Origin of the sequence: Lysobacter sp. M15, assembly GCF_022662515.1 — a bacterium.
Taxonomy (GTDB): Bacteria; Pseudomonadota; Gammaproteobacteria; order Xanthomonadales; family Xanthomonadaceae; genus JAKPBU01.
Window position 1 is genome coordinate 112,070 of sequence record NZ_JAKPBV010000003.1, and the last position, 57,671, is coordinate 169,740.

At 67.1% G+C, this 57,671-nt stretch carries 46 protein-coding genes (2 of these 46 running past the window's edge); 24 read left to right on the forward strand and 22 right to left on the reverse strand.

The annotated features are described in order from the left end of the window. Window positions 1-155 carry the beginning of a hypothetical protein gene (locus MC380_RS02975; protein ID WP_242104132.1) on the reverse strand. Its footprint begins 619 nt before the window's first position, so the window shows 155 of its 774 coding nt (coding positions 1-155); its start codon is at window positions 153-155; its stop codon lies beyond the left edge, outside the window. A 188-nt stretch (window positions 156-343) separates the two neighbouring features. Here MC380_RS02975 and MC380_RS02980 point away from each other — a divergent pair, with 188 nt between their 5' ends. Together MC380_RS02980 and MC380_RS02985 are read left to right on the forward strand one after the other, a co-directional pair. Beyond that, window positions 344-1,750 carry a nodulation protein NfeD gene (locus tag MC380_RS02980; protein ID WP_242162962.1) on the forward strand — a complete coding sequence of 469 codons (1,407 nt, stop codon included), beginning with the start codon at window positions 344-346 and terminating at the stop codon, window positions 1,748-1,750. A gap of 83 nt (window positions 1,751-1,833) precedes the next feature. Then, window positions 1,834-2,616 (forward strand): slipin family protein, encoded by a 783-nt coding sequence (locus tag MC380_RS02985; RefSeq protein WP_242104130.1) that lies wholly within the window; start codon window positions 1,834-1,836, stop codon window positions 2,614-2,616. A gap of 182 nt (window positions 2,617-2,798) precedes the next feature. Here MC380_RS02985 and MC380_RS02990 read toward each other — a convergent pair whose 3' ends face one another. From MC380_RS02990 to MC380_RS03005, 4 genes are all read right to left on the reverse strand, one after another. Beyond that, a complete protein-coding gene (locus MC380_RS02990; protein WP_242162964.1) occupies window positions 2,799-4,400 on the reverse strand; it encodes a pseudouridine synthase in 1,602 nt (533 codons plus the stop codon). Then, complete coding sequence (gene scpB / locus MC380_RS17990) at window positions 4,393-5,262, reverse strand: SMC-Scp complex subunit ScpB (protein WP_343223519.1); 870 nt, start codon at window positions 5,260-5,262, stop codon at window positions 4,393-4,395. The genes MC380_RS02990 and scpB overlap by 8 nt, the downstream gene beginning before the upstream one ends. A 156-nt stretch (window positions 5,263-5,418) precedes the next feature. Then, on the reverse strand, window positions 5,419-6,378 hold the full coding sequence (locus MC380_RS03000) for a segregation/condensation protein A (RefSeq protein ID WP_242104200.1): 960 nt from the start codon (window positions 6,376-6,378) through the stop codon (window positions 5,419-5,421). Window positions 6,379-6,743: 365 nt separating this feature from the next. Continuing rightward, window positions 6,744-7,970, reverse strand: coding sequence for a M12 family metallo-peptidase (locus tag MC380_RS03005; protein ID WP_343223524.1), 1,227 nt, complete (start codon window positions 7,968-7,970; stop codon window positions 6,744-6,746). A 195-nt stretch (window positions 7,971-8,165) separates the two neighbouring features. Between MC380_RS03005 and MC380_RS03010 the strand changes: the two genes are divergently transcribed. The 10 genes from MC380_RS03010 to MC380_RS03055 all read left to right on the forward strand — a co-directional run bounded on the left by MC380_RS03010 (window position 8,166) and on the right by MC380_RS03055 (window position 20,234). After that, on the forward strand, window positions 8,166-8,465 hold the full coding sequence (locus tag MC380_RS03010; RefSeq protein WP_242104127.1) for a YciI family protein: 300 nt from the start codon (window positions 8,166-8,168) through the stop codon (window positions 8,463-8,465). Then, the gene (locus tag MC380_RS03015) at window positions 8,462-8,743 is read left to right on the forward strand and encodes a BolA family protein (protein WP_242162966.1); all 282 of its coding nucleotides are present in this window, start codon (window positions 8,462-8,464) and stop codon (window positions 8,741-8,743) included. The genes MC380_RS03010 and MC380_RS03015 overlap by 4 nt, the downstream gene beginning before the upstream one ends. Before the next feature lie 175 nt (window positions 8,744-8,918). Then, complete coding sequence (locus tag MC380_RS03020; RefSeq protein ID WP_242162968.1) at window positions 8,919-9,947, forward strand: LacI family DNA-binding transcriptional regulator; 1,029 nt, start codon at window positions 8,919-8,921, stop codon at window positions 9,945-9,947. An 87-nt stretch (window positions 9,948-10,034) separates the two neighbouring features. Then, window positions 10,035-13,085, forward strand: coding sequence for a TonB-dependent receptor (locus MC380_RS03025; RefSeq protein WP_242104124.1), 3,051 nt, complete (start codon window positions 10,035-10,037; stop codon window positions 13,083-13,085). Between the two features lie 124 nt (window positions 13,086-13,209). Next, window positions 13,210-14,739, forward strand: coding sequence for a tryptophan halogenase family protein (locus MC380_RS03030; protein WP_242104123.1), 1,530 nt, complete (start codon window positions 13,210-13,212; stop codon window positions 14,737-14,739). Between the two features lie 190 nt (window positions 14,740-14,929). Next, window positions 14,930-16,582 carry a glucoamylase family protein gene (locus MC380_RS03035; RefSeq protein WP_242162970.1) on the forward strand — a complete coding sequence of 551 codons (1,653 nt, stop codon included), beginning with the start codon at window positions 14,930-14,932 and terminating at the stop codon, window positions 16,580-16,582. 10 nt (window positions 16,583-16,592) lie between these two features. Next, window positions 16,593-17,879: a sugar ABC transporter substrate-binding protein gene (locus MC380_RS03040; RefSeq protein ID WP_242162972.1), complete on the forward strand. Its 1,287-nt coding sequence runs from the start codon at window positions 16,593-16,595 to the stop codon at window positions 17,877-17,879. Continuing rightward, a complete protein-coding gene (locus MC380_RS03045; RefSeq protein ID WP_242162975.1) occupies window positions 17,876-18,757 on the forward strand; it encodes a sugar ABC transporter permease in 882 nt (293 codons plus the stop codon). The genes MC380_RS03040 and MC380_RS03045 overlap by 4 nt, the downstream gene beginning before the upstream one ends. A gap of 34 nt (window positions 18,758-18,791) precedes the next feature. Beyond that, the gene (locus MC380_RS03050) at window positions 18,792-19,634 is read left to right on the forward strand and encodes a carbohydrate ABC transporter permease (protein WP_242104119.1); all 843 of its coding nucleotides are present in this window, start codon (window positions 18,792-18,794) and stop codon (window positions 19,632-19,634) included. Window positions 19,635-19,778: 144 nt separating this feature from the next. Beyond that, window positions 19,779-20,234 (forward strand): PepSY domain-containing protein, encoded by a 456-nt coding sequence (locus MC380_RS03055; protein ID WP_242162977.1) that lies wholly within the window; start codon window positions 19,779-19,781, stop codon window positions 20,232-20,234. 129 nt (window positions 20,235-20,363) lie between these two features. On the opposite strand, the gene eda is transcribed toward MC380_RS03055, so the two are convergent. The 6 genes from eda to MC380_RS03085 form a co-directional block, all read right to left on the reverse strand. Further along, entirely contained in the window at window positions 20,364-21,038 is a 675-nt protein-coding gene (eda, locus tag MC380_RS03060) for a bifunctional 4-hydroxy-2-oxoglutarate aldolase/2-dehydro-3-deoxy-phosphogluconate aldolase (protein ID WP_242104117.1), read from the reverse strand. A 2-nt stretch (window positions 21,039-21,040) separates the two neighbouring features. Beyond that, the gene (gene edd, locus MC380_RS03065; protein ID WP_242162979.1) at window positions 21,041-22,969 is read right to left on the reverse strand and encodes a phosphogluconate dehydratase; all 1,929 of its coding nucleotides are present in this window, start codon (window positions 22,967-22,969) and stop codon (window positions 21,041-21,043) included. Window positions 22,970-23,090: 121 nt separating this feature from the next. Continuing rightward, on the reverse strand, window positions 23,091-23,816 hold the full coding sequence (gene pgl / locus MC380_RS03070; RefSeq protein WP_242104115.1) for a 6-phosphogluconolactonase: 726 nt from the start codon (window positions 23,814-23,816) through the stop codon (window positions 23,091-23,093). Continuing rightward, on the reverse strand, window positions 23,813-24,829 hold the full coding sequence (glk, locus tag MC380_RS03075) for a glucokinase (protein ID WP_242104114.1): 1,017 nt from the start codon (window positions 24,827-24,829) through the stop codon (window positions 23,813-23,815). Before glk ends, pgl begins: the two co-directional genes overlap by 4 nt. 3 nt (window positions 24,830-24,832) lie before the next feature. Further along, window positions 24,833-26,236 (reverse strand): glucose-6-phosphate dehydrogenase, encoded by a 1,404-nt coding sequence (gene zwf / locus MC380_RS03080; RefSeq protein ID WP_242104113.1) that lies wholly within the window; start codon window positions 26,234-26,236, stop codon window positions 24,833-24,835. Between the two features lie 67 nt (window positions 26,237-26,303). Continuing rightward, window positions 26,304-27,707, reverse strand: coding sequence for a GH1 family beta-glucosidase (locus MC380_RS03085; protein WP_242162980.1), 1,404 nt, complete (start codon window positions 27,705-27,707; stop codon window positions 26,304-26,306). A gap of 103 nt (window positions 27,708-27,810) precedes the next feature. Between MC380_RS03085 and ugpC the strand changes: the two genes are divergently transcribed. Then, the gene (gene ugpC / locus MC380_RS03090) at window positions 27,811-28,887 is read left to right on the forward strand and encodes a sn-glycerol-3-phosphate ABC transporter ATP-binding protein UgpC (RefSeq protein ID WP_242162982.1); all 1,077 of its coding nucleotides are present in this window, start codon (window positions 27,811-27,813) and stop codon (window positions 28,885-28,887) included. A 66-nt stretch (window positions 28,888-28,953) separates the two neighbouring features. Here ugpC and MC380_RS03095 read toward each other — a convergent pair whose 3' ends face one another. Continuing rightward, entirely contained in the window at window positions 28,954-31,044 is a 2,091-nt protein-coding gene (locus tag MC380_RS03095) for a hypothetical protein (RefSeq protein WP_242162985.1), read from the reverse strand. Window positions 31,045-31,078: 34 nt separating this feature from the next. Beyond that, window positions 31,079-33,604: a TonB-dependent receptor gene (locus tag MC380_RS03100; protein ID WP_242162987.1), complete on the reverse strand. Its 2,526-nt coding sequence runs from the start codon at window positions 33,602-33,604 to the stop codon at window positions 31,079-31,081. Between the two features lie 222 nt (window positions 33,605-33,826). Here MC380_RS03100 and treF point away from each other — a divergent pair, with 222 nt between their 5' ends. Beyond that, the gene (treF, locus tag MC380_RS03105; protein WP_242162989.1) at window positions 33,827-35,398 is read left to right on the forward strand and encodes an alpha,alpha-trehalase TreF; all 1,572 of its coding nucleotides are present in this window, start codon (window positions 33,827-33,829) and stop codon (window positions 35,396-35,398) included. Between the two features lie 24 nt (window positions 35,399-35,422). Here treF and MC380_RS03110 read toward each other — a convergent pair whose 3' ends face one another. Both MC380_RS03110 and MC380_RS03115 read right to left on the reverse strand, forming a co-directional pair. After that, window positions 35,423-35,869, reverse strand: a complete 447-nt coding sequence (locus MC380_RS03110) for a hypothetical protein (RefSeq protein ID WP_242104107.1) — start codon at window positions 35,867-35,869, stop codon at window positions 35,423-35,425. Further along, a complete protein-coding gene (locus tag MC380_RS03115) occupies window positions 35,793-36,818 on the reverse strand; it encodes a peptidoglycan recognition family protein (protein ID WP_242162991.1) in 1,026 nt (341 codons plus the stop codon). Before MC380_RS03115 ends, MC380_RS03110 begins: the two co-directional genes overlap by 77 nt. Before the next feature lie 242 nt (window positions 36,819-37,060). Between MC380_RS03115 and smc the strand changes: the two genes are divergently transcribed. The 7 genes from smc to gyrA all read left to right on the forward strand — a co-directional run bounded on the left by smc (window position 37,061) and on the right by gyrA (window position 50,095). Beyond that, entirely contained in the window at window positions 37,061-40,576 is a 3,516-nt protein-coding gene (smc, locus tag MC380_RS03120) for a chromosome segregation protein SMC (RefSeq protein ID WP_242104105.1), read from the forward strand. A 108-nt stretch (window positions 40,577-40,684) separates the two neighbouring features. Beyond that, window positions 40,685-41,425 carry a cell division protein ZipA gene (gene zipA, locus MC380_RS03125; protein ID WP_242104104.1) on the forward strand — a complete coding sequence of 247 codons (741 nt, stop codon included), beginning with the start codon at window positions 40,685-40,687 and terminating at the stop codon, window positions 41,423-41,425. Window positions 41,426-41,567: 142 nt separating this feature from the next. Further along, window positions 41,568-43,667: an NAD-dependent DNA ligase LigA gene (gene ligA, locus MC380_RS03130; protein ID WP_242162993.1), complete on the forward strand. Its 2,100-nt coding sequence runs from the start codon at window positions 41,568-41,570 to the stop codon at window positions 43,665-43,667. Between the two features lie 190 nt (window positions 43,668-43,857). Next, on the forward strand, window positions 43,858-44,841 hold the full coding sequence (gene epmA / locus MC380_RS03135) for an EF-P lysine aminoacylase EpmA (protein WP_242162996.1): 984 nt from the start codon (window positions 43,858-43,860) through the stop codon (window positions 44,839-44,841). Between the two features lie 405 nt (window positions 44,842-45,246). Next, the gene (locus MC380_RS03140) at window positions 45,247-46,023 is read left to right on the forward strand and encodes a DUF3011 domain-containing protein (protein ID WP_242104101.1); all 777 of its coding nucleotides are present in this window, start codon (window positions 45,247-45,249) and stop codon (window positions 46,021-46,023) included. Window positions 46,024-46,105: 82 nt separating this feature from the next. Beyond that, window positions 46,106-47,158: an S-methyl-5-thioribose-1-phosphate isomerase gene (mtnA, locus tag MC380_RS03145; RefSeq protein WP_242162998.1), complete on the forward strand. Its 1,053-nt coding sequence runs from the start codon at window positions 46,106-46,108 to the stop codon at window positions 47,156-47,158. 348 nt (window positions 47,159-47,506) lie between these two features. Continuing rightward, the gene (gene gyrA / locus MC380_RS03150) at window positions 47,507-50,095 is read left to right on the forward strand and encodes a DNA gyrase subunit A (RefSeq protein ID WP_242104099.1); all 2,589 of its coding nucleotides are present in this window, start codon (window positions 47,507-47,509) and stop codon (window positions 50,093-50,095) included. Window positions 50,096-50,221: 126 nt separating this feature from the next. On the opposite strand, the gene MC380_RS03155 is transcribed toward gyrA, so the two are convergent. Together MC380_RS03155 and MC380_RS03160 are read right to left on the reverse strand one after the other, a co-directional pair. Then, window positions 50,222-50,773 (reverse strand): ferritin-like domain-containing protein, encoded by a 552-nt coding sequence (locus tag MC380_RS03155; RefSeq protein ID WP_242163040.1) that lies wholly within the window; start codon window positions 50,771-50,773, stop codon window positions 50,222-50,224. A gap of 58 nt (window positions 50,774-50,831) precedes the next feature. Beyond that, on the reverse strand, window positions 50,832-51,314 hold the full coding sequence (locus MC380_RS03160; RefSeq protein ID WP_242104098.1) for a peroxiredoxin: 483 nt from the start codon (window positions 51,312-51,314) through the stop codon (window positions 50,832-50,834). Between the two features lie 153 nt (window positions 51,315-51,467). On the opposite strand from MC380_RS03160, the gene MC380_RS03165 reads away from it, so the two are divergent. The 3 genes from MC380_RS03165 to MC380_RS03175 all read left to right on the forward strand — a co-directional run bounded on the left by MC380_RS03165 (window position 51,468) and on the right by MC380_RS03175 (window position 53,592). Further along, the gene (locus MC380_RS03165) at window positions 51,468-51,959 is read left to right on the forward strand and encodes an Hsp20/alpha crystallin family protein (protein ID WP_242163000.1); all 492 of its coding nucleotides are present in this window, start codon (window positions 51,468-51,470) and stop codon (window positions 51,957-51,959) included. A gap of 84 nt (window positions 51,960-52,043) precedes the next feature. Further along, on the forward strand, window positions 52,044-52,556 hold the full coding sequence (locus MC380_RS03170; RefSeq protein WP_242104096.1) for an Hsp20/alpha crystallin family protein: 513 nt from the start codon (window positions 52,044-52,046) through the stop codon (window positions 52,554-52,556). Between the two features lie 103 nt (window positions 52,557-52,659). Then, window positions 52,660-53,592: a DnaJ C-terminal domain-containing protein gene (locus MC380_RS03175; RefSeq protein WP_242163001.1), complete on the forward strand. Its 933-nt coding sequence runs from the start codon at window positions 52,660-52,662 to the stop codon at window positions 53,590-53,592. A gap of 10 nt (window positions 53,593-53,602) precedes the next feature. Here the strand turns inward: MC380_RS03175 and pilH are convergent, their stop codons facing one another. The 5 genes from pilH to lpdA form a co-directional block, all read right to left on the reverse strand. Beyond that, the gene (gene pilH, locus MC380_RS03180; protein WP_242104094.1) at window positions 53,603-53,986 is read right to left on the reverse strand and encodes a twitching motility response regulator PilH; all 384 of its coding nucleotides are present in this window, start codon (window positions 53,984-53,986) and stop codon (window positions 53,603-53,605) included. Between the two features lie 61 nt (window positions 53,987-54,047). Continuing rightward, complete coding sequence (locus MC380_RS03185; protein WP_242163003.1) at window positions 54,048-55,040, reverse strand: YhdH/YhfP family quinone oxidoreductase; 993 nt, start codon at window positions 55,038-55,040, stop codon at window positions 54,048-54,050. 25 nt (window positions 55,041-55,065) lie between these two features. Beyond that, window positions 55,066-55,665, reverse strand: a complete 600-nt coding sequence (locus MC380_RS03190; protein WP_242163005.1) for a TIGR00730 family Rossman fold protein — start codon at window positions 55,663-55,665, stop codon at window positions 55,066-55,068. After that, window positions 55,665-56,522 (reverse strand): SAM-dependent methyltransferase, encoded by an 858-nt coding sequence (locus MC380_RS03195; RefSeq protein WP_242104091.1) that lies wholly within the window; start codon window positions 56,520-56,522, stop codon window positions 55,665-55,667. Before MC380_RS03195 ends, MC380_RS03190 begins: the two co-directional genes overlap by 1 nt. A 178-nt stretch (window positions 56,523-56,700) precedes the next feature. Next, a protein-coding gene (lpdA, locus tag MC380_RS03200) for a dihydrolipoyl dehydrogenase (protein WP_242163007.1) crosses the window boundary here: on the reverse strand, window positions 56,701-57,671 show its 3' portion. The gene runs 484 nt beyond the window's last position; the window shows 971 of its 1,455 coding nt (coding positions 485-1,455); the start codon falls outside the window, past its right edge — the gene reads right to left on this strand; the stop codon is at window positions 56,701-56,703.

A 57,671-nucleotide genomic window follows, 5' to 3' on the forward strand; every position in this document is an offset into this window, starting at 1 on the left:
AGCGGCCAGTACGGATTGTCGATGGTCAGCGGTGTGCTGAAATCGGCGGGATCGAAGGGGTATTCGACCAAGCCGCCGTCGGCGGCCGAGGTGGCCGTGGCTGCAGCGAGGATGGCGCCGCAAACGGTGGAAGCGAGTCTTGCCGGGATGCCCATGCCCGTGCCTCCGTTTGCGTTGGTCCAGCGTCAGGCTAGTCCCGCGATTCATAACGCGGCGAGAAGCCCATGTGAGGGAGGACTAACAGTTCGGGGGCAGGCGGACTGCAGCGCCGCGTGCCCTGCATTTTCCTTAACGCCCGGTGTTGTTAACTGCGAACCGGCCCTCGAGTTCCAGGCGGGGCGCGATGAAACGGTCGCTGCGCTTGTTGTGTCTGATTGCCGCCCTGGCCATGGGGGCGGGGGGGCTGGCGGCGCAGAAGCCCGTAGCGATGTCCGATGGCGTGTTGCTACTGGACATCAAGGGCGGCATCGGCCCGGCCACCCGCGATTACGTGCGCCGTGGCCTGGAACGCGCAGCCGCGGACAAGGCCGCTGCGGTCGTACTGCGGATCGATACGCCCGGCGGGCTGGACGCCGCGACCCGAGACATCAATCGCGACATCCTCGCCGCACAGGTGCCGGTGATCGCCTGGGTGGCGCCGGAGGGCGCGCGCGCCGCCAGTGCCGGCACCTACATCGTGTACGCCAGCCACCTGGCAGCGATGGCGCCGGCCACCTCGCTTGGGGCGGCCACGCCGGTGGCGCTGGGCGGCGGGGGATTCCCTGGCGGGCGTCCGGAACCCGACCAGCCGGAGGCCGGGCCCGCGGGCGATGGGAAAGGGGCCAAGGACGACGTCCCGCAGCGGCCCGACACCACTGTCCGGCGCCACAGCGCAGGCGAGGAGAAGGCCGTCAACGACGCCGTCGCCTACCTGCTCACGCTGGCGGAGCTGCGCGGGCGCGACGCCCGGTTTGCAGCCGCCGCGGTGCGCGATGCCGCTACGCTCACCGCGCGCCAGGCACTGGCTCGCGATGTGGTCGAAATCATCGCCGGCGACGTCGACGACCTGCTGCGCCAGGCCGACGGTCGCGAGGTCGCCCTGCGCGACCGCCGCGTCACCCTGGCCACCCGCGGTGCCAACGTTGCCCCGTACACACCGGACTGGCGCAACCGGATCCTGGCGGTGCTCACCGAGCCCACCGTCGCCTATCTGCTGCTGCTGATCGGTCTGTACGGGTTGATCCTGGAAGGCTACAGCCCCGGCGCTGTGCTGCCCGGCGTGGTCGGCGCCATTTCGCTGCTGCTCGCGCTGTATGCGCTGCAGGTATTGCCGGTCAACTATGCAGGGGTGGCGTTGATCGTGTTGGGAGTGATCCTGATCGCGGTCGAGTTCGCCATGCCCAGTTTTGGGGTGCTCGGGATCGGCGGCGTGGTCGCGCTGATCGCGGGCTCCCTGATCATGTTCGATACCGAGGTGCCCGGCTACGGCGTCTCCGGTCGCCTGATCGCCGGCATCGGCCTGGCCAGTGCGGTGGCGTTCGCGGCCCTGGCCTGGCTGGCCATGCGCGCGCGAAGGCAACCGGTCAGCAGCGGCGTCGGCGACATGCGCGGTCAGCTGGCGACGGTGGTCGCGGATTTCGACGGTGTCGGCCGGGTCCTGATCCGTGGCGAAATCTGGCAGGCCCGCAGCGACAGGCCGCTGCGCCGCGGCGAGGTGGTGCGGGTGGTGGCGGTACAGGGCCTGGTATTGCAGGTGGCATCGCCGGACTAGGCGCGCCTGGTTTGCGCCCTGTCCGTCCGCGAGTCGCACGATCGCCGTCGCATGCGCACGGCGCAGCCGCAAGGAGGTGATACATGAACCTGATCGTCTATTTCCCGCTGGTGGCGCTGGTCGCCATCCTGGTGTTCAGCGCCATCAAGATCCTGCGCGAATACGAACGCGGCGTGGTGTTCCAGCTGGGCCGCTTCTGGAAGGTCAAAGGTCCGGGCCTGATCATCCTGATCCCGATCGTGCAGCAGATGGTGCGCGTGGACCTGCGCACCATCGTCATGGATGTGCCGACACAGGACGTGATCTCGCGCGACAACGTTTCGGTCAAGGTCAACGCCGTCGTCTACTTCCGCGTGGTCGATCCGCAGAAGGCGATCATCAACGTCGAGCACTACTACGAGGCCACCAGCCAGCTCGCCCAGACCACCCTGCGCTCGGTGCTGGGCAAGCACGAACTCGACGAGATACTGGCCGAGCGCGACAAGCTCAACGACGATATTCGCACCATCCTCGACGCGCAGACCGACGCCTGGGGGATCAAGGTCGCCAATGTCGAGATCAAGCATGTCGACCTCAACGAGACCATGGTGCGCGCCATCGCCAAGCAGGCCGAGGCCGAGCGCGTGCGCCGCGCCAAGGTGATCCATGCCGACGGCGAAGCGCAGGCCGCCGAAAAGCTCGTTGTAGCGGCCAAGCTGCTCGCCGCCGATCCGCGCGCCATCCAGCTGCGCTACCTGCAGACCCTCACCGAGATCGCTGGCGAAAAGAGCTCGACGATCGTATTCCCGCTGCCGATGGACCTGATCCAGCCGATGCTGGACCGGCTGGCTGCAGCTGCGCCCGGTCGCGGCGGAGACGCCTTGTGAATCCAGCGGTCGAAAGCGATCTCACGGATCGCGGCTGTCAATTGCAGGAGCGGCGTGAGCCGCGAGCTTCCCGCGCTGCGTGCCGGCCAGGGGCCCGCGACTGACGTCGCTCCTACGGCATGCGCCCACGGTTTCGGTCCCTGACCTCCCGGCCGTAACGCCGGGTCCGGCTGCGCAGAGCCCTAGCGGTTGCCGCTACCCCGCGGCCCGCGGTTGCCGCCGGGCCGGTTGCCACCCGGGCGCGGGGCCCCCGGACGCGGTGCGCCTGGACGTGGCCCACGCGGGCCGCCCGGGCGGTTGCCCGGTGGACGAGGGCTGGCGGGACGATCGCCGTAGGGATTGAAGCGTCCGGGATTGGCATGGTCCGACGGGAAGCTCGGTGCGTTGCCGGGGTGGCCGTAGGGCTTGGGCGCGCGGCCCTGGCCCTGGCCGGCCCCGCGCGGACCGCGCGGCTGGTCGGCACCGAAGCCGCCTTCGCCGCGGCCGCCGCCCTGGAATCCACCGCCGGCACGCGGCGGGCGATTGCCTGCAGGGCGCCCGCCGCCGGGCTTCTTGGCGTAGGGCTTGCGTGGGGCATGGCCATCGGGATTGCGATGGCCGCTGGGCCCTGTGTCGACGCCTTCGGGCACGTACCAGGAGCGGAACGCCGCGGGATTGCCTTCGGGCAACGCCCGCGAATGCTTGTCCTTGCGCTGCTTGAACGGCTTCTGCGACTGCTTGGCGGCGGCTTCGCCGCTCACCGTCAGGCCGCCGTGTGGCTTGCGCGGACCGCCGCGCCCGCGTCCACGGTCCTCGCGCACATGGTCGAAGCGGCGCAGCTCGCGGCCTTCGTCGGCGGTGTTGTGTCCGCCCACGTAGCCGTGCGAGCGCTTGTCGCTGCCGACGTGTACGGTCGACTTGGCGGCTTTGCGCTGGCCGATTACCGGCTGCAGGGTGAGCGCGGGCGGCGGACCGTCTTCGAGCTTGAGCTCGGCGCGCAGCGCGGCGACCTTCTCGTCGGAGAGCTCCTGCGACTGCCCGCGCAACAGCGGTTGCGGCAGGGTGATGGATCCGTAGCGGACCCGCTTCAGGCGCGACACCTGGCAGCCTTGCGATTCCCAGAGCCGGCGTACTTCGCGGTTGCGGCCTTCCTTGAGCAGGACCCGGAACCAGTCGTGCGAATCAGTGCCACCGATCCGCTCGATCTCGTCGAACTTCGCCGGACCGTCTTCCAGCGCGACGCCGCGGCGCAGGCGGTCGACGAGCTTGTCCGACACCGTGTCCTCGCCTTCGGGTGCGCGCACGCGGCAAACGTATTCGCGCTCGACCTCGAACGAGGGATGCATCATCGCGTTGGCCAGTTCGCCGTCGGTGGTGAGCAGCAGCAGGCCGGTGGTGTTGATGTCCAGGCGCCCGATGGCGATCCAGCGCGCGCCCTTGAGCGCGGGCAGGGCTTCGAAAATGGTCGGGCGGCCTTCGGGGTCCTCGCGGGTGGTGACCTCGCCCTCGGGCTTGTTGTAGATCAGCACGCGCGACGGGTCGGTCAGCGCGCTGGCCACGAACACCTTGCCGTCGATCTCGATCCGGTCGCCGCCACGCACGCTCATGCCGGTCTGCGCGACCTCGCCGTTGACCTTGACCATGCCTTCGGCGATGCGCTGTTCGAGCGCGCGCCGCGAGCCCAGGCCGGCCTGGGCGAGCACCTTGTGCAGGCGCTCCTCCAGCTTCGGCGCGGCGGCGGGATCTGGTGCGGCATCGCTGCGCTTCAGAGACAGTTTGCGGCTGCCGTTGGTTTCTTCACTCATGTCTTGCTCCGGTGCTGTCGCCTTCTTCGGCGAGGGCAGGTTGAATTTCGTCGTCGTTTTCGATGGCGGGCTGCGACTGGGCGTCCGCCTCGGCGATCGCGGGATCGCTGTCGGCGCGTTCCTCGCGCAGGGTGTCGTGTTCGGGTTCGGCGGTGGCTTCGTCGGCGACGGGAACTTCCGCCGATACGTCATGGGCGTCGTCTTCTGCCGTTGCGGCGGCGCTTTCTCCCGCTTCGGCGTCCCTGCCGGCTTCGGCCATGTCGGTGCGACCCAGGTCGGAGATGTTGTCGACCACGATCGGGTCGGGGTCGAACTGCAGTTGCGGTTCGAGTTCGCCGAAGTCCTTCAGTTCCGACAGCGGCGGCAGCTGGTCCAGGCGCTGGAGGCCGAAGTAATCGAGAAACGCCCGGGTGGTTCCGAGCAGCTCAGGCTTGCCGGGCATGTCGCGGTGGCCGACGACCCGGATCCACTCGCGCTCTTCCAGCGCCTTGATGATGTTGCTGTTCACCGCCACGCCGCGGATCTGTTCGATCTCGCCACGCGTGATCGGCTGGCGATAGGCGATCAGGGCCAGCGTTTCCAGGGTGGCGCGGGTGTACTTGGTCTGGCGTTCGCTCCACAGGCGCGCCACCCACGCATGCACGTCCGCCTGCACCTGGTAACGGAAGCCGGAGGCGACCTCGACCAGCTCGACGCCACGGTCGGCGGACTGCTCGCGCAGGGTTTCCAGCGCCTGTTCGACGCTGCCTTGCGGTGCGGGCTCGTCCAGCGGGAACAGGCCGTGCAATTGCGCCAGGGTCAGCGGCTGGTTGGCCGCGAGCAGCGCGGCTTCGACGATACGGGTGATAAAGGTTTGGTCCATGCTTTTTTCGGCGCCAGTGAATGCCGTTGGTCCCGAGCGTCCTTCGACTTCGCGGGCTGTGCCCGCTGCGCTCAGGATGAGCGGTGGTTTTCTAGTTGGTCCTGAGCGTAGGCGCGAAGCGCCGAGTCGAAGGGCACCCAGGACGAACGGTAGGGTTCAGGAGTCGTTGGCCGCCTCGGCGTCCTCGTCGAACTCGCTGGTTAGGTCGAGCGCCGAATCGCCACCGGTGGCCAGCGACTTGACGTAGATCGGCGCGGGCGGGCGACGCTCGCCTTGGCGAGCGTCAGCGACTTGCTCCTGCACCACGTCGAGCAGGCGCTCCTTGGCCAGTTCCAGGATCGAGAGGAACGTGACCACCACGCCGAGCTTGCCTTCGCGCGCCTCGAACAGCGATTCGAAGCGGTGGAAGCTGCCGTCGGCCAGGCGCGTGAGCAGCTCGCCCATGCGCTGGCGCACGCTCAGCGCGTCGCGCTTGATCGCGTGGCCGGTGAACAGCTCGGCGCGCTTGAGCACGTCGTGCAGCGCCAGCAGCATCTCACGCAGGTCCACCGCGGGCGGCAGCTTCACCGAAGCCCGGTCGGGCACGAAGGCGCTGGCCGGGCTGGTGTCGCGATCCATGCGCGGCAGGGCGTCCACGTCCTCGGCCGCCTGCTTGAAACGCTCGTATTCCTGCAGCCGCCGCACCAGGTCGGCTCGCGGGTCATCCTCGAGGCCTTCGACCTCCGCCGAGCGCGGCAGCAGCATCCGCGATTTGATCTCGGCCAGGATCGCGGCCATCACCAGGTACTCGGCGGCCAGCTCGAACCGCAGCTCGTGCATGGCCTGGATGTAGTCGACGTACTGGCGGGTGATCTCCGCCACCGGGATGTCGAGGATGTCCAGGTTCTGGCGGCGGATCAGATAAAGCAGCAGGTCGAGCGGACCTTCGAACGCCTCGAGGATGATTTCCAGCGCGTCCGGCGGGATGTACAGGTCCTGCGGGATCTGCAGTACCGGCTGGCCCAGCACCATCGCCAGCGGAATCTCATGCTGCTGCGGCGCCTGCTGCTGCGGACGGTTGGACGCGGCTTGAGCGGTGTGCGCGTCGGGCACGTTAGGCACGCTGTTCTGGGTCATCGGGTCGGCGCGGGCGCCGTCACTGCTGGGGTGGGGCATGCGGACACCGCAGGCCGTCTGCGCCACACACGGCATGCCCTGCGGGATGGCGGGCCGGTGCGGATCGTGGAACCGCATCGGCGCAACGCGTCGCGGGGGCGACGGCGGACAGCGGGACGCGGTTCGTCTACGGGTTCTATGCGAGGGTCGGGAAAGCGGCTTGCGCCCGGGAGCCAGGGCGGAACCGTGTACCGGCACTGGCCGGATCCCCACGGCCGCTGCAGCCGGCCTCGAATTCCCACTCAGGGTAAGGGCTGGCCCCGGCCGTGTCCAGCACGGGGCCAGCAGGATCGTTCAGCCCGGCGCTGTGCGCCCGGCCACGACGGTCAGCGGAACGCCGCGATCGTCGCCTTGGTGCCGACGAGCACGCGCTGGTTGTGGCTCTTGTCGTAAGTGCCCATGGGCACGCCGCCGTACAGGACGGCCGGGTTGGACCAGTAGTTCAGGCGCGGGCAGCCGCGCGTGCAGTCGTAGGCCATGACCGTGCGCCAGGCGCCGTTGGGTTCGCGATAGCCGTGGCCATAGGCATACGGCGATGTGCTCGGATCGGTGGCCGGATCGTGTCTGGCCGACTGCAGGTGGCCGATCTCGTGGGCGAAGCTGTAGTAGCCGGTGATGCAGTCCCAGTAGGCGGTCGCGAACGCGGTCGCGGCGGTGGATCCAATGCCGGAAGCCAGGCCGCAGGCCGAGGCGTCATTCGCCACCAGCACGCCCACGTCCGCCGCCGCGCCGTCGCGGACGCCATGGATGTTGTCCATGTATCCATCGCCGGTGCCGCGGAACCGGGACAGGTCCGTGCTCATTCCGGCGGTGGCGTAGGTCGTCGTCGAATAGCTGGCCAGCACCAGGTCGATGCCGACGTTGGAGTTGGCGTAGCCCTGGTTGGATTCGGCCACGGCCAGCTGGCTGAGCGCCTGCATGTCGCCACCGTAGGCGGCGATGGCGTCGTTGGTGGCGACCACCATCACCCGGATCGTCGCCGTAGGACCGGGGTCGACCGGCGTGCCGCCACCCCCGCCGCAGTTTTCCTTGCGCGGGTTGCAGGGTTTGGCATTGGGCGTGGGACCGGCCGCCTTCATCGCCGCTTCCTGCAGGATGCGCGCATAGGCATCTTCGGGGTGATCGGCGGGCATCGCGCGCTCGTCGACCTGGATCACCGCGTGGTCGCCATTTGGCAGCGGCCGGATCCGGAACAGCGTGCCATCGACGCGGACCGAACCGGTGACGCCCATCGCGCTGCGTACCAGGGTGGCGGAGTTGAGCGGATCGATGCCGCTGCGCGTCGCCTTCGCGCCACTGAGCGAACCCGACCAGATCAGGTTGCCCGCCTGCGCGTGCTCCACCTTGGTGCGGTTGGCAGCTACGCTCCGGCCCGGCAGGTCGAGCTGCAATCGGTCGGTGTCGCCGGCCACGCTGGCGGCATCGATCCGCACCACGCGTACAAGGCGTGTCGACGGATTGTCCAGAATCCTTTCCAGCACGCGCTGGTTGGCGCTGCTCGCCTGGGCAGCCAGCCCCTTGACCAGGGTTCGTTCGGCCGCCTGGGCGCCCATCGCCAGTGAAATTCCAGCCAGCAACACACTCACCGCAATCCGCTGCTTCATCGACGACTCCCGTAAGCGCGCGTATCCATCCCGCCGGCGTGCGCGTGGGTCCGGCGGCCTGGCATTCTGGGCATACTGGTGCGCGGCGCACGTTGCGACGCGTCAATACGCGTCGGAATGCGTCGCCCGAAAGGAGACCCCAACATGTGGTACGCGATCGAGGGCTATGACCGCAGCGGAACGCTGGCAGCGCGCATGGCCGCTCGCCCGGAACACATCGCACGCCTGCATGCGCTGCGCGATGCAGGTCGCCTGCTGCTGGCTGGTCCGTGTCCTGCCATCGATGCGGAAGACCCCGGCCCCGCCGGCTTCACCGGCAGCATCGTCATTGCGGAGTTCGAAGCGCTCGATGCGGCGCGCGCCTGGGCCGAAGCGGACCCCTACGTGGCAGCAGGCGTCTACGAACGCGTCGAGATCCGTCCGTTCCGCCCGGTCCTGCCATGAGTGGGGAACGGGTCGAAAAGATCCGCAGCGCCCTGACAGCGTCATTTGCGCCGGAGCGGCTCGACGTGCGCGATGACAGCCACCGCCATGCCGGGCATGCCGGCGCGCAGGATGGGCGCGGACATTTCCATGTCGAGATCGTCAGCCCCGCGTTCGCCGGCCTGTCGCCGCTGGCGCGGCACCGCGCGGTGTATGCCGCGCTGGGCGAGATGATGCGCACCGACATCCATGCGCTTTCCATCGTTGCACGCGCCCCGTCTGAGCTTGCAGCCAGCTGATTCATGCTGCACTGCAGAACGAAACGACCGGTTTTCGCTGCAGCGCAACATGCGTTTTCCGTGAAATTTCGCATGTTTTAGCGGTTCGGCGGTTCGGGATAACGAATGGTTTACATGTCGCGCTGAAAACGTTTACATTCCGCCGCGAACTGGTCACGGCGGAGGGAACTTGGGCTTGAGCGTCACCATCAAGGATGTCGCGCGCCAGGCGAACGTATCGGTCGCAACCGTTTCGCGTGCGCTCAACGGGCACGAGAACGTGGCCGACGCGGTACGCACCCGGGTGCTCGCTGTCGCCAAGGAACTGCGCTACAGCCCGCACCATGCCGCCCGCAGCCTGAGCAGCCGGCGCACCAACACCATCGGTGTGGTCCTGCCCGACCTTTACGGCGAATTCTTCTCCGAGCTAATGCGCGGCATCGACCAGGTCGCGCGCGACCACCGCCAGCACCTGCTCGTGTCCAGCTACCACGGCAACCCCCAGGAGCAAGCGGAAGCCCTGCGCACCATGCGTGGGCGTGTCGACGGGTTGCTGGTGTTGTCGCCCTATGCCAGCGATGCCAGTCACCTGGCCGAAAACCTCTCTCCATCGCAGCCGGCGGTGCTGATCAACAGCCAGACGCTGGGCACGGGCGTCCCCTCGCTGTCGATCGACAATTACCGCGCCGCCGGGGAAATGGTCAGACACCTAGTCGCCGGCGGGCGCCGGCGGATCGCCTTCATCGCCGGTCCGTCCGACAACTTCGACGCACGCGATCGCCTGCGCGGTTATTGCGATGCGCTGGCCGAGTCGGTTCCCGGTGCCGAACCGTGGGTGGTGCAGGGCGACTTCAGCGAAGCCACCGGCCACAGCGCGGCCCGACAACTGCTGATCGGCTCGCCGCGACCCGACGCCGTGTTCGCCGCGAACGACATGATGGCGCTGGGCTTCCTGTTTGCCTGTCAGCAGGCGGGCATGGACGTGCCGGGCGAGATCGCAGTCGCCGGTTTCGACGATATCCCGCTGGCGCGTTACACCCACCCGTCGCTGACCACCATGCGCGTGGACATCGCCGGCATCGGCGCGCAGGCCATGCGCATGCTGCTGCAGCATCTGGGCGACGCGCCCGATCAACCTGGCACGTCCGAGACTCTGCAAGCGAATTTGATCGTCCGCCAGTCCACCACAGCCGTGCCGGCGCGGGCGGTTTCCCAATCTGGATAAAGCGTGCCATCCCTCGTCATCTGTTCTTAAACCATACGCTCACGATCAGCTTCTTCACTTGTAGAACATCCCCCGGGAGGGAAGTCCATGAAGCGCAACAAGTCCGGCAATACCCAGCTTCAACGCTCGTTACTGGCCACGGCGCTGGTGAGCTGCATGGCCCTGACCACCCCCGCTTTTGCGCAGACCGCAACGGCCACCTTGCGTGGAACCGTGGCGGGCGCATCCGCTGGCACGCAGGTGACAGCCACAAACGTGGCTACCGGCTCGTCGCGCACGACCCAAACCACGGCGAACGGTAGCTACTCTCTGGTTGGACTGCCGCCGGGGACATACACCGTGCGGTCCGGGGGCACCGAACAGACTGTGACGCTTTCGGTTGCATCCACTTCGACCCTGAACCTCAGTGCCGACACCGGTGTCGCCGAGACGCCGGCAGAAGGCCCGATCACCGACATAGGCGCGGTAGTCGTTTCCGCGCCACTGCTCAAGGACGTCAAGACATCGGAAGTGGGAAACACCGTCTCCTTGCGTCAGATTCAGCAGTTGCCACAGGCGACGCGCAACTTCCTGGAGTTCGCGGACACCGTGCCGGGTATGGCTTTCGAAATGGACGCCCAGGGCCATACAACCCTGCGAGGCGGTGCCACCAACAGCTCTTCCGGCAATCTGTACATCGACGGCGTCGGCCAGAAGAGCTACGTCAAGAGCGGCGGCATCGCCGGCCAGAGCGATACTCAGGGCAATCCCTTCCCGCAGTTGGCGATCGGCGAGTACAAGGTCATCACCTCGAACTACAAGGCCGAGTACGGCCAGATCACCGGTGCCGCGGTGACCGCGGCGACGCGTTCGGGCACGAACGACTTTGAGGGCGAAGCTTTCTACCGCTTCACCAATGAGCGGATGCGCGAGAAGACCGCGAGCGAGGAGGCACCGGGCGAAGAGAAGTCCGATTCGCAGACCAAGGAGTTCGGCGTGGCGTTCGGCGGCCCCATCATCCGCGATCGCATGCATTTCTTCCTTGCGTACGAAGGCAAAGAGAATGTCGTTCCGCGGACGGTGGTTCCGGGTTCTGCGGCGGCCAACTGGGCGCAGTACCTCCCGTCCGACGTGCAGGCCCTGATCGGTCCAGTCAGTCAGCCGTTCGACGAAGACCTGTATTTCGGCAAGATCGATTGGGACATCAGCGACAGCGATCGCGTGGAACTGAGCGCGCAGGTGCGCGACGAGACCCAGGTGGATTCGATCGGCGGCCAGCGTGCCGCCGACCACGGCCGCAACTTCGTCAACAAGGACGAGCGTTCGACCCTTCGCTGGCTGCACTTCTCGGATATCTGGACGAACGAGCTGCTCGCGACGACGGAGGACTCCGAATACAACCCAACTCCGATGGGCCTGGGCAACGGAATCATCTACAAGGTAGTCGACCAGGTCCGGCCCGATAGCGAGGAAACGCTGCTGGAAACCGGGCCCTCGAGCGGTTTCGACGCACAGAGCAAGGCGCAGAAGGGATGGTCGATCGCCGACAACCTGACCTTCAGCAATCTGACCTGGCATGGCGACCATACGATCAAGGTGGGCGTCAGCTACAAGTCGATCGAACTCACGTCGCAGGACGCGGGCGCGATCAATCCGCAGTTCAGCTACAACGTCACGCCCGATGGCGTGGCCGCCACTCCGTTCAAGGTCAACTTCCTCGCCCCGTTCGACGTTCCGGGTCAGACGAACACGGTGGTGTCGGACGCGAAGCAGTACGGGTTCTACATCCAGGACGACTGGGAAGTGAACGAGAAGCTGGTCCTGAACATCGGCATCCGGTGGGATTACGAGAAGAACCCGTCGTACACCGACTTCGTGACCTCACAGGATTTCGTCGATGCCCTGTACGCGGATGATCCCGATCTGCCCGGCGAGCAACCGTGGGCGAACAGACTGCTGGCCAGCGGCCTCGACGCGGCGGACTACATCAGTACCGGCAATAATCGCAAGGATTTCAAGGACGGCTGGGCGCCTCGCTTCGGCTTCTCGTACGATCTGAACGCGGACGAACAGCATGTGATCCATGGCGGTATGGGCCGTTCGTACGATCGCAACCTTTTCGAGCAACTGTCGCTCGAGGTCAGCAAGGCCGCGCTGTCGCCGGTGGAGGTCAACTTCCGGGATCCCGCTACCGGATTGTGCTACCGCCCCGACAATGGCAGGCCCTGCGTCGATTGGGATCCGGTCTACCTGACCGGTCCGGATGCGCTGACGGGACTGCCGGTGACCACCGGCAGCAAGGAGCTGTTCATGCTCCGCAACGACTTCAAGACGCCATACAGCGACCAGTTCAGCTTGGGCATGTCGAACCAGGTCGGCGAGTGGCTCACCGACGTGACGCTGCAGCACATTCTCAGCCACGACGGACTGGTGTTCACGCTGATCAACCGCTATCCGGACGGCTCGTTCTACCAGAACGGCAGCCAGCCTTGGGGCGAACCGGTCCCGGGCTACGCCAACACCATCCTCGGCAGCAATGGCATCGAGACGCGCAACACGCAATTGCTGCTGTCGGCCGACAAGCCGTACACCAAGGAATCCGGTTGGGGCCTGAGCGTTGCCTACACGCAGAGCCACGCGCGGCACAACCGCAGCCTGAACGAGGCGTACGCCTTCGACAAGCCCACGATCGAGGAGTACCCCTTCATCAAGTCCGATGCCGTTCCGAGGCACCGCCTGGTGGCCGCGGGATCGATCGACGGCTTCTGGGGCATCACCTTCGGCGCCAAGATCGTGCTCGAAACGCCAGAGGCGAAGAACAACATCTCCTGCTGGGGGCAAAGCAATCCGGATGGCTCGACCTGTACGCCGGTAGGCTTCTACGTACCGGCGACGGGCAAATTCCTCATTGGTGGCGACATCTGGGGCTATCGCACCGTGGATCTACAGGCGACCAAGGAGTTCAAGTTCGGTGACCATGTTGCAATGACCGCCCGGGTCAACCTGCTGAATGCCTTCAACTTCAAGAACTACAGTTCGTTCAATTACGACAGCTTCGGTTCCGGCGGGATCTACGATCCGGACATCTCGGTCAACAAGTACGGCGATATCCGCTACGTACCGCGCACGCTGACGTTCGAACTCGGCTTGAAGTTCTAGACGGCCGGTTCGGCGCCCGCTCCCTGGCGCCGACGGGATACGAACGGGGCCCTGGGGCCCCGTTCGCTTTTGCGGGAGCAGCGGAAGAGTTCCACCTGAAATCATTCTCACCGTCATCGACGCCATGAATCAATCGCACATCAAGGACATCGTAATCGTCGGTGGCGGCACGGCTGGCTGGATGGCGGCGGCTGCGCTCTCACGCACGCTGGGCGAGCAATACCGCATTCGGCTGCTGGAATCAGACGAGATCGGCATCGTCGGCGTCGGCGAAGCTACCGTTCCGCACATCAAGGCCTTCAACCAGCTGCTGCGAATCGACGAGGCGGACTTCGTCCGCAATACACAGGGTACGTTCAAGCTCGGCATTCAGTTCGTCGACTGGCTACGCAAGGGCGAAACCTACATTCACGGCTTCGGCACCGAAATCGGTCATCCGCTAGGCCTGTTGCCGTTCCACCAGTACTGGATCAAGGCGATGCGCGCCGGGCAGGCGCAACCGTTGGGTGCCTATACCCTCAATACCGTCGCCGCAACGCACGGCAAGTTCATGGTCTCGGCGACCGACGTGCCCGCGACCTCTCCGCTGGCCAACATCGCCTATGCCTACCACTTCGATGCCTCGCTCTATGCGCGCTATCTTCGCATCTACTCCGAACGGTACGGCGTGCAACGGATCGAAGGCATGGTCGAGCATGTCGATCTGCACCCGGAAACGGGCTTCGTCGAATCCGTGCGATTGCGTTCCGGCGAAACGATCGGAGGCGACCTGTTCATCGACTGCTCGGGCTTTCGCGGGTTGCTGATCGAGCAGGCGCTTCATACCGGTTATGAGGACTTCACCCATTGGTTGCCATGCGACCGCGCACTGGCGGTGCCGTGCGAAAACGTCGGCGAACCCACGCCGTACACGCGCTCGACCGCGCGCGAGGCCGGCTGGCAGTGGCGGATCCCGCTGCAGCACCGCACCGGCAACGGGTACGTCTATTCGAGCGCGCATATCAGCGACGATGAGGCGGCTGCCACCCTGCTCGCCAACTTGGACGGAAAGGCGCTCGCAGACCCGCGTCCGCTGCGCTTCACCACCGGGCGACGCAGGAAGTGCTGGAACAGGAACGTCGTGGCGCTCGGCCTGGCCAGTGGCTTCATGGAGCCGCTCGAATCGACCAGCATCCACCTGATCCAGTCGGGGATTTCCAAGCTGATGGAGTTGTTCCCGGACCAGGGATTCAGCGAAGTGCTGGTGCAGCGCTACAACGACCAGTTGGCGTTCGAATTCGACCGCATCCGGGATTTCCTGGTGCTGCACTACAACGCCGTCGAACGCGACGATACGCCGTTCTGGCGCCAGTGCCGGAACATGTCGATTCCGGCAGAGCTGCAAGCCAATATCGACCTGTTCCGCGATAGCGGCCGGTTCTTCCGCAACGGTAACGAGATGTTTGCGGAAATCAGCTGGATCCAAGTGATGGTGGGGCAGGGCATCCTGCCGCAGGACTACCATCCGATGGTCGATCGGCTGCCGGAAGAGGAGCTGCGCAAGTTCCTTGCCAGTATCGGCAATACCATCTCGGCCTGTGTCGACGTAATGCCAACCCACCAGCAGTTCATCGATCGCTATTGCGCCGCGCGACCGGTGCCGCAATTCGCATGAGTCGCTTGGCGAAGCATGGAAGGCGTACGGGCGCCCTCGCCTGTGCGGTGCTCGCGGCAGGCCGGTTGCTGGGTGGTCTGGCAATGGCCGCACAGCGTCCGCCCGGGGCGCTAGTCGCCGGCCAACCGCTGACCGATTTCGACGCGTGGGGCGTGGCGTTGCCAGCCCCATTCCCCACTCTGGAGCCGAAATGATAGGAAGCAAACGCGACACGGCACGCAGCGCGCGCGGTACCAGATGGGCGCTTGTGGCGCTGCTCGCGGCGCTATGCCTGGGTGCGTGCGAGCGCGCACCGCCGCCACCCCAGGTGGAACCGCCCAAGCCGGGTCCGATCGCGCAGGTTCCTCCGCCCGCCCCGAAGCCCGAAGCCAAGGGCCCGCCCAAGCTGCCGCCGCTGTTCCGCGACATCGAGAAGCGGACGTTCCAGTTCTTCTGGGACACGACCAATGAGCTCAACGGCCTGACGCCCGACCGCTACCCGTCGCGGCCGTTCGCCAGCATCGCCTCGGTGGGCTTCGCGCTGACCGCCTATCCGATCGGCGTGGAGAACGGCTGGGTCAGCCGCAAGCAGGCGGTCGACCGGACCCTGGTGACGTTGAAGTTCTTCCACGACGCGAAGCAGGGCCGGCAAGCGGAAGGCAGGAGCGGATACAAGGGTTTCTTCTATCACTTCCTCGACATGCAGACCGGCGCCCGCTGGGGCAGCTGGGTGGAGCTGTCGACCGTGGACACCACGTTGCTGCTGGGCGGGGTGCTGTTCGCGCAGAGCTATTACGATCGCGACGATCCGCGCGAGCAGCAGATCCGCGAGCTGGCCGATGAGATCTACAAGCGCGTGGACTGGACCTGGGCGCAGCAGAACAAGCCGCTGCTGTCGATGGGCTGGCATCCGGAAACCGGCTTCATCGCCAGCGACTGGAAGGGCTACAACGAGGCGATGCTGCTGTACGTGCTGGCCCTGGGTTCGCCGACGCATGCGGTGGAGCCGGAGGCCTGGACTGCCTGGACCCGCACCTACGAGCAGAGCTGGGGCGTTTTCCAGGGGCAGGAATATCTGTCCTTCGGCCCGCAGTTCGGGCACCAGTACAGCCATGTCTGGATCGATTTCCGCGGCATCCGCGACGAGTACATGAAGAACCGCGGCATCGACTACTTCGAGAACAGCCGCCGCGCGACCTACGCGCAGCGCGGCTATGCGATCGAGAACCCGATGAAGTGGAAGGATTATGGCGAGGACATCTGGGGCCTTACTGCCAGCGACGGGCCGCAGCACACAGTGCAGGATTATCGCGGCGAGCAGCACCAGTTCGCCCAGTACAGCGCGCGCGGCGCGGGCCTGACCGATGCGTTCGACGACGGCACGATCGCACCGACCGCGGTCCTGGCCTCGCTGCCTTTCGCGCCCGAGATCGTGATTCCGGCCACCGAGGCCATGTTCGAGCGCTACGGGGAGTACATCTATTCCAGCTATGGATTCCTGGATTCGTTCAATCCGAGCTTCGCTTACGAGGACGTCCCACTGAAGACGGGGCGACTGGTGCCCGGCGGCGGCTGGGTCGCGAGCGATTACCTGGGCATCGACCAGGGACCGATCCTGACGATGATCGCCAACTACCGCAGCGAATTCGTGTGGAAGGTGATGAAGCGCAACAAGTACATCCGCACGGGGCTGGAGCGGGCGGGCTTCACCGGCGGGTGGCTGGCCGGGCCGGGCGAGCCCAAGACCTCAGGTCCGCCGGACCCCGAAGCGGCAGCTGCGCAGGACACCGCGGCGCAGTCCCGCGCTAACGCGGCCGAAGAGGCCACGCCCGCGCAGCCGCATGCGTCCGACCCGCCGATGTAGCATGCAGGGCATGGGTGGACGCACGCGCTGGCTGGGACTTTTGCTGCTGGCGCTGCTTGGCGCCGCATGTGCGCGGCGCGAGCAGGAAACGGTCGTCCGCTTCTGGGCGATGGGCCGGGAAGCCGAAGTCGTGGCCGAACTGGTGCGCGATTTCGAACGCGAGAACCCGGGCGTGCGCGTGCAGGTGCAGGCGATCCCCTGGAATGCCGCGCACGAGAAACTCCTGACCGCGTTCGCGGCCGACGGCCTGCCGGACATCTGCCAGCTCGGCAACACCTGGATTCCGGAATTCGCGATCCTGGGCGTGCTCACGCCGCTGCAGCCTTATGTCGACGCTTCGCAGGTGGTGCGCCCGGCGGATTATTTTCCCGGCATCTGGAATACCAACCTGATCGATGGCCGGCTCGTCGGCGTACCGTGGTACGTGGATACGCGGCTGCTGTTCTACCGCAAGGACATGCTGCGCGATGCCGGCGTGACCCAGCCGCCCAGGACGTGGGACGAATGGCGCGGCACGCTGGCCGCGGTGAAGCGCAGCGTCGGTCCGGATCGGTACGCAATCCTGCTGCTGCTCAACGAGTTCGAGACCCAGCTGTCGCTGGGCCTGCAGGGAGACAATCCGCTGCTGCGCGACGGCGACAACTACGGCAACTTCAGCGCGCCGGGTTTCCGCGACGCACTGGCGTTGTACGCTGAGATGTTCGCGAAAGGCTGGGCGCCGCCGGTATCGGAAACCCAGGTTTCGAACATGTGGGAGGAGTTCTTCAAGGGCGAGTTCGCGTTCTATCTCTCGGGCCCGTGGAATATCCGCGAGTTCCGCAAGGTGGCGCCGGAAGGGCTAAAGGACGAGTGGGGCACGATGGCGCTGCCCGGTCCCGATGGGCCTGGTGCCGGCATCGCCGGCGGCACCAGCCTGGTGCTGTTCCGCGGCGGCGCACGGGAAGATCCTCAGCGCAGGCAGGCCGCGTGGAAGCTGGTCGAGTTCCTTTCGCGCCCCGACACACAGCTGCGCTTCTATGCCTTGATCGGCGACCTGCCGCCGCGGCGCAGCACCTGGGAGCATCCGGCACTGGCGAACGATCCGCTGGCGCAGGCGTTTCGCGACCAGCTCGAGCGGGTGAAACCCACGCCGAAGGTGCTGGAGTGGGAGCGGATCGTGCAGGAAATGCGCCTGATCACCGAACGCGTGGTGCGCGGCGGCCTGTCGCAGGACCAAGCCGTGCGCGAACTCGATGCACGGGTGGATCAGATCCTGGAAAAGCGGCGCTGGATCGAGCAGCGTAGGCGGTCGCAATGAACCGCGCTTCGCTCGCCGGCTGGGCGTTCGCGGCACCCGCGTTGGTAGTGTTGGGCGTGTTCTTCTTCCTGCCGGTGATGGCGGCCCTGGCCCTGAGCCTCACCGACTTCGACCTGTACGCCCTGGCCGACATGCGCAACCTGCGCTTCGTCGCGCTGGGCAATTACCTCGATCTGCTGCAGACACCGATTTTCTGGAAGGCCCTGTGGAACACGACCTACTTCGTGCTCGTGGGCGTGCCGCTATCGATCGCGGTCTCGCTCGGCGCCGCGTTGCTGCTCAATGCCAGGGTCGCGCGCTTCAAGCCGCTGTTCCGCACCGCGCTGTTCGCGCCGGTGGTGACGACCCTCGTCGCGGTGGCGGTGATCTGGCGCTATCTGTTCCACACCCAGTACGGCCTGGTGAACTGGGCGCTGGGCCAGCTGGGCATCGGAGCCGTCGACTGGTTCGGCGATCCGCGCTGGGCGATGCCCACGATCATCCTGTTCGCCGTGTGGAAGAACTTCGGCTACAACATGGTCATCTTCCTAGCCGGCCTGCAGGCGATCCCGCAGGACCTGTACGAGGCGGCGCGCATCGATGGCGCGTCCCGTTGGCAGCAGTTCTGGCACATCACCCTGCCGCAGCTCGGGCCGGTGCTGCTGGTGGTGGGCGTGATCACCATCTCCGGTTACTTCCAGCTGTTCGCCGAGCCCTACGTCATGACCCGCGGCGATCCGCTGCAGAGCACGGTGAGCGTGCTGTATTTCATGTTCGAGGAAGGCTTCAAGTGGTGGACGCTGGGCCGTGCCTCGGCGGTGGCGTTCCTGCTGTTCCTGATCATCCTGGCGATTACGGCGGTGTTGCTGAGGTTCGGGCGCAGAAAGGAGCTGGTGTAGTGACTTGCGCGCGAACAACCCGGGGAGCGGTCTCTTGAGCGTCTCGCGCAACATCGGCGATTCGCGGTTGCATGCCGTGCTCGTCAATGGCGCGCTGGCCGTGCTGGCGATTCTGAGCCTGGCGCCGCTGGCGTGGATGATCTCGGTTTCCTTCATGTCGCCAGGCGAGGCCAACAGTTTCCCACCGCCGTTGCTGCCCGACACACCCGGCGTCCAGGCGTATCGCGCGTTGTTCGAGCGCATGGGCATGGGTCGCTATTTCGCCAACAGCCTGCTGGTGTCGCTGTCGATCACGGCGCTGTCGCTGTTGGTGAACACCATGGCCGGCTATGCCTTCGCAAAGCTGCGCTTCCGCGGCCGCGAGCAGCTGTTCCGGCTGCTGCTGGCGGCGCTGGTGATCCCGGCGCAGGTGGCGATGCTGCCGCTGTTCCTGCTGATGAAGCAGCTGGGATTGGTCAACAGCTATGCCGGTGTGGTCATCCCGGCGCTGGCGACCGTGTTCGGCATCTTCCTGGTCCGACAGTACACGCGCAGCATCCCCGACGAGCTGATCGAGGCGGCTCGCATCGACGGAGCGGGTGAGCTGCGGATCTTCTTCCGGATCGTGCTGCCGATGCTCAAGCCGGTGCTGGTGACTCTGGCCATCTTTACCTTCATGGCAGCGTGGAACGACTTCATGTGGCCGCTGATCGTGCTGACCGACCATGAACACTACACGCTCCCCGTCGCGCTGGCGGCATTGTCGCGCGAGCATTACATGGACGTGGAAATGATGATGGCCGGCGCGGTCGTGACCGTACTGCCGGTGTTGCTGCTGTTCCTGCTGCTGCAGCGCTACTACATCCAGGGATTGCTGCTGGGCAGCGTCAAGGGATAGGCGTTAACGACGCCTGCGCTGGAACCCGGAAACCCGTCGCCAACGCATACCGTTCAGAACCCGGTACTGCGCGTGGGCCGCGGTTCACTGCAGGTTCGTGTTTCCGCGGCGAGACTCGTCCGCCCGTGAAGCGCAGGAGGCAGCATGAACAAGCTCCGTACCGACGCGACCCGATTCGCGCCGCTGGTTGTCGCATTCATTCTTTGCACTGGCGTCGCCGCGCCCGCCTGGGCGCAGCAGACCGTCGCGATGACCGAGGCACAGGTGCGTGCGACGCTCGAGGCCAAGGGTTACACCAAGATCAATGACATCAAGTTCGGCGACGGCGTGTGGAAGGCGGATGCGCGCAGCGCCGACGGCAACCGGGTCGACGTGCGCCTGGATCCGGCGACCGGCGAGGTTTACCCGGACGAACAGGTGGCGCAGCTGAGCGAAAGAGACGTGCACGCGGCACTCGCGGCGCAGGGCTACACCAACGTCCACGACGTGGATTACGAGGACGGCATCTGGAATGCCGAGGCCGACGATCCTGCCGGCAAGGACGTGGAACTCAAGCTCGATCCCAGGACCGGCAAGGTGATCGGAAAGGAAAAGGATTGATCGCTAGCCGGATGTAGGAGCGGCCTTGGCCGCGATTGCTCTTCGCGAGCCGGTCACGCGAAAAGACAAGAGCATTCACGGCCGAGGCCGCTCCCACGGGCTGCAGCTGCAAAGCTGCTCCCCGGGGCGTCAGCGGTTCGACGCGATGGCGGCGGCCTTGCGCGCGCTGGCTTCGACCCTGTCCCAGTCGCCCGCCGCAATCCAGCCTTGGGGCACCATCCACGAGCCACCCACGCACAGCACATTCGGCTCGGCCAGATAGGCGGCGGCGCTGGCTTCATCAACGCCCCCGTTGGCGCACAGCTTCATTTTCGGCAGTGGGCCCGCCACGGCCCGGAGCAGCGGGATACCCCCTAGCGCCGCCACCGGAAACAGCTTGGCGACCCGGATGCCGCGTTCCTGCAGGGCCAACAGCTCGCTGGGGGTGGCTGCGCCCGGCACCACCGGCAGCGAGGATTGCACCAAGGCATCGAGCAGATGCGGCGAAACACCGGGCGTGACGATGAAGTCGGCACCGAGTTCCTCGACCGCATCCACCTGCGCTGGTTCGAGCACGGTGCCGGCGCCGACCTTGCAGTCGGGAAACGCATCCTTGATCGCCGCCAGCGCATCCAGCGCGGCCGGGGTGCGCAGCACCAGTTCGATCGTGCGCAGTCCGCCGGCCACCAGGGCGCGTACGGTGTCCAGGCCCTGGGCGACGCTGACGACGGTCAAAACCGGCATGACGCCGGCTTCCCGCAGCATCGTTTCGGCGAGCTGCTGACGCTGCTCGAGTGCGGCGGATTCAACGTGCGTGTGCGGCATGGTCAGGCGTCCTTGGCTTCGTGCGGAGCGTCCGCAGCGGCAGCGGATTCGCCGAGCTGGTATTCGGCGTCGTATTCGGGCGCGTGTCCTTCATCGTGCACCGGGGCGCCGCACGAGATCGACAGTGCACCTTCGTCGGCGGGCGTGGCCACCTGGCGGTTGATCGCGAACAGGTTTCGGCCCAGGTCCCAGGCCGGCGGGGTGGAATCGCGAGCGGGTGCGCGCGCGTTCCATTCGGCGGCATCGACCAGCACTTCAAGCACGCCGGCTTCGCCGTCGAGGCGGATCATGTCGCCTTCACGCAGCTTGGCGAGCGCGCCGCCGCGCTTGGCCTCGGGGGTGACATGGATGGCCGATGGGATCTTCCCTGACGCGCCGGACAGGCGGCCATCGGTGACCAATGCCACCCGCCGCCCCTGGTTCTGGAGCATGCCCAGCAGCGGGGTGAGCGAATGCATTTCCGGCATGCCGTTGGCATGCGGGCCCTGGAAGCGGACCACCGCGATGAAATCCTGCGGCAGCGCGCCTGCGGCATGCAGTTTGTTGAGGGCCTGCGGATTGTCCACCACCACCGCCGGCGCGGTGATGCTGCGGTATTCGGGCTTGATCGCCGACAGCTTGATCAGGCCGCGGCCCAGGTTGCCGTTGACCAGGCGCAGCCCGCCCTGGGCTTCGAAGGCCGTGGCGACGGTACGCAGCACGCTGTCGTCGCCCGAGATCGCGGGGACCGGCGCGTAGGTGAGCCGGCCTTCGCCCTCGCTGCCGTCGAGCTGCGGGGCGTCGGCATAGGCGCGCATGCCGCCTGGCACGATCGTGGGGATGTCGTCGTGCATCAGTCCGGCATCGAGCAGTTCGCGGATCACGAACGCGGTGCCGCCAACCTCGTTGAAGCGGTTCACATCGGCGTCCCCGTTGGGGTACACCCGCGCCAGCAACGGCACCGCCTGGGCGATGGCGTCGATGTCCTCCCAGGTCAGCACGATGCCCGCCGCGCGCGCGACCGCCACGAAATGGATGGTGTGGTTGGTGGAGCCACCGGTCGCGACCAGCGCGGCGATCGCGTTGACCATCGTGCGCTCGTCGACCAGACGCCCGATCGGCCGCGGGTCCGCGCCGAGCGCGGTGATGCGCAGCGCGCGTTCGACCGCGGCGCGCGTGCAGGCGGCCCGCAGTTCCGTGCCTGGCTGCACGAAGGACGAGCCGGGCAGCTGCAGGCCCATCGCTTCCAGCAACACCTGGTTGGAGTTGGCGGTGCCGTAGAAGGTGCAGGTACCTGGCGCGTGGTAGCTGCCGGATTCGGCTTCGAGCAGTTCTTCGCGCGTGGCTTCGCCCGCGGCATAACGTTCGCGCACGGCCGCCTTCTGTTTGTTGGAGATGCCCGACGGCATCGGCCCGCCCGGCACGAACACGGCCGGCAGGTGCCCGAAGGCGAGCGCACCGATCAGCAGGCCCGGCACGATCTTGTCGCAGATGCCCAGGTACACGGCGCTGTCGAACGCGTCGTGACTCAGCGACACGGCGGTGGCCTGTGCGATCACGTCGCGGGAGAAAAGCGAAAGCTCCATGCCGGGGCGGCCCTGGGTCACGCCGTCGCACATCGCCGGGACGCCGCCAGCGACCTGCGCACTGGCCCCGAGTGCGCGCGCGTGCTGGCGGATGAATTCGGGATAGCCCTCGTAAGGCTGGTGCGCCGAAAGCATGTCGTTGTAGGCGCTGACGATGGCCAGGTTGGGCGTGGCGTCGCGCTTGAGCCGTTCCTTGTCTGCGCCCGCCGCGGCCGTCACGTGCGCCAGGTTGCCGCAGCTCAGGTGGGCTCGATTGGGACCGCGCGCGGCGGTCGCCTGCACGACTTCCAGATATGCGGCGCGCGTGGCGCGGCTTCGCTCGCGGATGCGATCGGTGATGGCGGCGATGCGGGGGTCAAGAGGCATGGTGAGTAGGCACTTAAGGAGTAGGAACTAGAAACTAGAAACGAGAGAGTGGCGAAGAGCAGGCTGCGGGTGAGGGCGGGGCAGGACACTAGTTTCTAGTTCTTCCCCACTAGTTCCTCCCCTACGGTGCCCAATGCACCTGCAAGCTTGCACCCGGCGTGGTGAAGGCCAGGCGGATCGGCAGTTCGCGCACGTTGTCGCCGTCCACGGCGCGCTCGAACAGGGCCCGCTTCGCTGCGCCACGGATCAGCAGGAAGCGCGCATGCGACGGCGCCAGGCCGGCGGGTGTGAGGCTGATGCGTCGGGCGAAGCGGCCCGCGCCGGGACAGCCGGCCGTGTCGACGGCGACATAGGCCTGTTCAGAAGCGAGCGCTTCGTCGAGTCCGCGCATGCGCGGAAACAGCGATGCGGTGTGTCCATCGTCGCCCATGCCGAGCACCACCACGTCGGCGGACTGGTGAGCGTGCAGGTTGGCCACGCGGACTGCCTCCTCGATCGTCTGGCCGGTGCGGGTGAGGCCTTCGAAGTGCGCGGCGGCGGCTGGGCCGTGCAGCAGGGTTTCGCGTATCAGGCGCCCATTGCTGTCCGGGTCGTCGGGTTGCAGCCAGCGTTCGTCCACCAGCGCCGCATCCACGCGTTTCCAGTCCAGGTCCAGCTGCGCCAGCTCGGCATAGACAGGAGCAGGCGTGCTACCGCCTGAAAGCAGGAGCCTCGTGCGCTCGCGTTCGCGCAACGTTTCGCCCAACGCATGGCCGATGGCGATTGCAGCCGAGCGCGCCCAGACTTCCGCGTTTGCATGCTCACGAAACTGCACGCGGCCGCGTCGCGGTGTCGCTGGCGTGGTCATCGTGCCGCTTCCCGGGCCGCGCCTTCGATCGCGGCGCTCTCGATGGCGATGACCGCTGCACCCAGCAGCCCGGGCTGCGGGTGCATGACCGCCAGGGTGGGGATCGTGGCCATGGTCGGCGAGAACCGGCCCTTGTGTTCGAAGCGAGCGCGGAAGGCCGAGTGTTGCAACGTGTCGATCAGCTTCGGCACCAGTCCGCCGGCCAGGAACACGCCGTCCCAGGCGCCGATCGTGAGCACCAGGTCGCCGGCAGCCGCGCCGAACACGGCGCAGAACACGTCCACCGCACGCATGCAGCGTGGATCGCCCCGCTTCGCGCCCTCGGTGACGTCGCGCGGTTCCATCGGGCCTGGATCCACCCCGGCGATGCGGCTCAGGGCGCGGTGCAGGTTGACCAGCCCCATGCCGCTGATCAGGCGTTCGATCGACACCCGTCCGTACTCCTGCGACAGCTGCTGCAGGATCGCGATTTCCTCGGGATTGCCGGGCGCGAAGTCGACGTGGCCACCTTCGGTCGACAGCGGGAACGGGCGGCGCCCTCGGATCAGCAGCCCGCCGACGCCGAGACCGGTGCCGGGTCCGATCACGGCGAAGGTGCGGTCGTTGCCGTGTTCGCCACGATTGGCCGGCCAGGGGGTGCCGCCGATGGCGATGACATCCTTCGGCTGCAGCGCCAGCACCGCCATCGACTGCGCGGTGAAATCGTTGACCAGGCGCATGCCATCGAGCTGCAGCGCCTGACAGGTGCGCGGGATCGAGATCACCCACGGGAAGTTGGTGATGCGCGCCTCGTCGCCATCGACGCGACCGGCGACCGCGATCACCGCCCGCTTCACCTGTGCTCCGGTGTCCTGCAGATAGCGCGCGGCGGCATCGGGCAGCGAGGGGAAGTCGTCGACTTCGTACACGCGCACGCTGTCGGCCAGCAGCGGTGACGGTGCGGTCACGTCTGCCAGGGCAAAGCGGGCATTGGTACCGCCGATATCCGCGAGCAGGACGAGCGCTGCACTCATGCGTCAGGTTCCGTTGGCGATATCGGGGGGCAGGAAGCCATTGGCCTGTTCCGGCCCCCACGAGCCGGCAGGATAGCGCCGCACGCTCGTCGATGCCTGTCCCCAGGCATCGCTGATGCTGTCGATCCAGCGCCACGCGGCTTCCACTTCATCGTCGCGCACGAACAGGGTCTGGTTGCCGTGCAGGGCGTCCAGCAGCAGGCGCTCGTAGGCGATGCGCCGCTGCGGCTGCGCCATCGACAGATCCAGCTCTAGCGGTTGCAGCTCCATACCACCGAATTCGGGGGCCGCCAGGCTGCCCATCAGGTCCAGTTCGATGGTCTCTTCCGGCTGCAGCCGCATCGACAGCCGGTTCGGCGCGGCGCCGTCGCGGTGCGGGCGATCGAACAGCCAGTGCGTCACCGGTTTGAACGTCACCACGACCTCGGTGTTGCGCGCCGCCATCCGCTTGCCGGTGACCAGGTGGAACGGCACACCGGCCCAACGCCAGTTGTCGATCCAGGCGCGCAGCGCGACGAAGGTTTCCACCTCACCTTCGAACTTGAACCCCGGCACCGCGTGACCCTCGACCACGCCCGCATCGTAGCGGCCGCGAACGCTGTCGATTTCGACCTCGCCCGGCTGCATCGGCCGCAGCGCGCGCAGTACCTTGCGCTTCTCGTCGCGGATGCTGTCGGCATCCAGTGCGCTCGGTGGCTCCATCGCGATCAGCGCCAGCAGCTGCAGCATGTGGTTCTGGACCATGTCGCGCAGGGCGCCATAGTTGGCGTAATAGCCCTCGCGCCCGTCCACGCCGGCGGTCTCGCCCACGAGGATGTGCACCGACTCGATCCAGCGGTTGTGCCACACCGCTTCGAGCAGGGTGTTGCCGAAGCGTAGCGCCAGCAGGTTCTGCACCGGCGCCTTGCCCAGGTAGTGGTCGATGCGGAAGATCCGCGATTCGTCCAGGTTGGCCTTGAGCGTGGCGTCGATGGCGCGCGCAGAGTCCAGGTCGTGGCCGATGGGCTTTTCCAGCACCAGCCGCGATGGCGGTTCCAGCAGGCCCGCGGCCTTCAGCCCGCGGCAGGCGCCGGCGAACAGGTCCGGTGGCGTGGACAGATAGCTCACGCAGGGGCGGTCGGCGTACTGCGCGAGCGCAGCGGTCATCCCTTCCGGATCGTTGAGGTCGAGCGCGTGGTAGCGGGTACGGCGCAGCAGGGCTTCCAGGCCGGCCTGCTCGCGTTCCCCACGGATCCTGCTGCGCAGCCAGTTGGCGAAGCCGGTGTCGTCGTGCTGGGTGCGGCCAATGGCGACCACGCGGAAATCATCGGGCAGCAGGCGGTCGCGCAGCAGGTGCGCCAGCGACGGAAACAGATAGCGCTGGGCGAGATCGCCGGTGGCACCGAACAGCAGCAGGGTGTCGATCATGGGTCGCTACGTACCTGGGCAGGAAGCGGGGGAGGTCCGGCCCATGCAGGGCCGCCGGAACCGTCGATTATTGCCCAGGCAGCGCCAGGATGGTTCGCGTTGTGCCTTCGGCATCGCCATCACCGCCGGCGAGGGCCGCTCCGTGACTGGACACCACGCGGCTGTAGAACCTGGCGCTGTCCTTCGGCGTGCGCTCGAGCGTGTCGTAGTCGACATGCACGATCCCGAAGCGTTTGGAGTAGCCCAGCGACCATTCCATGTTGTCCATCAGCGACCAGAGCATGTAGCCGCGGACATCGACCCCGGCCTCGATCGCGGCATGCACCGCACGCAGGTGCGAGCGCAGGTACTGGACGCGCAGCGGATCGTGCACCACGCCATTCTCGACGTGCTCCGGATCGGGGAACGCCGCGCCGTTCTCGGTGACATAGACCGGCAGGTCGCCATAGGTGCGCTTGAACCACAGCAGGGTGTCGGTAAGCCCCTGGGGGAACACTTCCCAGCCGGTCTCGGTGTAGAGCGCATCGTCCTGCCTGACCGCTTCGGCGTTGAGCGGGTAGGTCTCTGCTGCCCGGGTCACGCTGCGCGTGTAGTAGTTGATTCCGACGAAATCCAGCGGCTGGCGGATCAGGTCGAAATCGCCGACCGGCCATTCCGGCCATGCGTGGCCGAAGACCTCCTGCAATTCACCCGGATAGCGGCCGAGCAGGGCAGGGTGCAGGTACTGCTCGTTCATGTAGGCGTGCGCCCGGGCCACCGCGGCGGCGTCATCGGCCAGATCGCTCGCCGGGTACTTGGGTTCGATGTTCACGACCAGGCCGATCTGGTGCGCACCGATGGCGCGGTAGGCCTGCACGGCGGCGCCATGCGCGCGCATCAGGTTGTGGCTTGCGATGGGTGCCTCGTACTTGCTGCGATGCCCGGGCGCGAGCGCTCCGTGCAGGTAACCGCCGTCGGTGATCACCCACGGCTCGTTGAGCGTCACCCATTTCTTCACGCGTCCGTCGAGCGCGCGGTACAGCACGCTGCCGTACTCGGCGAACCAGTCGGCGCAGTCACGGTTGAGCCAGCCGCCGCGGTCGTCGAGCGCCGCGGGCAGGTCCCAGTGGTACAGGGTGAGCAGCGGCTCGATGCCGTTGGCGAGCAGTTCGTCGACCAGGCGCGAGTAGAAATCGAGACCCTTCTGGTTGATGCGGCCAACGCCCTCGGGCAACACCCGCGACCACGACACGCTGAACCGGTAGGCCTGCATGCCCAGCTCGCGCATCAAGGCAACGTCGTCCTTCCAGCGCCGATAGTGGTCGCAGGCGATATCGCCGGTATCGCCGTTGACGGTCATGCCGGGCGTGTGGGCGAAGCGGGTCCAGATGCTCGGCCCGGCACCATCGGCCAGGGGAGAGCCTTCGATCTGATGGGCGGCAGTGGCGGTGCCCCAGAGAAATCCGTCCGGGAATTTCGGCGTTGGATTCATCAATCTTCCGTGCGTCTCGCGGGCGGCGTCGTGTAAACGATTACATGCCAGAATAGCCCAGCGGCTGCGCGATTGCAGCCCGCACAGCCCCGGTGGAGGCCGTATGGCGAATGTCGCCCTGGAAAACGTGCGCAAGGTCTATTCCAACGGCTTCGTCGCCGTGGAAGACGCAACGTTCCAGGTGGCAGATGGCGAGCTGCTGGTGCTGGTGGGACCGTCGGGCTGCGGCAAGTCCAGTCTGCTGCGGATGATCGCCGGCCTCGAGACGATCACTTCCGGCACGCTGCGCATCGGCGACCGGGTCGTCAACGATGTCGCGCCGAAGGATCGCGACGTCGCGATGGTGTTCCAGAGCTACGCGTTGTACCCGCACATGACCGTGGCGGAGAACCTGGCTTTCGCATTGAAGCTGCGCGGACAGACCCGGGCGCAGGTCGAGGCCCGCGTGCGGGCAGCCGCTGCGATGCTGGAGCTCGATACCGTGCTCGATCGCAAGCCGGCCCAGCTCTCGGGCGGCCAGCGCCAGCGCGTGGCCCTTGGGCGGGCGCTGGTGCGGCACCCGCAGGCGTTCCTGCTGGACGAGCCCCTTTCCAACCTCGACGCCAAGCTGCGCGCCGGCATGCGGGTGGAGATCGCGCGCCTGCACCGCAAGCTCGGCGCGACCATGGTCTATGTCACCCATGACCAGGTCGAGGCGATGACCCTGGGCCAGCGGATCGTGGTGCTGAAGGATGGCCGCATCCAGCAGATCGACACGCCGATGGCGCTGTATGCGAAACCGGCCAATGTATTCGTCGCCAGCTTCCTGGGCAGCCCGGCGATGAACCTGCTGGCCGGGACACTGGTGGGCGAGGACGGGCCTGCGCTGCACCTGGGCGACGGCGCGCGGCTGCCGCTGGACGGCGCCGACATCCCGCGCGATTGGATCGGACGCGAGGTGCGCGTCGGCATTCGCCCCGAGCATCTGCTGCCGGCCGGCAACGGGGCAGGCTTCGACGCACAGGTCGAAGTTGTCGAACCGGTCGGCAGCGAGGCCTACGTCAACCTGCGCCATGGCGCGCACAGCCTCATCGCCCGCGTCGCCGCAGACGACTTGCCGCAACCCGGCGCGTCGCTGTCGCTGCGGGTCTCGCCTGGGCGGCTGCACGTGTTCGATGGGGCCAGCGGCGAGCGGCTTTAGCCGGGCAGGCGGATCGGCCCGGTCTGCAGTGCGACGTTCCGCAGAGGGCGCCCGTGCAGTGTGGTTTCAGGGAGAAGGTGCAGGCGCCTCTGTGCGGCGTACTTCGGCGTCCGAATCGGCCGGCGGCGGGATCGCCAGATAAACCGTGCTCCATAGCTGCGCGGCGTTCGATTCGTCCGCATCGCCGCTGCTCTGACCGAACGGCACCGCGCGATAACGGCCGTCCTCGTACGCCCAAGACCACAGTTCCGAGGTGCGCATCGTGCCGGTGGCGTCGATGGCCTGCCACAGCCGTCGCTGTGCGTCGCGCAGGTGCGTGCGGGTGGTGTCTGGAAGGTCGTTGCGCTGCAGCTGACGTGCCAGCCCGGCCGCCAACAGCGCCTGCTGCCAGGACCAGACCACGGTGCCGTGATAGGCGGTACGGCCGAACTCGGCGCCGAGTCCGGAATTGGCGTAGGCGGGGTTGGCCACAAGCAGGCCTGCGTCGGTCATCAGGCCGGCGGGGAACGGCCGCAGCATCGCTTCGACCAGCGCGTCGAGCTCCTGCGGTTGGGGATTACGGAACATCAGCGCGAACCCACCATCGGAATGCAGCACCGGGATCGGCCTGCCGTCCGCATCCAGGGCTAGCGCGGGGAAGCGCAGGCCGGTTTCCGGCACGCTGGCCAGCGCCGGCGCCGGATCGATGCCCTTTGTCCTGGCGTAGCGCGCCACCGCCGCGCGCGCCGTGCCTGCGTCGACGTTGAAAAGGAACAACGGCGGCGCCTGGGTCGACCAGATCTCGGCCAGCTCACGCGCCGCCGCAAGCGCCCGCTGCTGCTCGGCGTTCGCATGCCCCTGCAGGATCTGCGCATCGTTGAAGCGGGCGATGGCCTCGAGTGCCGCCGGGACGAACACCGCGTTGACGTCGTAGGGAATGCGGCCGCCGCCCAGTCCGGTTTCACTGTCGCGCCATTGGCCGACCTTGTGGCCCGGCTTGAGCGCGACCAGGTTGCGGGCGGCAGGTTCGCGCGCGAACGGCTGCGTCATGCCGACGACGAAGGCCAGGTTGCGGGCCAGCGCCGCGCCCAGCGGCTCGCCAGCCGTGGTCTTGCGCACAAGAAAGGCGCTGGCCCGGGCGTGGCCTTCCGGGGTGTCCAGCAGCCATGCCGCCGCGACGGGCGCCAGCATCAGATCGTCGTCGATCATCTTGTAGTCGTAGATCGGTGCGGCGGGATCGTCGCCGATCGTGCCTTCCTTGCGATGGCGCAGCACCGCGAGCTCGCCGATGTCCTCCTCGTGCGCCACTTCGCCGTTTGGATCCAGGCGCTCCAGTACCGAAGCAAGTCCGGCTTCGATGGCGGCCGGCTGCAATGCGGGCATCAGCAGGCGCAACGACATCAGCGTATCGCGGCCGAAATAGGTGTCGAAGCGCCAGGAGCCGGCCAGGAATTTCTCCCGGTAGCTGAGGAATTCGAGCACCTCGCGGCTGCGCTGATCGCTGCCGGCAGCGGTGGAGAACAGCGCGTCGGCCCGCAGCGGGACGAGCGGTTGTTCCCCGGTGAGGGCGGTGATCCTGATCCGCAGCGGTGCGCCTTCGCGATCTGCGTTGAGCACCAGCGGTGCGCCACCGCCGCCGCTGACGTGTCCGTCGAGCAGTTCCAGCGAGAGTTCGTACCCAGGTCCGCCATCCAGGCGCGGGCGCGACCATTGCACGCGGCGCGCTCCCAGCCGCGGACGGGTGGCGACCTCGGCCGGGTAGGCGACGCCGAGCTGGAAATCGCGCAGCACGCGCACGCTGCCCAGCACGGCATCGCGCACAACCAGCCGCGACGCATCGACGCTGGTCTCCGCCACGATGCCGTGCAACGGCCGGCCGGAACGGTCCGGCCGCTGGCTGCCGTGCACTTCGCGCAGGTCCCATCGCACCGGGGCCGCGGCGTCTTCGAACCACAGCCCGACGCCGCTGTTGCCGGCAGGGAAGGCGACCAGCACGCGCGGGCGCTCCCCGGAGCTGAGCAGCAGATGCGCCGCCACTGCGTCCTTGCGGTAGAAGGCATTGAGCGTGCGGCCTTCCTCGATCCGGAACTGCAGCGGTGTGGCATCGTCCGCAACAGCGGCCGAAGGTACGGACGCCAGCAGTGCGAGCGCGCACGACAGGTGCAGCCACGGCTTCATCCGTGGCTGTCCCCGGACCACGTGGTCGCCGCGGTCACCAGCTGTACTTCGCCTGCAAGTTGACCTCGCGGCCCTCGATCGGCCGCGCCAGCAGCACGTTGTCGGCGCCCGAGACGGCGCTGCCGAAGATGCGCGAGTTGCTCTCGGTCAGGCCGAGCTCGTTGGTCATGTTGGTCCCACGCAGATTGAACTGCCAGTGCTGCCCGACGTTGGAGGTCACGCCGAAATCCAGCGTGTGGTAGGAGCCCAGCTGCTGCAGCCCGGACTGGTCCTGGGTGTGGTCGCCGACGTGGGTGTAGGTGATGTACGGCGTGATGTCGCCCCAGTCGAAGACGAACTCGTAGCTGGGCGTGAACATGAAGCGCAGCTTGGGCTGGCGTTGCAGCTGCTGGCCTTCGATTTCCTGGCACTGCTGCTGGCCGTTGATGTCGACGTAGGGGAAGCAGGCGTCGAAATCGCTGTACTCGCCGTCGAGGTAATTCGCGACCAGCTGCAGCCGCAGGTTCTCGACCGGAGTCAGGGTGCCGATGAAGTTCACGCCCCACGAGTCCGAACCGTAGGTCAGCGGACTGCCGACCGGCGTACCGGCGCCATCGGTGGGCTGGTACAGCAGGCCCTTGAAGCGACGTCGATAGGCGCTGAGATCGGCATACAACAGATCGGACTGGTACTTGAAGCCGACCTCGTAGTTGCGGATCTTCTGCATCGGCGGGAAGTTTTCGTTGGTCGTTCCGCGGATGCCGTTGTCGAAGTCCAGGAAGTGGCCGCCGGTGTTGGCCCGGCCATAGACCGACATGCGGTCGGTAAACGCATAGTTCGCACCCGCGGTCCAGGTGGGGTGGGTCTTGTCGTAATGGATGCGCGAGTAGGTCCCGTCACAGACCGGGGTGTTGTTGTCGTAGATCGTGTTGGGATTGCCGTCCAGGTCGACATTGGCCAGGTTGCAGACGTTGTTGGTGGCGTCCTGGTTTTCCAGACGCCCGGACAGGTCCAGCAGCCACTTGCCGATCCGCCAGGAGTCGGACAGGTACAGCGCGGTATTGGTGGCGCTGCCGTGCTGGGCGATATGGAAGCCGCCGAAATCGGCGAAGCCCTGGCTGTCGGTACGCTGCCTGACGACGCCGTCGGTACCGACATAGCTGACCGTGATCGGCGTGGCATTGGGCTCGTTGGTCATCAGCATCTGGTTACCCAGCGACCACTTGTCGTCCATGGTGTAGTGGTTGACGTACAGGCCGACGGTGAGGGTGTTGCCCTCGAACAGCTCCTTGCTCAGGCGGAAGTCGTTGCTGATGCTCTTCAGGTGCTTGTGGATCGACCACCAGCCCTGTTGGATCACGCTCTGGTCCAGCGGTACCGCGCCGCCGCCGACGTAGGTCGCCGTGGCCGACCCGGCCGGAAGCACGAAGCCACCCGGCGTGCCCGCGGTATAGAGCATGTCTTCGAGCGTGGCGGGGTTGTTGCCCGAAAACAGTGCGTTGGTATCGGCATCGCCCTCGTCGAACAGGAACTTGTCGCTGATCGACCAGCCGTTGTCGAAGGCGTAATCGAAGTTGCCGCCGAAGAAGAAGAACTTGGCGCCGCGGCCGTCGGCCAGATCCGCATTCTTGCTCCCGCCCGGATAGGTGGGCAGAAACACCTTCTGGATCGCCTTGCTGTAATAGGTGTCGGTAAGCGGATCGAAGCCCGGGTACTCGCGGAAGCTGTCCTTACCTTCCTGGATCAGCGGAATCGGGGTGATGAACTGGTTCTTGTCGTTGAGATAGCGCGCGTACAGCGTCAGGTTGCCGCGATCGCCGAAATCGCGCGAGAGCGTGCCGGTGAGCTGGCCGCCTTCGTCGGCCGTGAATTCGGGGTCACGCACGCCGTCGGACGTGCGCCAGAACCCGCCGATGCTGCCGTACCAGCCGCTTTTACCGACCGGGAATCCCGAGAACGCATCCAGCCGCCACAGGCCCTCGTCGCCATAGGTCAGGCCGACGCTGCCGTAGGGCGTATCGCTGCCGGTCTTGAGGAAGAAGTTGGCGGTGGCGCCCATCTGCCCGCCGGCGAACACCGCCGACGGCCCACCCTGCAGGATTTCCACCGTCGACACGGTGTCGTCCAGGCGGAAGATCGTGGTGGTTTCGAAGAACGACAGCGTCGGCATGCCGTACAACGGCGAGCCCATCAGCATGGTGGTGAAGTAGGGCGCGTCGCCGCCGCCGGGGAAGCCGGCGATCTCGATGTTGGCGCCGGTCTGGCCGCCGCTGGATTCGGGCCACATCCCGGGTGAAATCTTCAGCAGATCGGCCGTGCTCTTGGGGTTGGCCTGTTTGATCTGCTCTTCGTTGGCGGTGACGATGTTGTAGCTGGCTTCGAGCTTCTTCACCCCACCAGTCGCGCTGCCGGTGACGACGATGGTGTCGAGCGTGGTGGCTTCGCTGCCCGTGGGCGGTTGCGCTGGCGTGGCAGGCGCCTGCTCCACGGGCGGTGGATCCTGGGCGATGGCGAGCGTCGGAAGTGCGACGAGGATGGCGGCAGTCAGCGCTCGCCGGACGAAGGGTCGTGAAAACGTCATTCTTAGGCCTCCCTGGCTCGGAAAGCCGAGCCGACATGACGCCAGCCGGATGGATGGCGCGCAGTAAAGCCCCCTGTCGCTGTCCGACCGTGGATCTGCAGCAATGGCAGGGTCGAAAGCTCGCGCGGAGTGTGCCGGACTCTCCGTCCGGGCTCAATCCCCGGATGGCGCCTATGCTAAAGAGCCCGTGTTGAGTCGCGCACGCCGTCCAGGAGGTTTCCGATGCGCTTACCCGTCCGGACTTGGCTTCTGAGCCTATGTCTGCTGGCCCCTCCGGCCTTGGCCCAGGTCTGCGTACCCGGTCAGCCGCAGCTGTACGGCGAGCTGTTCGAAGACGCGCAGGCGGTGCTCCCTGACGGCAAATCGCTTGTCGATGCGATCGCGAACCAGCCGCCTGCCGCGATCGTCGCCGAATACGAACATGCGCGCACGAGGCCGGGCTTCGATCTGCGCAGCTTCGTCACCGAGCGCTTTGCATTCCCGCGCGCAGCCAACGACGCCTATCGCAGCGACCCCGGCCAGGACGTGCGTGCGCATATCGACGCGCTCTGGCCCGTGCTCGAACGCAAGCCCGCGCCGGGCGACGCGCGCAGCACGCTGCTGCCGCTGCCGCATCGTTATGTGGTGCCGGGCGGACGCTTCAACGAGATCTACTACTGGGATTCCTACTTCACCATGCTCGGCCTGGAAGAAAGCGGCCGGCACGACCTGGCCGTGGACATGGTCAGGAACTTCGCCTGGTTGATCGACCATTACGGCCACATCCCGAATGGCAACCGCACCTACTATCTCAGCCGCTCGCAGCCGCCGTTCTTCGCGGCGATGGTGGAGCTGCTGGCCGCGCGCGATGGTCCTGCGACGCGCGCAACCTATCTGCCGCAGCTGGCTGCTGAATATGCGTTCTGGATGGAGGGCGCGGACAAGCTGGCACCCGGCCAGGCGCATCGGCGCGTCGTGAAGATGGCGGACGGCACTCTGCTCAACCGCTATTGGGACGACTGCGATACGCCGCGCGCGGAGAGCTACCGGCAGGACGTGGAGACGGCCTCGCAGTCGAAGCGTCCGTCGCCCGAGGTCTACCGCAACCTGCGCGCCGCGGCGGAAAGCGGCTGGGACTTCAGTTCGCGCTGGCTGGACGACGGCAAGACCCTCGCCACGATCCGCACCGTGGACATCGTGCCGCCGGATCTCAACAGCCTGCTGTACCGGCTCGAACTGACCCTGGCCGAGGCGTATCGCGCCGCATCGCAGCCCGACAGGGCGCGCGACTTCGAACGCAAGGCCGAGGCGCGCAAGACCGCGATCAACCGCCTGCTCTGGGACGAGAGTAAAGGCATGTATGCCGACGTGAGCTGGAAGGATGGCCGCAGCACCGGCCACGTCAGCGGCGCGACCGCGTATCCGCTGTACTTCGGCATCGCCGATACCGCGCGCGCCGATCGCGTCGCCCAGCGCCTGCGCCAGGATTTGCTGCAACCGCACGGGCTCGCTGCCACGGCCACGCGCACCGGCCAGCAGTGGGATCTGCCCAACGGCTGGGCACCGCTGCAGTGGATCGCCATCGACGGCCTGCGCCAGACCGGACAGCAGGCGCTGGCCGACGACATCGCCAGGCGCTGGATCGCCCACAATATCGCCACCTACCGCGCGACCGGCAAGCTGGTGGAGAAGTACGACGTCACCGGCGACGCCGAGGCCGGTGGTGGCGAGTACCCGCTGCAGGACGGCTTCGGCTGGACCAACGGCGTGCTCCGCCGGTTGCTGGCGCTGTATCCGGAGCAGACGCGCGATTGATGGAAGGGTTGTGCCGGCGGCCGATCAGTCCGCGCCGGCTTCCGGCATCATCAGCACCAACGGCTCGCAGGCCGGGTCCGAGCAGCCGAAGGTCCGGACCTCGTTGCCGCTGCTCCAGGTCGCAGTGGCGGCGGCGTTGATCTCGAAGTCCCAGCTGTGGCCGTCCGACCGCAGCCGGCCCCTGATCGAACAGGGCAGATAGTAGAACTCATGGTGCTTCTGCTCGCCCGTGATCGGTTGACTGAGGCGGAAGAAGGTCCCGGCCTGCTCGCGCGTCAGCGACCAGCGCTTGCATTCGGCTTCGAGTCTGGGCCCGTCGCCGCGCGCGCCAGTCGGGTCGTAGACCGGTGCCGAGATTTCGAGGATTTCCGGAGCGCCGCCGGCGAGCGGTGTTTCAGCGCGTGGGGCCGGTGGATTGCTGCAGGCCAGGATCGTCGACGTTGCGCACAGCAGGCTGGTACAGGCCAGCACCTTCGCCCTGTGTCTTGTACGAAATCGCGTCGTGCTGGTAGATGTCATGGTCATCCAGTCCGTAATTGTTCTGTAGGATGCCGACCAATCGGCGGATCGAAGCGGTTTGCTGCTCGGTGGGGGCCTGCCATGTGCGCGTCTGTTCGTCGTAAGTCGCCACGACCTCGATGCCGACGCTGTCGCCATTGCCGGGATAACGCCGGGGGTAGGGCTTGCCCGATTCGATCCGGTGCACGGCAGCGTAGTCGCTGCCGGGCGCTTGGCGCGCTTCGTCCAGTTGACGCTGTTCCTCGGGCGAGAGACTGCCTTCGACTTCGCCACGCGACCTGATCCTGCCGACGTGGGCGGTGTGCTGGTTGAGACTAGCCGTCTGGTGGATGGTCCCGTCGCGGTCGATCAGGAAGTGGGTGCCGTAAGGTTGCGACTCACCGCGCCAATGGCCGAGCGTGCCGGCGGCCGTGCTGCCCATCGTGCGATGCAGCACGATCGCGTTGACCGCCGGCAACGCGCCGCGTTCCAGCGCCGGAATGGCGGTGCGGGTGATCTCCGGATCGGTCAGGTAGCCGTCGGCGCCGATCGTGCGCTGTTGCGCATAGGGCGCCAGGATGCGGCTGGCGGCGATCTCCGCGGTCGCCAGAGGGGTGGAGATCAGCGGGGCACCTTCGCCGGGCCTGCCGGCGACGACGAACAGCGAGGGCGTGGGCGCGTCCGCACGTCCGGCCACCACACTCAGGCCGCGGACCGTGGTTTCGTCGAGCCGCAGACCGCGGTCGCTCTGGGGCAAGGTTTGCAGGTAGGCGTCGGTCAGGCCGGCTGCGAGATTGGCGCGTTGTTCCGGGCCGCTGCCAGGCTGCGCGGCTGCGACGCCCTGCAGGAGGTGACGGTACAGCGGGTAGTGCCGGTGGTTGGGATCGTCCGGCAGGATGGGGTCGGCGGAGGTTCCGCTCATCGCAAATCTCCGTTTGCATACGAATCCGTTGCACGGTTGATAGCACGCCAGCCCACCGCGGCCAACCGCCGGCCGGCACGCGGCTGCGACCAGCGTCGCTATACTCCACCGATTGTCCGGCGTTCGCGCCGGCCCGTCCCTAGGCAAATCAGTTGCTTGGAGGCGGTTCCGAAAGCCTTTCCTGACCCAAGCACGCGCACGCCAGCCACTGGCCCGGGCGCAGACGAGTACTCCGACGCCGCATGCGCCTGTCCACGATCAAGCTGTCCGGTTTCAAATCCTTCGTCGACCCTACCACCCTGCACCTGCCGACCAACATGACCGGCGTGGTCGGGCCCAATGGCTGCGGCAAGTCCAACATCATCGACGCGGTGCGCTGGGTGATGGGCGAAAGCACGGCCAGTCGTCTGCGCGGCGACAGCGCCACCGACGTGATCTTCTCCGGCTCCACCGCGCGCAAGCCGGTCTCGCAGGCCACGGTGGAACTGATCTTCGACAACTCCGACCACGCCATCACCGGCGAGTACGCGGCGTTCAACGAGATCTCGGTCAAGCGCAGCGTCGGCCGCGACGGGCAGAGCAACTACTACCTCAACGGCGGCAAGTGCCGCCGGCGCGACATCACCGACCTGTTCCTCGGCACGGGGTTGGGGCCGCGCAGCTACTCGATCATCGAGCAGGGCATGATCAGCCAGATCATCGAGGCCCGGCCCGAGGACCTGCGCGTGTACCTGGAGGAAGCCGCCGGCATCTCCAAGTACAAGGAGCGGCGCAAGGAAACCGAGACCCGGATCCGTCACACCCGCGAGAACCTCGACCGGCTCAACGACCTGCGCGACGAGGTCGGCAAGCAGTTGCAGCACCTGGCCCGCCAGGCCCGGCAGGCCGAGCAGTACACTGCCATCCAGGCCGAGCGCAAGGTGCGCGACGCCGAGTGGAAGGCGCTGGAGTTCCGCGGCCTGGACGCGCAGCTGCAGGGTCTGCGCGAGAAGCTGGCGCAGGAGGAAACCCGCCTGCAGCAGCTGATCGCCGAACAGCGCGAGGCCGAAGCCAAGATCGAAACCAGCCGGGTCCGCCGCGAGGAAGCGAGCGAAGCCCTCAACAAGGCCCAGGCTTCCAGCTACGAGGTCGGCGGCACTCTGGCCCGCATCGAGCAGCAGATCGCCCACCAGCGCGATCTGTCCACCCGCCTGCAGCAGGCTCGCGACGAGACGCAGACCGCGCTGGCGGAACTGGGTTCGCACATCAGCGGCGACGAGGCGCGGCTGGCGAGCCTGCGCGAGACGATCGCCGCGGCCGAGCCGGAGCTGTCCCGCCTGCAGTCGGAAGACGAGGCGCGCCAGGCCGCCCTGCGCGACGCCGAAGCCGCGCTGGCCGACTGGCAGCAGCGCTGGGACGCGCACAGCCGCGAGCAGAACGAAGCCGCCCGCGCCGGCGATGTCGAACGCACCCGGGTCGATTACCTCGACCGCCAGTCGCTCGACGCTGACCGCCGCCGCGAGGCGCTGGCCAATGAACGCGCTGGGCTCGACCTGGACGCGCTGGCCGCGGCCTTCACCCAGGTCCAGGCCAGTCACGACGAGCAGAAATCCGCGCTCGATGCGCTCACCGCCGATGTCGATGCGCGCAAGCAGGTCGTGCTGGCGCTGCAGGACGACGTCCGCAAAGCGCAGGCCGAACTGGCCGATGTGCGCAAGACCGCGCAGGAAAAGCGCGGCCGGCTATCCTCGCTGGAGACGCTGCAACACGCCGCGCTAGGCCAGGAGCAGGGCGCGGCGGTGGAATGGCTGCGCCGGCGCGGGCTGGATTCGGCCGCCCGTGTGGGCGAATCGCTGCAGGTCGAGGCGGGCTGGGAACAGGCGGTCGAAGCCGCCCTCGGCCAGCTGATCGAAGGCGTGCTGGTCGATTCGCCCGAGGCCCTGGTCGAGGCGCTGGCCGATCTGGGCGAAGGCCGGCTCACCCTGGTCTCGAACGAAGCCGGTGAGCCCGCCTTCGCGCCGACCTCGCTGGCGGCCAAAGTGCAGGGGCCGCTCGCGATCCGCCGCCTGCTGGCCAAGCTGCATTTCGCGGAGAACCTGCCGGAAGCCAGCGCGCTGCAGTCGCGCCTGGCCGCGGACGGGCATGCCGACCATTCGGTGATCACCCGCGACGGCGCACGGCTAGGTGCGGGCTGGGTGCGCATCGTGCGGTCGGGCGCAGCCAAGCAGGGCGCCCTGCTGCGCGAGCGCGACATCCAGACCCTGCGCGGCGAGATCGAAGCGCTGCAACAACGCGAGCAGGAGCTCGACCGCGGCCTGTCCGCGTGGCGCGACCGTGCCCTGGTGGCCGAACAGCAGCGTGAGGACGCACAGCGTGCGTTGTACCTCGCCCACCGCAGTGTCTCCGAACTCGCCGGCCAGCTGCAGAGCGGTCAGGGCCGGCTGGATTCCGCGCGCGGCCGGATCGCGAAGATCGAAGCCGAAACCGTGCAGCTCGGCGAGACCATCGCCACCGCCGCCCAGCAGGCGCGCGAAGCGCGCGCCAGGCTCGAAGCAGCCGTTTCGCGCATGGCCGAACTGGAGCAATCGCGCCGCGCGCTGGAATCCGAACGCACCGCCCTTGCCGAGGCCCGCGATTCGGCCCGCAACGCCGCGCGCGAGTCGCGCGATGCCGCGCACGCCCTGGCGCTCACGCTCGAATCGCAGCGCGCGCAGATCGTTGCGCTGACCCAATCGCTGGACCGCATGGGCAGCCAGCGCGGCCAGCTCGACAGCCGCCTGGGCGAACTGGCCAGCCAGCTCGCCCAGGGCGATTCCCCGGTGCATGCGCTGGAGGCCGAGCGCCAGGCTGCGCTGGAACAGCGCGTCCTGGCCGAACGCGCGCTTGGCGAGGCGCGCGCCGCGCTCGACGGGATCGACCACGAGCTGCGCGAATACGAGCTGACGCGCCAGCATCGCGACGAGCAGGCGCTGGTGCAGCGCGAAAGGATCAGCCAGCGCAAGCTCGATCAGCAGGCCCTCGCGATCAAGGCCGGACAGCTGTCCGAAGCCGTGGTGCAGGGCGGCTTCGTCCTGGACGAGGTGATCAACACGCTGCCGGAAGACGCCGACCTGGCCGCGTGGGAAAAGATCGTCACCGACTTCGACGCCAAGCTGCGCCGGCTCGAGCCGGTCAACCTGGCCGCGATCTCCGAGCACGCCGAAGCCGAGCAGCGCAAGGACTACCTCGATTCCCAGCACACCGACCTGACCACGGCGCTGGACACCCTGGAAGACGCGATCCGCAAGATCGATCGCGAAACCCGCGGCCGCTTCAAGGACACCTTCGACCGGGTCAACTCGGGCGTGCAGGAGATCTATCCGCGGCTGTTCGGCGGCGGTCACGCCTACCTCGAACTCACCGGCGAGGACCTGCTCGACACCGGTGTGGCGATCATGGCGCGGCCGCCCGGCAAGCGCGTGTCCAACATTTCGCTGCTTTCCGGCGGCGAGAAGGCGATGACGGCTGTGGCGCTGGTGTTCGCGATCTTCCGCCTCAACCCGGCGCCGTTCTGCCTGCTCGACGAGGTCGACGCGCCGCTGGACGAAGCCAACGTGGGTCGCTTCACCAGCCTGGTCGGCGAGATGAGCGAGCAGGTCCAGTTCCTGTTCGTCACCCACAACAAGGCGACCATGGAGGCCGCACAGCAGCTCTCCGGCGTTACCATGCGTGAGCCGGGCGTGAGCCGTCTGGTCTCGGTCGACCTGGCCGAGGCCGCACGCCTGGCCGGAGCCGCTTAAGAGCCGGGAATCGGGAAAGGGGAATCGGGAGTCGCAGAGGTCTGACGTTTCGCTTTGCTTTTTTCCGATTCCCGATTCCCCATTCCGCATTCCCTTCCGGAGGAAGCAATGTCCGACATCTGGCTGCTGCGCATCGGGATCGTCGTTGCGGGCCTTCTGCTGATGCTGGCGATCTGGTTTTTCGGACGCCCGCGCAGGACCCCGCAGGGCACCCGGGTCGAGGCGCGCGGCCGGGACGGCGAGCGCATGGAACCGACCCTGGGCGCGCAGCTCGAGCAGCAGCTCGCGGCCGGAACGGGCTACGGCGACGAAGCGCTGGTGCAGTCGGAAATGGACCTGCTCGACGACGCGATCGGCGCGGTGCAGCCCAACAGCGAGCTCGGCAAGCGGGTCAGCGAGGACTTCGACAAGATCATCACGCTCTATATCGCGGCGCGGGCGGGGCATACCCTGCGCGGCCCGGACATCGTGGTGGCGGCGGAAAAGGCCGGCCTGACCTACGGCCACATGAATGTCTTCCACCGGCTGGTGCAGGGCCATCCCGAGCAGGGCCCGGTCTTCAGCGTCGCCAACGTGAAGAAGCCCGGCAGCTTCGAAATGGCGGAGATCCAGAGCCTGGAAACGCCAGCGATCGCCTTCTTCCTGACCCTGCCGGCGCCGGTGGCGGCGCTGGATGCCTGGGAAATGATGCAGCCGGCCGCCGAACGGATGGCCGAACTGCTCGAGGGCGTGGTGCTCGACGAGCAGCGCAATCCCCTGGGTCGCCAGCGCGTGCAGCACCTGCGCGAGGAAATGCGCGCCTACGACCGCCAGCGCGAGGTCGCACCCGGCAAGCCGGCGCGCTGGTAGGCCACACCGGCGCGTCTTCGCGAGGGGCGCCCTTCGACTCCGCTACGCTACGCTCAGGGCGAACGGAATCCTCGGGTTTGACACTCTCCGTTCGTCCTGAGCGTAGCGCCGAAGGCGCGAAGTCGAAGGACATGGCCTGAGCATGGCGAAGACCACACCCGCCCACCGCATCGAAGACCTGCGTCGCCGGATCGACGACGCCAACCACCGCTACTACGTCCTGGACGAGCCGTCGATTCCCGACGCCGAGTACGACCGGCTCATGCGCGAGCTCGAGGCGCTCGAAGCCCAACACCCTGACCTGGCCGACCCGGATTCCCCGACTCAGAGGGTGGGGAACCTGCCCTCGGGAAAGTTCGCGGTGGTGCGTCATTCCATCCCGATGCTTTCGCTCTCCAACGCGTTCGACGACGGGGAAGTGACGGATTTCGTTGCGCGCATCAGCAAGGAAACCGGCGACGCCGAGCCCGCGTTTTCCGCAGAGCCCAAACTGGACGGTCTTGCGATCAGCCTGCGCTACGAACGCGGACGTTTCGTCCGCGGCGCGACCCGCGGTGACGGCGCCAGCGGCGAGGACGTGACCGCCAATCTGCGCACCGTGCGTTCGGTGCCGCTGCGTCTGCGCGGAAAACCGCCGGCAGTGCTCGAAGTTCGCGGCGAGGTGTACATGCCCAAGGCGGCGTTCGAGCGTTTCAACCAGGCCGCGCGCGAGCGCGGCGACAAGCCGATGGCCAATCCGCGCAACGGCGCGGCCGGTTCGTTGCGCCAGCTCGACCCGCGGGTGACCGCGCAGCGCCCTCTGGCGTTCTATGCCTATGCGCTGGGCGAAGTGGACTTCGGCAAGAACACGGGCGGCAAGTTGCCCGGCACCCATTCGCAGACCCTGGTCTGGCTGCGCGAACTCGGTTTTCCGGTCAGCGCCGAGGTCGAAACCGTGCGCGGCGTCGAAGGCCTGCTGGCGTACTACGCACGCATCGGCGGCAAGCGCGACGCGCTGGCGTTCGACATCGACGGCGTGGTTTACAAGCTCGACCGCTACGACCAGCAGCGCGCGATGGGCTTCGTCTCGCGTGCGCCGCGCTGGGCGCTTGCGCACAAGTTTCCTGCGCAGGAAGAAGCCACCACGGTGGAATCGATCGAGGTCAACGTCGGCCGCACCGGTGCGGTCACGCCCTGGGTGCTGATGGCGCCGGTCCACGTGGGCGGCGTGACCGTGACCCGGGCCACCCTGCACAACGCCGACCAGGTCGCGCGTCTGGACGTGCGCGTGGGCGACACCATCATCGTGCGACGCGCCGGCGACGTGATCCCCGAAGTGGTGCGCGTGGTCGAGGAACGCAGACCGCTGGACAAGAAGGGCAGGCCGCTGCATCCGCCCTACAAGCTGCCCGAGATCTGCCCCGACTGCGGCTCTGCGGTCGAACGCGAGGAAGGCGAAGTGGTCGCGCGTTGCACCGGCGGGCTGTTCTGCCCCGCGCAGCGGGTGCAGGCGCTGTTCCATTTCGCGTCGCGCCGGGCGATGGATATCGAGGGGCTGGGCGAGCGCCTGATCATGGCGCTGGTGGAGTTCGACTACGTACGCACCGTCGCCGACCTCTACCGGTTGGGCGTGGACGACTTCGTCGAGATGAAACGGCGTGCGGACGAGCGCGATGGCGTGATCCCCGAAACAGTCAAGGCCGGCAAGATCGCGACCAAATGGGCCGAGAATCTGCTCGCTGCGATCCAGGCCAGCAAGGAATCCACCCTGGAGCGGGTGCTCTACGCGCTGGGCATCCGCGATGTGGGCGAATCCACCGCCAAGACCCTCGCACGGCACTTCGGCGCGCTGCAGCCGCTGATGGACGCGGACGAGGAAACACTGCGCCAGGTGCCGGACATCGGCCCGGTCGTGGCTGCGCGGATCGCCCACTTCTTCGCCCAGCCGCACAACCGTGAAGTGATCGCAGCCTTGCGCGAGGCTGGAGTCCACTGGACCGAAGGTGCGCCCAAGCGCTCGGCGGAGGGTCCGCTTGCCGGCAAGACGGTCGTGCTCACCGGTGGCCTGGAGTCGATGTCCCGCGACGAGGCGGGAGACCGGCTCGAGGCGCTCGGCGCCAAGGTCTCGGGCAGCGTGTCGAAGAAAACCTCGCTGGTGGTCGCCGGCGAAGCGGCGGGCAGCAAACTCACCAAGGCGCAGGAACTGGGTGTCGAGATCTGGGACGAGGCGGCCCTGCTCGAATTCCTGCAGGAACACGAGTGATCGCCCACGTAGGAGCGACGTCAGTCGCGATCTCCGAAGCCCTCCGCCTCAAGCGGAGAACCCGGATGTGGACGGGGCCGATCTCGACCTGCCGCATCTCGCATGAAATCCATCCACATCCCAGCCTTCCCCTTGAAGGGGAAAAGGAAAAGCTCGCGGCTGACGCCGCTCCCACAGGCTCCGGATCGCCATGACGGGGTGGCAGCCGTCGGCCCTGCCCGAAGCTATCCGCCTGCGCGCCCGCCTGAACGCCGAGCTTCGTGCCTATTTCGCTGAACAAGGCGTGCTCGAAGTCGAGACGCCGGTGCTCTCGCAGGCAGGCAACACCGATCCGAACATCGCCTCGTTCTCGCTCGGATTCTCCGGCCGGACCGAAGGCGGGCCGCGCACGCGCTGGCTGCGCACGTCGCCCGAATATGCACTCAAGCGCCTGCTCGCCGCTGGTGTTGGCGATTGCTACGAGCTGGGTCGCGTGTTCCGCGACGGCGAGGTCGGCGGACGCCACAATCCCGAATTCACCATGCTCGAGTGGTATCGCCTGGGCTGGGATCACCATCGACTCATCGATGAGGCAGCGGCCGTGGTCAACCGCGCGCTGGCCCTGGTGGGACGTGCCGCGCGCCTTGAGCGCATCGCCTACCGCGACTTGTACCGACGCGAACTCGGCGTCGATCCGCTGCGCGACGACGATGCAAGCCTGCGCAGCGCGTTGGGCGATGTGCAGATCGAGCCGGAAGGCCTGGAGCGCGACGACTGGCTCGACCTGCTGATGACCCATCGCCTGCAGCCACGCTTCGATCCGGACACGCTCCTGGCGGTCTACGACTATCCCGCTTCGCAGTGCGCGCTGGCGAAGATCCGCCACGACCCCGCACAGACGGAAAGCCCGGTCGCCGAACGTTTCGAGCTTTACCTCGGCCCGGTGGAACTCGCCAACGGCTACCACGAGCTCACCGATGCAGCCGAGCAGCAGGCGCGCTTCGCGCGCGATCTGGATCGAAGGGCCGCACGCGGTTCGGAACAGCCGCCGGTCGATGCGCACCTGCTCGCGGCTTTGACGCAAGGCTTACCCACCTGCGCCGGCGTGGCGCTGGGCGTGGACCGGCTGCTGATGGCCATGCTCGGCACGCCGCGCATCGCCGACGTGCTGGCTTTCGACTTCGCTCGCGGCTGAGCGGGTGTCCTGGTCGATGCACGGCGACCGGCCTGCGGTCTTCGTGCCTGGTGCGGTAAAGCGCCTCGTCGGCCAGGCCATTCAAAACGCCCACGTATCCGTTCCGGTGGAATCCGGTAGATGTAGGCGGCCTGGACGGTGTGGCCACAGCCGCGCAGCGGGCAGCAGCGTCCCGAGCCCGCGCCGCAAAGCGCTCACGCGGAAGTTGGGGGAGATGGTGGCTGTGGCGCGGCCCAACCATACCGGGCCCTGAACGAAGCTTCCGAACGACACGCGATCTGGACATCGGCACGGGCATGCTCCCGTTCGCAACGCAGGACGCAGTGCGAGTGGGAGGCCTGCGGATCATGGGCATCGACCGCACGGAACGCAGGCTGGCAGGCGGGTAATACAGAGGAGGACGCCATGAACAGGTTCGTGTGGTGCATTGCGCCGCTGGCGCTGCTGCTGTCGGGCTGCGTTGGCTACGGTTACCCCGGCGGCTACTCGTCGGGCGGCTATTACGGAGACAGGTATGGCGGTTCGGCTGGATACCCGGGCGGTTACGGTTCCGATCGCGGCGTCTTCCGGTGCGAATCCAACGATGGACGGACCCGCGAATGTGCGACTGGCGGAACTGCCGTGCGCCTGGTCCGGCAGTTGTCCGATGCGCCGTGCGTGCAAGGTCGCAGCTGGGGCTACACGCGCAGCGGCGTCTGGGTGTCGAATGGATGCCGGGCGGAGTTCGTCAGCAGCGGCTACTCGCCGGGTTATGGCGATCCGGGCTACGGTTCGGGCGCCGGATACGGCGGCAGGTTCCGCTGCGAGTCGCGCGACAACCGCACCCAGCATTGCGGTGCGGGCGGGCAGGGCCGCGCCCGCCTCGTGCGGCAGCTTTCGGATGCGCCCTGCATCCAGGGGCGCACCTGGGGCAGCGACGGCAATGGCGTGTGGGTCTCGAACGGATGCCGCGGCGAATTCGAGTGGACCGGCGGTGGCGGCTGGAGCGGCGGCTACGGACAGACCGTGCGCTGCGAATCCAAAGACAATCGCACGCGTCGCTGCGATGTCCGTGTCAACCGCGGCGTGCAGCTCGTGCGCCAGCTCTCCGATACGCGCTGCATCCAGGGTCAGAACTGGGGCTGGGATGCCAGGGGTATCTGGGTTTCGCGCGGTTGTCGTGGCGAGTTCAGCGTACGCTGAGAATGGAATTCATAAGCGTGGATCAGCGGGTCGGCGCGGCAACGTGCCGGCCCGTCGCATGCGTGGCCGTTAAACTGTACGGATGAGCGATATCGACTACGCACGCTACGACCGCATCCGTCCGATCCGCTGGACCGGCGACGCCCTGGAACTGCTCGATCAGCGCAAGCTGCCCTTCGCAACGGAATACCTCACCTGTCGCAACAGCGACGAAGTCGCCGCGGCCATTCACGCGTTGGCGGTGCGCGGCGCACCGGCGATCGGCATTGCCGCGGCGTGGGGCGTGGTGCTCGCGGCACGCGAGATCGACGCTTCGGAGCCTGACCAAGCGGCCGTGCAGCTGGAACCCGCACTGCGGCGGTTGAACGCCGCCAGACCCACGGCGGTCAATCTGGCCTGGGCGCTGGCGCGCATGCGCGCGGCCTTGCTGCGCGCGACGGGGGATTGGCGCGAGGCGCTGGAAGCCGAAGCCCGCGCCATCGAAACCGAGGACCTGGCCGCCAATCGCCACATGGGTGCGCTCGGCGCGGCGCTGATCCCGCAGGGCAGCGGTGTGCTGACCCATTGCAACACCGGCTCGTTGGCTACTGCCGGCTTCGGCACCGCGCTGGGGGTGATCCGCGCCGGCGTGGCCCAGGGTCGGATCGATGCCGTATTCGCAGGCGAAACCCGCCCATGGCTGCAGGGTGCGCGCCTGACCGTGTGGGAACTGCAGCAGGACGGCATCGACGCCACCCTGATCGCGGACGCGGCGGCATCGCATCTGATGAAGGCAGGAAAAGTGCAGTGGGTGGTGGTTGGCGCCGATCGGATCTGTGCCAATGGCGATGTCGCCAACAAGATCGGGACCTATCAGCTGGCGATCGCCGCGCGCCATCACGGGGTGAAGTTCATGGTCGTCGCACCTTCCTCGACAGTAGACATGGCTACCGCCAGCGGGGACCTGATCGAGATCGAAGAGCGAGAAGCCGGCGAACTGCACGGCGTCGGCGGCACGCGTACCGTGGCCGAGGGCATCGCCGCCTGGAATCCGGTGTTCGATGTCACCCCGCACGATCTGATCGATGCGATCGTCACCGAGAAGGGCGTCGTGGAGCGACCGGACGAAGAGCGGATGCGGGCGCTGTTCGGCTAGCGCTGGCGCAACTTCCAGCCGCGCGGCATCCCTGTGGGAGCGGCCTTGGCCGCGAACGCCTTTCGGTCGGTCGCCCGGAAAGGTCCAAGGCATTCGCGGCCAGGGCCGCTCCCACGGACGCGTTTTCGGGCTGTGGGGATGATCGCCAGGTTGCGACGTTCCGAACGCCCCGAGAAACCACCTAACTTGTTGTTTCCATATGGAAATTGCGGGTGCTTTCGACGCTCCGAAATGCTAGAATTTCAGGTCGTTGAACCCCGTCTGTTCCGGTCCTCGCGAACCCTCCCGTGAGGCTGGCGCGCGTGCCGGGGAAATTCCCTCAAGCCGTCTCCAGGAAACCCACGCCGCATGGCTGAACTCGCCAAGGAAATCATCCCGGTCAATCTCGAAGACGAGATGCGCCGCAGCTACCTCGACTACGCCATGAGCGTGATCGTGGGGCGCGCGTTACCGGACGTGCGCGACGGGCTCAAGCCGGTGCATCGCCGCGTGCTGTTCGCCATGCACGAGCTCGGCGCGCACAGCAACAAGCCCTATTACAAGTCGGCGCGCATCGTCGGCGACGTGATCGGCAAGTTCCACCCGCATGGCGACCAGTCGGTGTACGACACCCTGGTGCGCATGGCGCAGCCGTTCTCGCTGCGCTATCTGCTGGTCGACGGGCAGGGCAACTTCGGTTCCGTCGACGGCGACGCCGCCGCGGCGATGCGCTATACCGAGGCGCGCATGGCGCGGCTCACCCACGAGCTGCTGGCCGATATCGACAAGGAAACCGTCGACTTCCAGCCTAATTACGACGAGAAGGAGCAGGAACCCACGGTCATGCCGACCCGGTTCCCGAACCTGCTGGTCAACGGCTCGGCGGGCATTGCGGTGGGCATGGCGACCAACATCCCGCCGCACAACTTGACCGAGATCATCGCTGCGACGATGGCGCTGATCGACAACCCGCAGATCGACATCGAGGGCCTGATGGAACACGTGCCGGGGCCGGATTTCCCCACCGCCGGCATCATCAACGGCGTCGGCGGCATCCACCTGGCCTACCGCACCGGTCGCGGCCGCGTGCGCATGCGCGCGCGTGCGGACGTGGAAGTGATGGACAACGGTCGCGAAGCGATCATCGTCACCGAGATTCCGTACCAGGTGAACAAGGCGCGGCTGATCGAGAAGATCGCCGAGCTGGTCAAGGAGAAGAAGCTCGACGGGATCAGCGAGCTGCGCGACGAGTCCGACAAGGACGGCATGCGCATCTACATCGAGATCAAGCGCGGCGATTCGGCCGAAGTCGTGCTCAACAACCTGTATTCGCAGACGCCGATGGAATCGGTGTTCGGCATCAACATGGTGGCGCTGGTCGACGGGCGCCCGCAGCTGCTGAACCTGAAGCAGATGCTGGAGGCCTTCGTCCGCCACCGCCGCGAGGTGGTCACCCGCCGCACCATCTTCGACCTGCGCAAGGCGCGGGCGCGTGCCCACATCCTGGAAGGCCTGACCGTCGCGCTCGCCAACATCGACGAGATGATCGAGCTGATCAAGACCTCGGCCAATCCGGAAGAAGCGCGCACGAAGATGCTGGCGCGGACCTGGGATCCGGGCCTGGTCGCCGCGCTGCTGGCGTCCGCGGGCAGCGACGCCTCGCGGCCCGAGGACCTGCCGCCAGGCGTGGGCCTGGTCGAGGGCAGGTACCAGCTCACAGAAATCCAGGCGCAGCAGATCCTGGAAATGCGCCTGCACCGCCTCACCGGCCTGGAGCAGGACAAGCTCACCGAGGAATATCGCCAGCTGCTGGAGACCATCCGTGGCCTGATCGAAATCCTCGAGCATCCGGACGTGCTGATGCGCGTGATCCGGGAAGAGCTGGAGAACCTGAAGGAAGAGTTCGGCGACGCTCGCCGCAGCGAAATCCGCGCCAGTGAGGAGGATCTCGACATCCTCGACCTGATCGCTCCGGAAGACGTGGTGGTGACGCTCTCCCATGCCGGTTACGCCAAGCGGCAGCCGGCCAGCGCTTATCGCGCACAGCGCCGCGGCGGACGCGGCCGCAATGCGGCGGCCACCAAGGAAGAGGATTTCATTGATCAGCTGTGGCTGGTGAATACCCACGACACGCTGCTGACCTTCACCAGTGCCGGACGCGTGTTCTGGCTGTCGGTGCACCAGCTGCCCGATGCGGGCCCGAATGCGCGCGGCCGCCCGATCATCAACTGGATCCCGCTGGAGGAAGGCGAGAAGGTCCAGGCCGTGCTGCCGGTGCGCGAGTACGCCGAGGGCCAGTACGTGTTCTTCGCCACGCGCAACGGCACGGTCAAGAAAACCCCGCTGCCCGAATACGCATTCCGACTGCAGCGCGGCAAGATCGCGATCAATCTGGACGAAGGCGATGCCCTGGTCGGAGCCGAGCTGACCAATGGCGAGCGCGATATCATGCTGTTCGCCAGCAACGGCAAGGCCGTGCGCTTCGACGAGGCCAGCGTGCGCGCCATGGGCCGCACCGCCACCGGCGTGCGCGGCATGCGCCTGGCGCCTGGCGAGGAAGTGGTGAGCCTGATCGTGGTGGATGGCGATGGCGACATCCTCACCGCCAGCGAGCGCGGTTACGGCAAGCGCACCCCGGTGGCCGACTATCCCAAGAAGGGTCGCGGCACCCAGGGCGTGATCGCGCTGCAGACCACGACGCGCAACGGCAAGCTGGTCGGCGCGATCCAGCTGTCCGACCACCACGAAGTCCTGCTGATCTCCGACGGCGGCACGCTCGTGCGCACGCGCGCCGCCGAGATCGCCCAGGTCGGCCGCAATACCCAGGGCGTGACCCTGATGCGGGTCGGTGCGGACGAGAGCCTGCAGGCGATCGAGCGCGTGGATGCGTCGCTGGACGAGGATGGCGAACCCGCCGTTGCCGAAAGCGAGGCAGTGCAGAGCGCGCCGCTGGGTTGATTCATCTGCAGGAGCGACGTCAGTCGCGAGTTCTTATGAAGAAGGCGGCCGAGGGCCGCCTTCTATTTGCCTGCCGGGCGATCGAAAAAGCTCGCGACCGACGTCGCTCCTGCAACGTCGCTGCGGCTATTTGCCGATCCACCCGTTGAGCAGGTCGGCGAACTCGTCGGCGTGCTCCTCCTCCTGGGCCAGGATGCTTTCCAGGATGCGCTTGGTGGTGGTATCGCGATTGCCGATGTAGTTGATCATTTCGCGATAGCTGTCGATCGCGATCCGCTCGGCGATCAGATCTTCCTTGACCATGTCGCGCAGGTCCTTGCCGACCTTGTACTCGGCATGCGCACGGCGGGTCAGCGTATCGGGATCCAGATCCGGTTCTCCGCCCAGCTGCACGATGCGCTCTGCGATCTTGCTCGCATGCTCCTGCTCCTGCTGCGCATGCTCCAGGAATTCGCCCTTCACCGCGTCGGCGAGCATGCCGGAGGCCATGTGGTAATGCCGCAGGTAACGCAGGACGCAGACCCATTCGGTGGCCAGGGCGTCGTTGAGCAGGCGGATGACCTCTTTGCGGTCCGCGGTATAGGTCTCGGTGATCGCGCCCTTGTCGATGCTCTTGCGTGCGCGTGCGCGCAGTGTGGCCACGTCGGTCAGTGCAGCGGTTGTGCCGGTCGGAATCATCGCGTTGCTGCTTTTCCGGTTGGCTTGCTTGGCCATGCTGGCGCTCCGGTGGCTATGATCAGGAAGGCAGGTGTTCGAGCACGTAATCGGCCGACGAGACGCGGAATTCGCCCGGCGCCTCCACGTGCAACTGCTTGACCACGCCGTCTTCGGCATACAGCGCGAAGCGCTTGCTGCGCGTGCCCATGCCATACGCGCTGGCGTCCATCTCCAGCCCCAGCGCGCGGGTGAAGTCGCCGTTGCCGTCGGCCAGCATCAGCAATCCCTCCGGCACGTTCTGGCTCTGGCCCCAGGCCTGCATCACGAACGGATCGTTGACCGACACGCAGGCCACGTCGACGCCTTTGGCGCGGAAGTCCTCGAAGCGTTCGACGAACCCGGGCAGGTGGCGTTCCGAACAGGTGGGAGTGAAGGCGCCGGGCACCGCGAAGAGCACCACCCTCTTGCCGTCGAACAGGCTGCGCGTGTCGACGATTTCCACGCCGTCGCCGATCTTGTTGAGGGTGGTTTCGGGCAGCCTGTCGCCGGCCTGGATGGTCATCTACGCACTCCTGGAGAGGAAAGGGAAAAACGCGGTGAGGGGGAGTCTATGGGGACGAGGGTAAGGCCGCGTCAAGGGGTTGAAACCGTGATCGCAGTGGCCATCTAGCCGGCATCGCGGCCGCATCGCGCCGCCCCCGAACAGGACCACCACATGAGCACCCAGCGCCATCGCCACCGGCCCAGCGTCCACAGGGCTTTCCAACAGCACGCCTTCGGCCGGTTCTTCGATGCCGGCGAATCCGACCAGTCCGGCCAGGCGGGTACTGCCGCCATCGCATGGGCGCCGCGCGTCGACATCAAGGAGGAGGAGGGCCGCTTCGTGATCTACGCCGACCTGCCCGGTGTAGACCCGCAGGCGATCGAAGTGCAGATGCACGAGGGCATCCTCTCGATCCGGGGCGAACGCGCCGGCACCGGCAGCGATGGGGCGGGGCGCTATGCGCACGCCGAACGCCGCCACGGCCGCTTCCACAGGCAGTTCGCGCTGCCCGACGGCGCCGACGCCGGGGGCATCGTCGCCCGCAGCCACAACGGCGTGCTGGAAGTCGCGATCCCGAAGAAGCCGGCCACCGTTTCGCGGCGCATTCCGGTGGCCGCGGCCTCCGCCCCCGGGGCTGACGCAAACGTGCACGCGGCCGCTTGAAAGCCGGCCGCGAGCACCTATGTGGGGCGTGACGGCGCAGCCGTCGAACCCTTTCTCAACACAAACCGAATGGAGGTGAATGCGATGAACATTGTCCGTTACCGCCAATGGCCGGGACAGGCGTCGCTCCAGAACGAAATCCGGCAGGCGTTCGATCGCCTGTTCGAAGGCGGTCCGTTCGACCAGACCGGCGCCGACGACAGTTCGGTCGTGACCAGCCAGTGGGTGCCGAGCGTCGACGTACGCGAGGAGAACGACCGCTTCGTCCTGTATGCCGATCTGCCGGGCATCGATCCTCAGGACATCGAGGTCTCGATGGACAAGGGCATGCTCACGATCAAGGGCGAGCGCAGCAGCGAAACTTCGAGCGAAACCGAACGCTTCTCGCGCGTCGAGCGCCGTTACGGCAGTTTCCACCGCCGCTTCGCGCTGCCGGACAGCGCAGATCCGGAAGGCATCCGGGCGAGCGGCCGGCACGGCGTGCTGGAGATCACCATTCCGAAGCGTCCGGAGTCGGCCCCGCGCCGGATCCAGGTAGGGCGCTTCGAGGACCAGCCAGGACAATCGGCCAGCGGGTCGGGGACGACTTCCCACTGATCGATCCGCGGCCGGAGCAGTCCCACCGGACAACGCGTTAATCTCGTGCCCACGGAGGCTCACCGCTTCCGTGGGCATCGGGTGAACGGCAACCGGACAGCGCATGCAATTCAAGGACTACTACCAGATCCTCGGGATCGAGCCGGGTGCGGGCGAGGGTGAGATCAAGACCGCCTATCGCCGGCTGGCGCGCAAATACCACCCGGACGTCAGCAAGGAGGCCGGTGCCGAGGAACGCTTCAAGGCGGTCAACGAGGCCTACGAGGCGCTGCGCGATCCCGAGAAGCGCGCCGCCTACGACCAGCTGCGCTCGCGCGGCTACCGGCCCGGCGACGAGGTGCATCCGCCGCAGGGCGGTTTCCAGGGCCAGGCCGACGGCTTCGATTTCGAGGAAATCTTTGCCGGCGGCGGCGCGGGCGGCGGGTTCAGCGACTTCTTCGAGGAACTGTTCGGTCGGCGTCGCGGCGGGGCCGGTCCATCGGCTCCCGGCCGCGGCCCGCAGCCGCGCGGGGATACGCGCGCCAAGCTGTCGGTGCCGCTGGATGCGGTCTACCACGGCAGCAGCGTGCGCATCGGCATCAACGGCAAGTCGCTGGATGTGCGCATTCCGAAAGGCATCCGGCCTGGGCAGGTCATCCGCCTGGCCGGCCAGGGCGGCTCGGGCCGCGCCGACGGGCATCCCGGGGCGCGTGGCGACCTGTTGCTGGAGATCGAGTACGCAGCGCATCCGCAGTTCGAGGTCGACGGGCGCAACATCATCCACATGCTGCCGGTCGCCCCGTGGGAGGCGGCACTGGGCGCAACCGTCAGCGTGCCCACGCTCGGCGGTCCGGTGGAGCTGAAAATTCCGGCCGATTCGGAAGCCGGACGCAAGCTGCGCCTGCGCGGTCGCGGCCTTCCCGGTAGCGCTTCGGCCGCGGCGGGCGACCAGATCGTCGAGTTGGAGGTGCTGGCGCCGAAGGCCAACAGCGAATCCGAGCGCCAGGCCTATCGCACCCTGCAGCAGGCCTTCGGCGACGACTGGCGGCGCGCCTGACCTTGCTCCGTCACGCCGCTGGCGTGGGTGCCGGATCCAGCACCTTGGCGATCATCTCGGCCAGTTCGCTCTCGCTGAAAGGCTTGCTCAGATAGGCCCTGGCCCCCTGACGCATGCCCCAGACGCGATCGGTTTCCTGGTCCTTGGTGGTGACCATGATGACCGGGATGTGCCGGGTGGCGGCGTCGCGGGTGATGGCGCGCGTGGCCTGGAATCCGTTGAGGTTGGGCATCACCACGTCCATCAGCACCAGATCGGGCTGTTCGCTGCGCGCCTTGTCCACGCCTTCGGCGCCGTCTTCGGCGGTGATCGCCTCGTGCCCAAGTTTTTCGACGATGCGGCGGATGCCCATCAGCTGCGACGGCGAATCGTCGACGATCAGGATGCGTGCCATGAGCTTTCCCCGGGTTCCGGGTCGATTCTAGCGGGCGCGGTGGTCGCCGCAAGCGCGCCGGTCACAGCCGGACGATCGTGCGCCCCAGCGATCCGCCCGCGAGCATGTTGGCGAAAACCTCCGGCAGCTGCTCCAGCGTCGCCTCGCGGGTGCAGATTCGGTCCAGGTGGCGCGGTTTCCAGTCCGTGGCCAGGCGCTGCCAGATTTCGCCGCGGATATCCCGCGCGGTGCCGGCCGAGGCCACGCCCAGCAGCGACACGCCGCGGATGATGAAAGGCATGACCGTCGTAGCCAGGTCGTGCGACGCTGCGAGCCCGGCGCTGGCGACGTTGCCGTAGGGCGCGGTCTGTGCCAACAGGCTTGCGAGCATCGGCCCGCCCACGTTGTCCAGCCCGCCGCCGAAGCGAACGCTCTCCATCGGCCGCGCAGGCTGCAGCGCGTCGCGGCCGAGCACCTCGCTTGCGCCGATGGCCCTGAGGTAGGCCGTCTGCGCGGCCTTGCCGCTGATCGCGTGCACTTGGTAGCCGGCGCTGCTGAAGATGTCCACGGCCAGCGATCCGACCCCGCCGCTTGCGCCCGTCACCGCCAGCGGCCCCATCGCCGGCGTCTGCCGGTTCTCGCACATGCGGAACAGGGCCAGTGCGGCAGTGAAACCGGCCGTGCCCAGAATCATGCTTTCGCGCAGGTCCAGGCCCGCGGGCAGGGGAATGACCCACTTGGACTCGAGCCTGGCGTATTGCGCGTAGCCACCGTCGCGGGTCTCGCTCAGGCCCGACCCGGTCACCAGCACCGGATCTCCTTCGCGAAAGCTCGCGTCGGTCGATGCCACCACATGCCCGGCCACGTCGATGCCGCCGACCAGCGGGAACCAGCGCAGGATCTTCCCCTGGCCGGTGCCGGCCAGCGCGTCCTTGAAATTGACCGCGGAATACACGGCCTTGATGACGACTTCGCCGGGATTGAGATCGTCCAACGAAACCCGCTCGATGCCGCTGCGGTAGCCGTCAGCGTCGTTATGGATGCGGAAGGCGTTGAAGGTGGTGGGTATGGTCATGGGCGTGTCCGGGTTGCGAGCAGGCTCAGCGCAATTCCCTGCGCCGCTTCTCGTCGAGCCATTTGTCCGCTTGCGCGGGCGTGTAGGCGCGCATCCAGGCGAACAACGCATCGATGTCCTCGCCGTGCCACAGGTCGCGCCGCTGCTCGGCATGCAGGAAGCGTTCGGCGACCATGTGGTCCAGCATCGCGATCAGCGGCTCGTAGTAGCCGTCGACATCGAGGAAGGCGCAGGGCTTGTCGCCCAGGCCGAGCTGGCGCCAGGTCAGCATCTCGAACATCTCGTCCAGCGTACCGAAGCCGCCGGGCAGTGCGACGAAGGCATCCGACAGGTCGAACATGCGCGCCTTGCGTTCGTGCATCGAGCCGACGACCTCCAGCCGGGTGACGCCGCGATGCGCGACTTCCCAGTCGACCAGCTGCTTCGGGATCACGCCGATGACTTCGCCGCCGGCCTGCAGTACCGCATCGGCCACTACGCCCATCAGGCCGACGTTGCCGCCGCCGTAGACCAGGCTCAGGCCCTGCTTTGCGATCCGGTCGCCCAGGGCCATCGCACGTTCGGCGTAGGCCGGCCTTGCCCCGGTGTTGGAGCCGCAGTAGACACAGATCGAGCGTAGGGGCATCACGTGGCTTCCAGAAGCACGATGCCGGACATGCGGCGCATCGCCGCGCGCCTGGCTTTGGGTTGCAGGCGGTCGAGGAGTTTCCACAGCCAGATTCGCGGCATTGTCCGGTCGAGGCGCAGCGCCTCGTCCCAGCTGGAGCGGAATTCCGCTTCCCGCCAGCCATACGGTGCGAAGAAGGCAGTACCCTCGGCCGGGCCGAAGCGGAAGGGCGCGCGGCCTTCGCGCAGCTTCGGCGACCAGGAGCGTTCCAGGAACTTGAGCAGCATCGGCGAGGCGAGGTCGGACAGCCACCAGCGGGCCCGGGCGATCTGGTGCAGATCGCGGGCGAGCGCTGCGACATCCTTAGCTTCTAGGTAGATCAGCAGACCTTCGGTGAGCACCAGGACAGGACCCCGGCTGGCGGCGTGCGCGAAGACTTCACGGCGGGCCTGGGCATCGCGCATGTCGGCGGCGATGAACTCCAATTCGCAGCGCGGTTGCTCACCCGCCATCTGTGTCCGGAAGTAGTCGACCATGTCCGGCAGGTCGACGTGCAGCCAACGCAGGCTTTCCGGCAGTTCCAGGCGATAGGGGCGGGCATCCAGGCCTGCCGCCAGGTTCAACACCGTCGCCGCGCCCTGGCCGATGCAGCGTGTGACGATCTCGTCCATCACGGCGGTGCGCACCACCATCGGCCAGCTCATGGCCGCGCCCCTGGGCATCGCATCGACGATGGCCTGGCCGCGTTCGCCGCCCAGACGTCGGGCGTACGGGTCGTGGAAGATCGCGTCGGCGCGTTCGCTCTCCATCGCGCGATAGATCGCGACCCACAGCGCCGTGTCGGAGACGTTACGGATGGGATTTGAGCTGTCCATCTGTGAACTCCCCGGGCGAAAAATAAATGCGCTCTACGACGACGCGGATCGTTCGTTCGGTGCCTGGCCTAGCCCCTGAGCCAGGGGCGGTTCGCGCCGAATGCACGAAAGGGCGGGTATGGAATGCACGCTTCGGGGCCCATGATTCGCACAACGAATCATGGGGGCAAGGCGAACCTCAGTTCGCCTTGTGGATCGCGCGCTTGTCCACCGCCATCGCGGCATCGTGCACGGCCTCGGACAGGCTCGGGTGCGCATGCACGATGCGGGCCAGATCGTCGGCCGCGCCGCTGAACTCCATCGTCAGTACACCTTCGTGCACCAGCTCGGAAACGTTGGCGCCGACCAGGTGCATGCCGAGGACGCGGTCAGTTTCCGCGTGCGCCAGGACCTTCACGAAGCCGGCCGGCTCGGCCATCGCCACGGCACGGCCGACCGCGGCGAACGGGAAGCTGCCGGCCTTGTACGGGATGCCGTCGGCCTTGAGCTGCTCCTCGGTCTTGCCGACCCAGGCGATCTCCGGCTCGGTGTAGATCACCCAGGGGATGGTGTCGTAATTGACATGGCCGGGCAGGCCGGCGATCAGCTCGGCGACCATGATCCCTTCCTCGAAGCCCTTGTGCGCCAGCATCGGGCCGCGCACGCAGTCGCCCACCGCCCAGACGCCATCGACGCCGGTGTGGCAGTGCTCGTCGACTTCGATCACGCCGCGCTGGTCGAGCTTCACGCCGACGCCGTCGGCGAGCAGGCCCTTTGACGCGGCGCGACGGCCGACCGCGACCAGCAGCTTGTCGACCACGATGGTCTGCTCGCCGGAGCCATCGCTATAGGTGACGTGCACTTCCTCGGCCTTGCCCTTCTTCGCGCCCTTGACAGGCACGACCTCGGCCTTGCTGACCTTGGCGCCGAGCCGGATGTCCAGGCCTTGCTTCTTGAATTCCCGGGCCGCGGTCTTCGCCGCTTCCTTGTCGGCGGTGGCCAGGAAGTCGGGCAGGGCTTCAAGCACGGTGACCTGCGATCCGAGGCGGTTCCAGACGCTGCCCAGCTCCAGTCCGATCACCCCCGCGCCGATCACGCCCAGGCGCTTGGGCACCTCGGTGAAATCGAGCGCACCGACATTGTCGACGATGTGCTCGCCAAACTCTGCAA

Coding starts and splice junctions, on each gene's coding strand:
- MC380_RS03100 (WP_242162987.1), bottom strand. CDS start 33,604: ATGACGTTTTCACGACCCTTCGTCCGGCGAGCGCTGACTGCCGCCATC.
- pgl (WP_242104115.1), bottom strand. CDS start 23,816: ATGACCACGCCAGCGACACCGCGACGCGGCCGCGTGCAGTTTCGTGAG.
- glk (WP_242104114.1), bottom strand. CDS start 24,829: ATGAGTGCAGCGCTCGTCCTGCTCGCGGATATCGGCGGTACCAATGCC.
- MC380_RS02990 (WP_242162964.1), bottom strand. CDS start 4,400: ATGAGTGAAGAAACCAACGGCAGCCGCAAACTGTCTCTGAAGCGCAGC.
- MC380_RS03035 (WP_242162970.1), top strand. CDS start 14,930: ATGATAGGAAGCAAACGCGACACGGCACGCAGCGCGCGCGGTACCAGA.
- MC380_RS03025 (WP_242104124.1), top strand. CDS start 10,035: ATGAAGCGCAACAAGTCCGGCAATACCCAGCTTCAACGCTCGTTACTG.
- ugpC (WP_242162982.1), top strand. CDS start 27,811: ATGGCGAATGTCGCCCTGGAAAACGTGCGCAAGGTCTATTCCAACGGC.
- MC380_RS03095 (WP_242162985.1), bottom strand. CDS start 31,044: ATGAAGCCGTGGCTGCACCTGTCGTGCGCGCTCGCACTGCTGGCGTCC.
- epmA (WP_242162996.1), top strand. CDS start 43,858: ATGACGGGGTGGCAGCCGTCGGCCCTGCCCGAAGCTATCCGCCTGCGC.
- eda (WP_242104117.1), bottom strand. CDS start 21,038: ATGCCGCACACGCACGTTGAATCCGCCGCACTCGAGCAGCGTCAGCAG.
- MC380_RS03085 (WP_242162980.1), bottom strand. CDS start 27,707: ATGAATCCAACGCCGAAATTCCCGGACGGATTTCTCTGGGGCACCGCC.
- gyrA (WP_242104099.1), top strand. CDS start 47,507: ATGGCTGAACTCGCCAAGGAAATCATCCCGGTCAATCTCGAAGACGAG.
- MC380_RS03045 (WP_242162975.1), top strand. CDS start 17,876: ATGAACCGCGCTTCGCTCGCCGGCTGGGCGTTCGCGGCACCCGCGTTG.
- MC380_RS02985 (WP_242104130.1), top strand. CDS start 1,834: ATGAACCTGATCGTCTATTTCCCGCTGGTGGCGCTGGTCGCCATCCTG.
- ligA (WP_242162993.1), top strand. CDS start 41,568: ATGGCGAAGACCACACCCGCCCACCGCATCGAAGACCTGCGTCGCCGG.
- MC380_RS03040 (WP_242162972.1), top strand. CDS start 16,593: ATGGGTGGACGCACGCGCTGGCTGGGACTTTTGCTGCTGGCGCTGCTT.
- MC380_RS02980 (WP_242162962.1), top strand. CDS start 344: ATGAAACGGTCGCTGCGCTTGTTGTGTCTGATTGCCGCCCTGGCCATG.
- MC380_RS03000 (WP_242104200.1), bottom strand. CDS start 6,378: ATGACCCAGAACAGCGTGCCTAACGTGCCCGACGCGCACACCGCTCAA.
- MC380_RS03030 (WP_242104123.1), top strand. CDS start 13,210: ATGAATCAATCGCACATCAAGGACATCGTAATCGTCGGTGGCGGCACG.
- MC380_RS03160 (WP_242104098.1), bottom strand. CDS start 51,314: ATGACCATCCAGGCCGGCGACAGGCTGCCCGAAACCACCCTCAACAAG.
- mtnA (WP_242162998.1), top strand. CDS start 46,106: ATGAGCGATATCGACTACGCACGCTACGACCGCATCCGTCCGATCCGC.
- MC380_RS03140 (WP_242104101.1), top strand. CDS start 45,247: ATGAACAGGTTCGTGTGGTGCATTGCGCCGCTGGCGCTGCTGCTGTCG.
- MC380_RS03005 (WP_343223524.1), bottom strand. CDS start 7,970: ATGGGCGCCCAGGCGGCCGAACGAACCCTGGTCAAGGGGCTGGCTGCC.
- MC380_RS03115 (WP_242162991.1), bottom strand. CDS start 36,818: ATGAGCGGAACCTCCGCCGACCCCATCCTGCCGGACGATCCCAACCAC.
- zipA (WP_242104104.1), top strand. CDS start 40,685: ATGTCCGACATCTGGCTGCTGCGCATCGGGATCGTCGTTGCGGGCCTT.
- MC380_RS03055 (WP_242162977.1), top strand. CDS start 19,779: ATGAACAAGCTCCGTACCGACGCGACCCGATTCGCGCCGCTGGTTGTC.
- treF (WP_242162989.1), top strand. CDS start 33,827: ATGCGCTTACCCGTCCGGACTTGGCTTCTGAGCCTATGTCTGCTGGCC.
- MC380_RS03155 (WP_242163040.1), bottom strand. CDS start 50,773: ATGATTCCGACCGGCACAACCGCTGCACTGACCGACGTGGCCACACTG.
- MC380_RS03010 (WP_242104127.1), top strand. CDS start 8,166: ATGTGGTACGCGATCGAGGGCTATGACCGCAGCGGAACGCTGGCAGCG.
- MC380_RS03170 (WP_242104096.1), top strand. CDS start 52,044: ATGAACATTGTCCGTTACCGCCAATGGCCGGGACAGGCGTCGCTCCAG.
- smc (WP_242104105.1), top strand. CDS start 37,061: ATGCGCCTGTCCACGATCAAGCTGTCCGGTTTCAAATCCTTCGTCGAC.
- zwf (WP_242104113.1), bottom strand. CDS start 26,236: ATGATCGACACCCTGCTGCTGTTCGGTGCCACCGGCGATCTCGCCCAG.
- scpB (WP_343223519.1), bottom strand. CDS start 5,262: ATGGACCAAACCTTTATCACCCGTATCGTCGAAGCCGCGCTGCTCGCG.
- MC380_RS03175 (WP_242163001.1), top strand. CDS start 52,660: ATGCAATTCAAGGACTACTACCAGATCCTCGGGATCGAGCCGGGTGCG.
- MC380_RS03190 (WP_242163005.1), bottom strand. CDS start 55,665: ATGCCCCTACGCTCGATCTGTGTCTACTGCGGCTCCAACACCGGGGCA.
- MC380_RS03015 (WP_242162966.1), top strand. CDS start 8,462: ATGAGTGGGGAACGGGTCGAAAAGATCCGCAGCGCCCTGACAGCGTCA.
- edd (WP_242162979.1), bottom strand. CDS start 22,969: ATGCCTCTTGACCCCCGCATCGCCGCCATCACCGATCGCATCCGCGAG.
- MC380_RS03165 (WP_242163000.1), top strand. CDS start 51,468: ATGAGCACCCAGCGCCATCGCCACCGGCCCAGCGTCCACAGGGCTTTC.
- pilH (WP_242104094.1), bottom strand. CDS start 53,986: ATGGCACGCATCCTGATCGTCGACGATTCGCCGTCGCAGCTGATGGGC.
- MC380_RS03185 (WP_242163003.1), bottom strand. CDS start 55,040: ATGACCATACCCACCACCTTCAACGCCTTCCGCATCCATAACGACGCT.
- MC380_RS03195 (WP_242104091.1), bottom strand. CDS start 56,522: ATGGACAGCTCAAATCCCATCCGTAACGTCTCCGACACGGCGCTGTGG.